Genomic DNA, 57,179 nt, shown 5'->3' with positions numbered 1-57,179 from the left:
CCCTTCTTGCCGCCCGCCTCGGACGTGTAGTAGTCGTACGCGTCCAGGATCAGCTCGGCGTGGTCGTAGTCCTCCTGCGAGGGCGAGAAGATCTCGTTGGACGCCTCGACCTGGCCCGGGTGCAGCACCCACTTGCCGTCGAAGCCCAGCGCGGCGGCGCGGCCCGCGACCTCGCGGTAGCCGTCGACGTTGCGGATCTGCAGGTAGGGACCGTCGATCGCCTGGAGGTTGTTGGCGCGGGCGGCCATCAGGATCTTCATCAGGATGTAGTGGTAGGCGTCCGCCGGGTAGCCGGGCGGCTGCTCGCCCACGACCAGCGACTTCATGTTGATGGACGCCATGAAGTCGGCCGGGCCGAAGATGATCGTCTCGACGCGCGGGGACGCCTGCGCGATCGCGTTGACGTTGTTCAGGCCCTGCGCGTTCTCGATCTGCGCCTCGATGCCGATCTTGCCGACCTCGAAGCCCATGGTCTTCTCGATCTGCGTCAGCAGCAGGTCGAGGGCGACGATCTGCTCGGCGTTCTGGACCTTCGGCAGCATGATGCAGTCGAGGTTCGGGCCGGCGCCCTCGACGACCGTGACGACGTCGCGGTACGTCCACTCGGTGGTCCAGTCGTTGACGCGCACGACCCGCGTCTTGCCCGTCCAGTCGCCCTCGTTGAGGAACTTGACGATCGTGTGCCGCGCCTCGGGCTTGGCGAGCGGCGCGCAGGCGTCCTCCAGGTCGAGGAAGACCTGGTCGGCGGGGAGCCCCTGGGCCTTCTCCAGGAAGCGGGGGTTCGAGCCCGGCACGGCCAGGCAGGAGCGCCGCGGGCGAAGGCGGTTGACGGTCGTCATGCGGGGACCTCCAGGGGGTCGAGCTTGTTCGCTTTCCGGATCTCGTCGACGATGCGGCCGATGATCCCGGTGATGTCGAAGTCCTTCGGGGTGAACACGGCGGCCACACCGGCGGCCTTCAGCTGTTCGGCGTCACCGTTCGGGATGATGCCACCCGCGATCACGGGGATGTCTGTGGCACCGGCCACACGGAGCCGCTGGACCACGTCCGGCACGAGCTGGGCGTGCGAGCCGGAGAGGATCGACAGGCCGACGGCGTGCACGTCCTCGTCGACCGCCGCGTCCACGATCTGTTCGGGCGTCAGCCGGATGCCCTGGTAGACGACCTCGAAGCCGGCGTCCCGGGCGCGCACCGCGATCTGCTCGGCGCCGTTGGAGTGACCGTCCAGGCCCGGCTTGCCCACCAGGAACCGCAGCCGGCCCACACCCAGCTCGCGGGCGGTGGCCTCCACCTTGGCCCGCACCTCGCCGAGCGCCGAGCCGGCCTCGGCGGCGACGGCCACGGGGGCGGAGGAGACACCGGTGGGCGCCCGGTACTCGCCGAACACCTCGCGCAGCGCCCCGGCCCACTCGCCGGTCGTGACCCCGGCGCGGGCGCACTCCAGGGTGGCCTCCATCAGGTTGCCGGTGCCCTTGGCGGCCTCCTTCAGCCGCTCCAGCGCCTTGCACGGGCGCGGGTGGTTGAAGGGCGGCTGGTAGCGGGTGTCCCGCCAGCGGGCCAGCGCCTCGACGACGCGGGCCTCGACCGCCGGGTCGACCGTCTGGATCGCGGTGTCCAGGTCGGCCGTCAGCGGGTTCGGCTCGGTCGTCTCGAAGATGTTGACGCCGACGATCTTCTCCTGGCCGGACTCGATCCGGGCCCGGCGCTCGGCGTGCGAGGAGACCAGTTCCGCCTTGAGGTAGCCGGACTCGACGGCGGCCATCGCGCCGCCCATCTCCTGGATCCGCTCGATCTCGGCGAGGGACTCCTCGACGAGGGCGTCCACCTTCGCCTCGATGACGTGCGAGCCGGCGAAGATGTCCTCGTACTCCAGCAGGTCGCTCTCGTGCGCCAGGACCTGCTGGATGCGCAGCGACCACTGCTGGTCCCAGGGCCGGGGCAGGCCGAGCGCCTCGTTCCAGGCCGGGAGCTGCACGGCACGCGCGCGGGCGTCCTTGGAGAGGGTGACGGCCAGCATCTCCAGGACGATCCGCTGGACGTTGTTCTCCGGCTGCGCCTCGGTCAGGCCGAGCGAGTTGACCTGGACGCCGTAGCGGAACCGGCGCTGCTTGGGGTCCTGGATGCCGTAGCGCTCACGGGTGACCTGGTCCCAGATGCGGCCGAACGCCCGCATCTTGCACATCTCCTCGACGAAGCGGACGCCCGCGTTGACGAAGAAGGAGATGCGGGCGACCACGTCGCCCATCCGCTCCTGCGGCACCTGGCCGCCGTCGCGGACGGCGTCCAGGACGGCGATGGCGGTGGACATCGCGTACGCGATCTCCTGCACCGGCGTGGCCCCGGCCTCCTGCAGGTGGTAGCTGCAGATGTTGATCGGGTTCCACTTCGGCATGTGGGAGACCGTGTACGCGATCATGTCCGTCGTCAGGCGCAGGCTCGGCCCCGGCGGGAAGACGTGCGTCCCGCGGGAGAGGTACTCCTTGACGATGTCGTTCTGGGTCGTGCCCTGGAGCTTGGTGATGTCAGCGCCCTGCTCCTCGGCGACGACCTGGTAGAGCGCCAGCAGCCACATGGCGGTGGCGTTGATCGTCATCGAGGTGTTCATCTGCTCCAGGGGGATGTCCTGGAACAGCCGGCGCATGTCACCGAGGTGCGAGACGGGCACGCCGACCCGGCCGACCTCGCCGCGGGCGAGGATGTGGTCGGGGTCGTAGCCGGTCTGCGTCGGCAGGTCGAACGCCACCGACAGACCGGTCTGGCCCTTGGCGAGGTTGCGCCGGTACAGCTCGTTGGACGCCTCCGCGGTCGAGTGACCGGCGTACGTCCGCATGAGCCACGGACGGTCCTTCTGACGCTCTGTCATCTAAGGCCCTCAGACGTTCCGGAAGCGGTTGATGGCGTCGAGGTGCTTGGCGCGCATCTCCTCGTCGCGCACGCCCAGGCCCTCCTCGGGGGCGAGGCACAGCACGCCGACCTTGCCCTGGTGGGCGTTGCGGTGGACGTCGTGGGCCGCCTGGCCGGTGTCCTCCAGGGAGTACACCTTCGACAGGGTGGGGTGGATCTTGCCCTTCGCGATGAGCCGGTTGGCCTCCCAGGCCTCGCGGTAGTTGGCGAAGTGCGAGCCGATGATGCGCTTGAGCGACATCCACAGGTAGCGGTTGTCGTACTCGTGCATGTAGCCCGAGGTCGAGGCGCAGGTGGTGATGGTGCCGCCCTTGCGGGTGACGAACACGGAGGCGCCGAAGGTCTCGCGGCCGGGGTGCTCGAAGACGATGTCGATGTCCTCGCCGCCGGTCAGCTCGCGGATGCGCTTGCCGAAGCGCTTCCACTCCTTCGGGTCCTGGGTGTGCTCGTCCTTCCAGAACCGGTAGTCCTCGGCGTTGCGGTCGATGATCGACTCGGCGCCCATGGAGCGGCAGATGTCCGCCTTCTGGTCGCTGGAGACGACGCAGATCGGGTTGGCGCCGCCGGCGAGCGCGAACTGGGTGGCGTACGAGCCGAGGCCGCCGCTCGCGCCCCAGATCAGGACGTTGTCGCCCTGCTTCATGCCGGCGCCGTTGCGGGAGACGAGCTGGCGGTAGGCGGTGGAGTTGACCAGGCCGGGGGCCGCGGCCTCCTCCCAGCTCAGGTGGTTCGGCTTCGGCATCAGCTGGTTGGACTTGACCAGGGCGATCTCGGCGAGGCCGCCGAAGTTGGTCTCGAAGCCCCAGATACGCTGCTCGGGGTCGAGCATCGTGTCGTTGTGGCCGTCGGAGGACTCCATCTCGACCGACAGGCAGTGCGCGACGACCTCGTCACCGGGCTTCCAGGCGTTGACGCCCGGGCCGGTGCGCAGGACGACGCCCGCGAGGTCGGAGCCGATGATGTGGTACGGCAGGTCGTGGCGCTTGGCCAGCTCGTTGGTGCGGCCGTAGCGCTCCAGGAACCCGAAGGTCGACAGCGGCTCGAAGATCGAGGTCCACACCGAGTTGTAGTTGACCGAGGAGGCCATGACGGCCACCAGGGCCTCGCCCGGGCCCAGCTCGGGCACGGGGACCTCGTCCAGGTGGATCGACTTGCGCGGGTCCTTCTCGCGGGTCTGCAGGCCCGCGAACATCTCCGTCTCGTCCTTGTGCACGGTGATCGCGCGGTACGACTCGGGGATCTGCAGGGCGGCGAAGTCGGCGGACGTGGCGTCCTTCGACTGGATCGCGTCCAGGATGTCCTTCACGGTCACGGTGTTGCCTCCGGCGGTGAGCGCCCTGAGGGAGGGGCGCTGGGGGTTCGTCGGTGCTGCTGGGAGTGCTGCTGAGGGTTTTGGTGGAACGTGCCGTCGGTTCGGCGGTGGTGCTTCGGCAGCGCGTGGTGGCGCGGGAGGTTGCCTGTGACGCAGGCGCCCGGGCGCGCAGGCCGTCGGCTTGCGGGGACAGCCGACGCGCGCTTGGTCTCTGCGCGCCGGCCGCCCGGACTTCCTTCAACGTATGACACCGCGTGTCAGGTGACAAGGCACTGAGTGCCAGAAGTTGCTCTCAGATGAAATCTTTACGTAACAAATGAGCGATGATCGATCAGGGCTACCCGTGAGTAGCCCTTTCGTCCGGTTACGTCACCGGATCCGGGCGCCCGTTCACTCCGTGTGCGCGACCAGGTCGCGGAAGGTGAACTCCGTGTTGTCGCCCCGGATGCCGACGCCGCCGGGCCGGGAGAGGTCACCGGGCGCGGTGTCGGTCACGTCCAGGACCCGGCGGCCCGCCAGTTCCAGCGTGAGGCGCACCCGGTGGCCCGGCAGATCGCTCGCGGTCGCCGTCACCTCGGTCCACACGTCGGGCGACAGCCCGGCCGACGCCGTGGCCAAGGTCACGTACGTGCCCCCGTTGGACGGCCCGCCGGGCGTCTTGCGCTTCACCGCCACCAGCCCGTCGCGCCGGGTCACGCTCACCGCGTAGCACTCCTGCTCGCTGTGGAACCGCAGCCACAGGTGCACGCCGTCGTACGGCTGTGCCGGGGTACGCGGTGTCGTCACCAGATCGGTCAGCCGCAGCCGCAGCGAGAGCCGGGTGTCGGCGAAGTCCCGGCGCCGCGAGGCCAGCCGGAAGACCGCCGAGTCGGTGGCGCGCGTGGACGCGGCGTCGGGCCGCTCGCCGTCCGGGCGCCCCGTCCACCCCGCGCCGTCGAGGCCGAACAGCGAACCGCTGGTCATCGTCCAGTCGGGGGAGTGGCGGGCACCCGGGGCGTCCGGGTGCCAGTAGGCGAACTCGTTGGTGACCAGCCCGCGGCCCGGGAACGCGGGCCGGAAGTCCGCCTCGGCGCTCGTGCGGCCGTGGGCCTGCAGGGACAGTCCGCCCGCGAGCGCCGCCGACGCGAGCAGGACCCCGGTCAGGAGCCGTGCGCGGCGGCGCCGCACGAGCCGCTGGATCATGCCGTACGCCCTCCGTGGAGCGCGCAGTCCGCGAAGCCCGGCCAGGGCTGCAGCGGCGACTGCCGGTAGACGCCGAACCCGATGCCGCCGGTGCCCCCGGAGGCCGGGACCGAGGCCCGCACCAGCCCCGCGCCGACGCTCACCCGCGTGACGCGCGCGTCGGCCGTGACGGTGACGTCCCGGTCCGTCGCCTCCGGCAGCCTGCGGGAGAGCACGGTGCGCGGGTGGTCTCCCGGTCCGGCCAGGAGCGTGACCCAGCCCCGGGAGAGCCGGACGGTGAGCTGGTCGGCGGCGCCGCGGCGGACGACCACGGAACTGTGCAGCCCGTCCTCCACCAGACCGGTCAGCCGGGTCCTCAGGGTGTAGCCGGACCAGCCTTCGCCGCCGCCCGGCCGGTAGCCGGCGTAGACCCAGCCGCCGGCACCGACCGGCTGGACCGTCCCGGCGCCGATCACCGCCTGCGGCCGGCGTCCGTCGCCGTCGCGCCAGCCCGCCGGACCGTCGAACGGCCGGCTTGCGGCCGGCGCGCCGGGCAGCGGTGCGGTCCGGACGTGGCGGAACGCCGGCCACGACGCGGCGCCGGCACCACGCGAGAGCGCGAGCGCGATGCCGCCCGTGCCGCGCGCTCCGTGGGAGTCGGGCAGCGTGAACCGCACGGTGCCGTCCACCACCACCTCGGTCCGCGCGCCGTCCACGGTGAGCCCTACCTCGTGGGACGGCCCGGGCGTCAGCGCGCGCTCGGCCAGCACCCGGACCCGCGCCCCTCCGTCGACCAGCTGTGCGGTGCCGCGCGAGACCCGCACCCCGACGGTCGCGTCCCCGCCGACCCGGGCGAAGACCGTCGCGCTGCCGCCGTCCGTGGGCAGCCCGGTCAGCCCGGCGCCGACGGTGTAGTGGTCCCAGTCGGCGGCGCCGTAGGGCGCGTATGCCGCGTAGGCGTAGCGGCCGGTGGCCGGGCGGGCACCCGCGCCGGTGAGGAAGCCGGTGCCGCCGAGCGGCTTCCAGGCGCTGCCCGTCCAGCGCTGCGGGAAGCGCAGCGGGTCACCCGACGGCGGCACCGGCGTGCGCGCCGCCACCTGGGCCAGCAGATCGTCGGCCGTGGTGTCCGCGAACACCTCCAGGCGCTGGTACTCCTGGCGGACCGCCGACCTGCGCGACGCCGGCTCCGGGCTGAAGGTCTTGTCGGTCAGCGCCGCCGTGAAGGTGCGGTCGATCAGGTCGCGGACGTAGGAGGCGTGCTGCGGCTCCGCCGACTCCGAGAACGGGTAGGCGAACAGCCGGGGCCGGGGCAGGCCGTGCCGCCGGAAGTCCTCCAGCGACCGGGTGAAGTCCGCCCGTACCCGGCGCTCGTAGTGGTCGGTGCTCTCCAGCCGGCCGGTGGAGGCCAGGTAGATCCGGTGCGCGAGCAGCGAGCCCAGTGCGCCGTGTGGGCCGATGCGAGTGCGGCTGTGCAGGTTGTGGGTGTGGTCCTCGAAGTCCCAGCGGCCCGAGCGGGCCATACGGGCGATCTCCTGCCAGGACAGGTAGTAGGGCCGGTGCAGCCCGACCCGCCCGGTGATGAGGAACGACACCGCGCTCATGTCGTGCCGCGCGAGGATCCGGTCCCCGTACGTCCACAGCCCGTGCGTGCCGTCGTCGAAGGTCAGCATCACCGAACGCGGCGGCACCGGGCCGCCGAGCAGGTAGGAGACGAACTCGTCGGTGCTCAGGGTGCGGTAGCCCGCCGTCCGCAGGGCGGTGAGCTGCCGGTCGAAGACCGCGGGGTCCACCACGTAGCGGCTGCCGCTGTGCGGCTTCAGGTCGTGGTAGGTGAGGATCACCGGCGCCGCGCGCTCGGGGAGCCCCGCTCCGGCGGCCTTCCAGCGGGCGGCGGTCGCCGCGTCGACGCGGGCGGCCGGCACGCTCACCTGCCGGGTGACCTCGCGCTGGTCGACGTAGAGCCGCCAGGCGACGACGAACGGGACGGCGAGCACCAGCGCGGTCAGCGCGCCCAGGACGCCGCGCAGCGCGCCCCGGCGCAGCCGGAGGGTGCGGCGCGGCCGCCTCGCGGTTACAGAATGGACCACGGCGGCCAGCTCCCCCGGGACAGCACCAGCAGATACAGGATGACGACGGCGGTCGCGGCGAGCAGCGCGGCCAGACCCCGTCCGGTGGCCCGTACGGCCCTCACGACAGCCTCCTCGACCAGACCCCGCGCCGGATGGTCAGCAGGGAGTACGGCAGCAGCCAGGACAGCACCAGCGACGACAGCAGGCTCATCAGCGGCCGGTAGCGCCAGCGCGTGGAGCGGGGGTTGTCGGCCTTGAAGGCCAGGCCCCACACCACGCCTTTGAGCAGCACGCCCGCCAAGTACAGCCCGGTCAGGAACCACAGTCCGTGGTACGGCGCCCACACCAGATGGCGTACCGCCATGAGCGGAGCGCACAGCACCCACAGGACGTGCCCGTAGAACAGCACCGCGGGACCGAGACCGCGCCGCCACATGAACGTGCCGGTGAAGAAGAGGTTGCGGATGAAACTCTTCTTCCAGCGCACCTGCTGCCGCATGAAAGGCCGGAATCGGGCCGGGACCGTCGTCCAGACCTTCGCGGACTGCACGTATCCGATGCGCCACGGGAGTTCTCTGTGGTCTCGCCGGGTGACGAAAGGCGAATCCGCGTACTGCGCCTTGAGTTTTCTCCCCTTCCATTTCTGGCCGAGGACGTATCCGGTGAGCTGCCGGTCGGTGGCGAACCTGAATTCGGCCCCGAGGAAACGGTCGCCGGCCCAGGCGGGGAGGTAGTTCATGATGGCGTCCGCGCGGAACACGGCGAGCGGCCCCGACACGCAGGAGACGGACCCGAAGGTCGCCTCCGCCGCCTTGGCCACCCGGAACTGCCCCTCGTACCAGACGTCCTGGGCCCTGGAGAGCACGGACTCGTCGGCGTTCAGCGCCCGGGCGTGCCCGCTGACCGCGCCCAGCTCGCGGTGGCGCACCAGCGCGGTGACGCAGCGGCCGAGCGCGTCGGGCGCGAGCACGCAGTCGGAGTCCGTGAAGGCGATGACGTCCCCGTCCGCCAGCTCGGCGGCGCGCACCAGGGCGTGCTTCTTGCCGACGTTGCGGTCCAGGTACAGCACCCGCACGGACAGCTCTCGCTCCAGGCGCCGCAGGACGGCGCAGGTGCCGTCGGTCGAGGCGTCGTCGACGACCACGATCTGCAGGTCGGGGTGGTCGCTCGCGGCCATCGAGCGCACACAGGCCTCGATGCCGTCCTCCTCGTCCTTGACGGCCACCAGGAAGCTCACCCGTGGCCGCTCGGGCAGCTCGGGGAACCGGTGCAGCCGGCGCGGGCGGCGGCGCAGCGTCCGCTCGGAGGGGTCGTCGTAGCGGCTGTAGGCGATGAACAGCATGGAGATCGTCACCGTCAGGACCAGGAACCCGTAGCCGAGCACGAGCGGCGCCTGGACCAGCCGGGGTGCCTCGCGGGCGAGGATCAGCAGCAGCGGGAGCAGCACGATCACCACGCAGAGCCGGCGTGCCGCGTGCCGTACTCCGGGGTCCATCCGGTCGGACAGCCCGGCGAGGCGGCGCCGGCCGGGCCGCGGCGGGCGCGGCCGGGGCATGGACGGCTGCGGCTGCGGCCCGCCGGGCGCCGCGGGCCGCTCGGCCTGCACGCTCATACGACCGCCCGGCGCTTGAAGTCCTGCAGCCGGTAGGTGGTGTCCAGGACGGGCACGTCGTCGCCGATCCAGGACAGGTCCTGGCGCGGATGGACGGAATGCACCAGCACGAGGTCCCAGTCGCGCTCCCCGGGCTCACGCTCGGACAGCAGCGGGCGCCCGCCGAGCGGCACCGACGGGATCAGCGGATCGGTGTAGGCGACCTCGGCGCCGGCCTCGCGGAGCGCGGCCATGATCTCCAGCGAGGGCGACTCGCGCAGGTCCGCCACTCCCGGTTTGTAGGCAGCGCCGACCACCAGCACCCGGGCCGCGCGCAGCGGTGTGCCCGCGTCGGCCAGGACCTCGCGGGCGCGCTGCACGACCGCCTGCGGCCGGGTGGCGATCGCGGTCATCGCGGTGTCGATCAGCGGCGAGGCCACCCGCTTCCCGCGCAGCTGCCACAGCAGGTAGTGCGGGTCGCACGGGATGCAGTGGCCGCCCACCCCGGGGCCGGGGAAGAACGGCATGAACCCGTACGGCTTGGTCGCCGCCGCCTGGATGACCTCCAGGGCCTCCAGGCCCAGCTCGCCGCAGATGGTGGCGAACTCGTTGGCCAGAGCGATGTTGACCGCGCGGAAGGTGTTCTCCAGCAGTTTGGTCATCTCGGCGGCCTCGGGCGAGAGCACCTCGTGCACCTCGGCGCCGGTGCGGCGCAGTACGTCGGCGGCGCGCCGGGTGCACTCCGGGCTCACCCCGCCGACCACCCGCGGGGTGGTGCTCTGGGTGTGGTCGGTGCTGCCCGGGTCGATGCGCTCGGGGGCGTAGGCCACGCTGACGTCCTCGGGCACCCGCAGCCCGCGCTCGGCGAGCGGGCCGAGCAGCAGGTCCCGGGTGGTGCCCACGTAGCTGGTCGAGGTGAGCACGACGGTCTGCCCGGGCACCGCGTGGGCGGCGGCGGTCGCGCACGCCCCGGCCAGGGCCCGCAGGTCCGGTACGAGGTGCTCGTCGACGGGGGTCGGGACGCAGATCAGCACCGCCTCGGCGGCGCTCAGGGCCGCCGGGTCCGTCGTGAGGACGAAGCGGCCGGCGCCCGGTCCGTCGCCGGTGTGGGCGCGCAGCCGCGCGTGGTCGTCGGGGACCAGGTCGACGTGGTGGTCGCGGATCGCGTCGAGGCGGGCGGGGTCCACGTCGACGCCGATGACCCGCAGGCCCGACTCCAGCAGAGCGAGGGCCGTCGGCAGGCCGACGTAGCCGAGGCCGATGATGCCGACAGCAGGTTTCGCGGAAAATGACAAGGAGATCCCCCCAGAAATACCGCGCGCCGGCGCGTACGGCGCACAGGCGGCGCAAGGAATGCGACGGCGTGCACCGGGCCTCTTCCCCCTGTTTCCCCGAGGCTGCTTTTCGGTGTACACGCCAATTCCGCCGACCTCCCCTTGGTCGGCGGAATATGTCCGATGAACCGAAAGCATGTCAGTCACCCGGTAGGTCGGTGGGATTTTCGTGAAGATCCCGGCGGCCCTGGGGCATCTTTTGGGAAAGGTTCGATAAGCACCTGCTCTTCGAACACAAAAACGGGCCGGTGCCGGGTTTCCCCGGCGCCGGCCCGTGGGCCCTGCGGTCAGGCGCGCTCCTTGAGCGCCTCCTCGATGGTGCGCATGACCTCGTCCAGCGGCGCGTCCGTGCGGGCGACCGTCACCAGCACCTCGCCGTGCGCGGAGACCGTCGCCGGGGCCGCGGCGGCGGGCCGGGGCACCGAGCCGCGCCCGGCGCCGATACCGGTGCCGAAGGTCTTGCGCACGATCGCGAAGGCGTGGTCGAGCTGGGCCTCCACGTCGCCCTGGCCGCCGGCCCGCAGCCAGCGCCGCAGGACGTGGTTGTGGGCGGTGACCACGGCGGAGGCGGCGACCTCGGCGAGCAGCGGGTCGTCGTTGGCGTCGTCCGCGTGCGCGTGCTCGTCGAAGTGCCCGAGCAGATAGCGGGTGAACAGGCGCTCGTAGCGGGCCACCGAGGCGATCTCCGCCTCACGCAGGGTGGGCACCTCGCGGGTCAGCTTGTAGCGGGCGACCGAGATCTCCGGCCGGGCCGCGTACATCTTCATGACTTCCTTGATGCCGCGGCACACCGTGTCGAGCGGGTGCTCGTGCGCCGGGGCGGCGTTGAGCACCGCCTCGGCGCGGACCAGCGTGTCGTCGTGGTCCGGGAAGATCGCCTCTTCCTTGGAGCGGAAGTGGCGGAAGAAGGTGCGGCGCGCCACCCCGGCCGCGGCCGCGATCTCGTCGACGGTGGTCGCCTCGTACCCCTTGGTCGCGAACAGTTCCATCGCTGCGGCCGCCAGTTCCCGGCGCATTTTCAGCCGCTGGGCGGCGGCGCGACTGCCTGCGGCACTTTCCGGCGCGTCGGGCGTGGCTGGTGTACGTGAGGACTTGGCGGGCTGGGACATGACCCGAACGTACTGCATGTGCGCGGCCGAATGCGCAGGTCCGGGGTTTCCCCCGCCCGCGGGGGGCGGGGGGCCGCAGGGCGGGGCGGCCGGCGGGAACCCGTGGGGGTCCAGCAGCCCGCCCCAGTCCGTCTCCGTGCGGGACCAGTCGCCGGCGCCGTCAGCGGCGGGCATACTCGCGGAAGCCGCGGCCCGTCTTGCGGCCGAGGCAGCCCGCGGCCACCAGGTGCTCCAGCAGCGGCGCCGGGGCCAGGCCCGGGTCGCGGAACTCGCGGTGCAGCACCTTCTCGATGGCCAGCGAGACGTCCAGGCCGACCACGTCCAGCAGCTCGAACGGGCCCATCGGGTAGCCGCCGCCGAGCTTCATGGCCGCGTCGATGTCGTCCAGGGTGGCGTAGTGCTCCTGGACCATCTTCACCGCGTTGTTGAGGTACGGGAACAGCAGCGCGTTCACGATGAATCCGGCGCGGTCGCCGCAGTCCACCGCGTGCTTCCTGACCTTCGCGCAGACCTCGCGGACGGTGGCGTGGACGTCGTCGGCCGTCAGGACCGTGCGCACCACCTCCACCAGCTTCATCGCCGGCGCCGGGTTGAAGAAGTGCATGCCGATCACGTCCTGCGGCCGCGAGGTGGCACGGGCGCAGGCGACCACGGGCAGCGAGGAGGTGGTGGTGGCGAGGACGGCGCCGGGCTTGCAGACCTTGTCCAGCGCCTGGAACAGCTGCCGCTTGACCTCCAGGTCCTCGGCGACCGCCTCGACCGCCAGGTCCACGTCGGCGAACGCCTCGTAGGAGCCCGCCGGGGTGATCCGCTCCAGGGTCTGGGCGGCGGCCTCGGCGGTCAGCCGGCCCTTGTCAACGGACCGCGCCAGCGACTTGCCGATCCGGGCCTTGGCGGTCTGCGCCTTCTCGTCGCTGCGGGCGGCGAGGACGACGTCGTACCCGGCCTTGGCGAACACCTCGGCGATGCCGGACGCCATGGTGCCCGAGCCCGCCACCCCGACGGAGCGGACGGGACGGCCCGCGCCCCGGGCGCCGTCCGCCGCCGGCGTCAGCGCGTCCGGCACGACCGTCGCGCTGCCGGGCGCCTCGTAGGTGTAGAAGCCGCGGCCCGCCTTGCGGCCGGTCAGGCCCGCCTCGCTGAGCTGCTTCAGGATCGGGGCGGGGGCGTGCAGCCGGTCCCGGGACTCCGCGTACATGGCGTCCAGGACCGTGCGCGCGGTGTCCACGCCGATCAGGTCCAGCAGGGCCAGCGGGCCCATCGGCAGACCGCAGCCGAGCCGCATCGCCGCGTCGATGTCCTCGCGGGAGGCGTAGCGCGCCTCGTACATCGCGGCGGCCTGGTTCAGGTAGCCGAAGAGCAGGCCGTCCGCCACGAAGCCGGGGCGGTCGCCGACCGCGACCGGCTCCTTGCCCAGCTCGATCGCCAGGTCGGTGACGGCGGCGACGGCCTGCGGCGCGGTCAGCACCGAGGAGACCACCTCGACCAGCTTCATCGCCTGCGCGGGGTTGAAGAAGTGCAGTCCGAGCACGCGCTCGGGGCGGGCCGAGTCGGCGGCGAGCCGGGTGACGGAGAGGGCGTTGGTGCCGGTGGCGAGGATCGTCTCCGGGCGGACGATGCCGTCCAGCTCGCGGAAGATCTGGTGCTTGACCTCGTACGACTCCGGGGCGACCTCGATGACCAGGTCGGCGTCGGCCGCCGCGCGCAGGTCCGTGGAGGTGCGGACGCGGGCCAGCACGCCGGCGCGCTCCTGCTCGGTCAGCCGGCCGCGCTCCACCGCGCGGGCGGTGGCGGCCTCCAGGGCGGCGACGGTCCGCGCGGTCTGGGTCTCGCTGATGTCGATGCCGATCACCTCGCGGCCGGCCTTCGCGAGAACCTCGGTGATGCCGGTGCCCATGGTGCCGAGGCCGACGACGGCGATCGTCTTCAGCGCGGACAGCGGGGAACCGGACTGGGGGGACAGGGGAGTGGCCATCGCGGGACTCCAGGAATGAGGGTGACGACTAGGAACGCGCCGGGTGCGCCGAAGGCGCACGCCGGGGCGGGAAGGAGTGCGGGTGTTGCCGGGCTGCGAGCGCACACGCCCGGTGCCGGTGCCGAGGACGCGCACACGTCCGGCAGCGGCGTTTTCCGACCGGCCCTGTCCCGGAGCCGGGTCGTACTGCGGTACCGAGGTACCGAACCGACCAGTCCCCGCTGCCCGAAGGCGCCGGGGGAGACCGACGACGGCTGCGTCACCAAACCGTCGTCAGCGGATGCGAGGGGGTGACCTCGCTCGTCTGAGCTTAACCGGCGAGTAACGAGCGCGCCAGCCCTGTGCGGAACCGACTTTGTGATGTGTCTCCCCCCGCGGCCGCCCCCCGCCTACCCTGGTCGCCGTGGACGAAGAGTTGCGATCGCTCACGGAGCGCGTACGGCGCGAGTCGGGCGGCTCGGCGGACTGCGAGCGGCTGCTGGCCATCGGCGACCGCGACGAACTCGCCGGGGTGCTCACCGAACCCGGCCGGCCGCTGTGGGCCAGGGAACTGGCCGCGTTCCGGCTCGGCCTGGCCGGCGACCGGCGGGCCTTCGAGTCCCTGGTGCTGCTCCTCAACCACCGCGACCCGCCGCGCTGCGCCGCGGCCGCCCACGCCCTCGGCCGCCTCGGCGACCCGCGCACCGCCCGCGCCGCCGCCGCCCTCGCCACCAACGAACTGCGCGTCGCCTACGCCCTGCACCCGGTACGGCTGCTGACCGCGCTGCGTGCCCCGGAGTCCGTGCCGGCGCTGATCACCACCCTGGAGCGGCGGCTGCGCCCGCACGACCCCTACCGCCGGGTCGCCCTCGCCTGTGTGGAGGGCCTGGGCGCCCTCGGCGACGCCCGGGCGCGCCGCGTCCTCAACGAGGCCCTCGCGCACCCCGCGCTGGCCGAGGCGGCGGTGCACGCCCTGGCGCGCATCCCGCAGCAGCAGCGGCGGGAGTGACGGCCGGTCAGCCGCCCAGGGGGCGGGTGTAGCGCACCTCCGGCACCGGCACCCCGTCCACGTCGTACGGCTCCTCGGCGCCGTCCGCGTGGAAACCGGCCCGCTCGTAGAAACGGCGGGCGGACGCGTTCTCCTTCAGGACCCACAGGCGCATGCGGGGGTACCGCGCGCACTGCCCGACCGCCTCGGCCAGCAGCGCCCGCCCGACACCGGCGCCGGTCCGCGCGGGGTCGACGTAGATCGCGTACAGCTCGGCGTCCTCGGTGCGCCCCACGACGTCGTCGCGGTACGGCCCGTGCGCGGCCCAGCCGACCACCTCGCCGTCCCGCTCGGCGACCAGGTTCACCACCGTGCCGTCACCCTGCCCGAACCTGGCCCGGTGTCGCGCGGCGTCCTGCGCCACGCTGAGCCGGTCGAGGTAGGGCTGGGGCATCATCCCCCGGTAGGCGTGCTGCCAGCCGCGGATCCGGATCTCGGCGACGCGGTCGCAGTCGGCGAGCGCCATCGGGCGGACACGGATGACCGGGGCGGGCGAGGCGGGCGAGGTGGAGGCGGGCGATGCGAGCGGGACGTCCATGACGCCCACCCTAGAGAGCCGCCCGCCCGGCCCGCCCATGAATATCGGGACCCTCCGCCTCCGGCCGGCCGGCCCGGCTACCCGCGGAACCCCAGCAGGCCGTGCAGGGTCATGCCGGCGGACGACGGGGCGGCGGCCTTGGTCGTCCGGGGGGCCGGGTCGGGGGACTTGGGGCAGACCGCGTCGGCCACCGGGCCGCCGTGCGGGAGCGTGCCGTCGGTGAGGTAGGCGGCCAGGTAGCCGTCCAGGCAGGTGTTGCCGCTCAGGCTGATGCCGTGGTTGCCGCCGCCCTCCTCCACCACCAGGCTGGAGCGGGCGAGCAGGCGGTGGGCCGTGACGCCCCCGGCGTACGGGGTCGCGGCGTCGTCCGTGGCCTGGAAGAGCAGGGCGGGCGGCAGCTCGGTGTTCGCGATGCTCACCGGGCCCGCCGGCTCGGTCGGCCAGAACGCGCAGGGCGCGTTGTACCAGGCGTTGTTCCAGGCCATGAAGGGCGCCTTCGCGTACACCGCCCAGGTGTCCGCCTGCCAGCGGCTCCACGCTCGCGGCCAGGAGGCGTCACGGCACTGCACCGCCGTGTAGACGCTGTACCCGTTGTCGCCCGAGGCGTCCACCGCGCCGAACTTCCGGTACGCGTCCACCAGCGGCGCGGTGTCCTTGTCGTGGACGTAGGCGGCGAACGCCTCGGCGAGGTAGGGCCAGTAGCCGTCGTAGTAGCCGCCCGGGACGAAGGTGTCCTCCAGCTCCGAGGCGCCCACCACGCCGCCGGCAGGCTTCTTCGCCAGGGCCGCCCGCATGGCGTACCACCGGGCCGTCACCCGGGCCGGGTCCGTGCCGAGCCGGTACGTGGCGTCGTACCGGGCGATCCACGCCATCAGCGCCCGGTGGCGGGCGTCGAAGGCGTAGTCCTGGCCTAGGTTGTCCGCGTACCAGACCCCCGTCGGGTTCACGACCGAGTCCAGCACCAGGCGGTGCACCCGCCCGGGGAAGAGCTTCGCGTAGACCGCGCCGAGGTAGGTGCCGTAGGAGTAGCCGAAGTAGCTGAGTTTGTCCGCGCCCAGGGCCTGCCGGACGGCGTCCATGTCCCGGACCGCGTTCGTGGTGGTCATGTACGGCAGCACGTCCGCGTACGCCCGGCCGCAGGCGGCGGCGAAGGTGCGGGCGCGTTCGAGGTTGGCCCGCTCCAGCGCGTCCGTCGCGGGCACCGTGTCGGGGCGCACCGGACCGAAGTGGCGCGGGGCGCAGTCCAGGGCCGGCGTGCTGCGGCCCACCCCGCGCGGGTCGAAGCCGATGACGTCGTAGCGCGCCGCCACGCTCTTGGGAAGCGCCGAGGCGACGTACCCGGCGAGCGCGAGACCGCTGCCGCCGGGCCCGCCCGGGTTGACCAGCAGGGGGCCCTCGGAGGTCTTCGCGGTGTGCGGCACGCGGCTCAGGGCGAGGGTGATGTGCCGGCCGGACGGCCGCGCCGGGTCCAGCGGCACCGGCAGGGAGGCGCACTGGAGCGTCGGGTGGTCGCCGGTGCCGCACTTCTTCCAGACGGGTGCCGCGGGGGCGGGGGTGGCCGCGCCCGCGGGCGCGGCCGTGACCGAGCCCGCCATCAGGGCGGCGGCCGCGCACAGCACGGCTGCGCGAGTTCTCATGGGGCCTCCCGGGACGGAGGGTGGTGCGAACCGTGAGGATCACGGTTCTCGCCGGATCGTCCCGGGGACGGGCCCCAAATGAACCTGTCCTGTCAGTACTTGACCCGATTGGATCGGGTGATGCCCTCCAACGACCTCACATCACGTCCTCACAGGGCGCCCTCACATGAGGGTGAGCTGGGTCGGCTCGTCCACGGACGCGGGGTCCGGCGTGGCCGAGGTGGGCGCCGCGGTCCCGGTGGGCCGCGCGGGGTCCGCCGGCCGGATCCGCCGGGCCTGTCCCGCGTGCCAGGGCCCGATGCCGTACTCCTGGGCCAGTTCGTGCACCTGGCGGGTGATCCGGCGCTGGTACCACGTGGGCGCGTAGGCGCCTTCCGCGTACAGCCGCTCGTAGCGGCGCACCAGGTACGGGTGGTGCCGGCCGAGCCAGGCCATGAACCACTCCCGGGCGCCCGGCCGCAGGTGCAGCACCAGCGGCGTGACCGAGGTGGCCCCGGCCGCCGCGATCGCCCGTACGGTCTCCCGCAGTTGCGCCGGGGCGTCGCTGAGGAACGGGACCACCGGCGCCATCAGCACCCCGCAGCCGATCCCGTGCTCGCCGAGGGTCCGTACGACGTCCAGGCGCCGCTCGGGCGCGGGTGTGCCCGGCTCCACCGTGCGCCACAGCTCCGTGTCGGTGAAGCCCACCGAGACCGAGATGCCGACGTCCGTCACCCGGGCCGCCCGGGTGAGCAGGTCCAGGTCGCGCAGGACCAGCGTGCCCTTGGTCAGGATCGAGAACGGGTTCGCGTGCTCGGTGAGCGCCGAGATGATCCCCGGCATGAGCCGGTAGCGGCCCTCGGCGCGCTGGTAGCAGTCGACGTTGGTGCCCATCGCCACGTGGTCGCCCTGCCAGCGCCGGGAGGCGAGCTGGCGGCGCAGCAGCTCGGGGGCGTTGACCTTGACCACGATCTGGGTGTCGAACCCGATGCCCGTGTCGAGGTCCAGGTAGCCGTGCGTCTTGCGGGCGAAGCAGTACACGCACGCGTGCGTGCAGCCCCGGTAGGGGTTCACCGTCCACTCGAACGGCATGCGCGAGGCGCCCGGCACCCGGTTCAGGATCGAGCGGGCCCGCACCTCGTGGAAGGTGATCCCGCGGAACTCGGGCGTGTCGAAGGTGCGCGTGACGACGGCGTCCGCGCCGAACAGCGCGGGATCGGCGGCCCGGCCGTGATCGTCGGAGTCCGCGGACCGCACGGTGAGGTTCTCCCAGCGCATGACGCCTCCTCGGTAGCACTGGCCACAGAATAGAACATACGTTCCCATGATCGTGCGACCCCCGATTTGGGGGGCCGGGCGCCGGGGTGGTTGGCTTGCCCCAACCCCGAGCAACCAGGTCCTGGAGGAACGCAATGGCGCAGGTCGAGGCCACTACGGAGCGGGTCGTCGCGGCGGACGCGGAGAAGGTGTTCGACGCCCTCGCCGACTACCGCGGCACACGGCAGAGGCTGCTGCCCGAGCACTTCAGCGAATACGAGGTGCGCGAGGGCGGCGACGGCGAGGGCACCCTCGTCCACTGGAAGCTCCAGGCCACCAGCAAGCGGGTGCGCGACTGCCTCCTGGAGGTCAGCGAGCCCACCGACGGCGAGCTGGTCGAGAAGGACCGCAACTCCTCCATGGTCACCACCTGGCGCGTCACCCCGGCCGGCGAGGGCGCATCCCGGGTCGTCGTCACCACCACCTGGAAGGGCGCCGGCGGTATCGGCGGCTTCTTCGAGAAGACCTTCGCGCCCAAGGGCCTCGGCCGGATCTACGACGCCGTGCTCGCCAACCTCGCGCGCGAGGTCGAGGCGTAGCCGGCGGTCACCAAGAGCGGGCCGGTGCGGGGGCGTTGCACCCCTCACCGGTTCGGGTGGATCTCCGCCGAGTCCGGGACTGACCCGTGACTCACCCTACTTGTCCGCAGTTGTCGCCTACGCGCGACAAATGTGACAGGTACGACGTGGGGAGCGGCACGTGGGCGGGACGACTCTGGTGCGGCACGCACCGCACACGGCCGCTGACCCGGCACCCGCGCCCGCACTCGCGGCGGATGCCGAACTCCCCCCACGCCGGGTGCGGTTGGTCTTCGTCGGACTGATGCTGGCGCTGCTGCTCGCCGCGCTGGAGCAGATGATCGTCGCCACCGCCCTGCCGAAGATCGTGGGCGAGCTGCACGGCCTGGACCGGATGTCCTGGGCGATCACCGCCTACCTGCTCACGTCCACCATCGGCCTGCCCCTGTACGGCAAGCTCGGCGACCTCCTCGGCCGCAAGGGCGTCTTCCAGTTCGCCATCCTGGTCTTCGTCGTCGGCTCCGGGCTCGCCGGCCGGGCCGGCAGCATGGACCAGCTCATCGCCTTCCGCGCCCTCCAGGGCGTCGGCGCGGGCGGCCTCATGATCGGCGTGCAGGCGATCATCGCCGACATCGTGCCGCCCCGGCGGCGCGGCCGCTACATGGGCCTGATCGGCGCCGCGTTCGGCCTCGCCTCCGTCGCGGGCCCGCTGCTCGGCGGCTACTTCACCGACCACCTCTCCTGGCGCTGGTGCTTCTACATCAACGTCCCCTTCGGCCTGCTCACCCTGGCCGTCGTCACCGCCGTCCTCGACCTGCCCAGGCCCCGGGTGCGCGCCCGGTTCGACGTCCTCGGCGCCCTGCTGCTCGCGACGGCGTCCACCTGCCTGGTGCTGCTGACCAGTTGGGGCGGCACCGAGTACGCCTGGGACTCACGCCAGATCCTCGGCCTCGGCGCGGGCGCCCTCGCCGCCACCGCGCTCTTCCTCGTCGCCGAGCGCTTCGCCGCCGAACCCCTCATCCCGCTGCGGCTGTTCCGGGACTCCGTCTTCGACGTCACCGGGCTGGTCGGCCTGGTGATCGGCGTGGCCCTGTTCGGCGCCGCCAGCTACCTGCCCACCTTCCTGCAGATGGTGGACGGGGCCAGCGCCACCGAGTCCGGGCTGCTGATGCTGCCCATGATGGCCGGGATCGTCGTCGCCTCGATCGCCGGCGGGCAGCTCATCAGCCATACCGGCCGGTACAAGATCTTCCCCGTGCTCGGCGCGGCCCTCGCCGCCGTCGGCATGTGGCTGCTGTCCCGGCTGGAGACCGGCACCCCCCGGCTCCAGTACAGCGTCTGGATGGCCGTCCTCGGCGCCGGCATCGGCCTGGTCATGCCCGTCCTGGTGCTCGCCGTGCAGAACTCCGTGCGCCCCGCCGACCTCGGCACCGCGACCAGCGCCAACAACTACTTCCGGCAGATCGGCGGCAGCGTCGGCGCCGCCGTCTTCGGCACGCTCTTCGCGAACCGGCTCGCCGACGCCCTGCGCGAGGAGCTGCCCCCGCGCGCGGGCGCCCGGCTGCCCGACCCCGAGTCCCTGACCCCGCAGCTCGTGCACACGCTGCCGCCGGCCCTGCGCGACGCCTACATCCGCGCCTACGCCGACGCGATGCCCCGGATCTTCCTCTACCTCGTCCCGGTGCTCGCCCTCGGCCTGCTCATCGCCTTCTTCCTCAAGGAGAAACCGCTGGTGTCCCACCACGCCACCGAACCGGAACCCGCCACCAGGCCGGGACCCGCCGGCCCGCACACCGGCCCGAACACCTCGGTGCCGCAGGCCCGTTCGGCCCACTCCGCCGGAATCCCGGTGTGCGGCACGGTCCAGCACCCCGACGGCACCGCGGTGCCCCGCGCGGCGCTCACCCTCATCGACGTCACGGGGCGGCAGATCGGGCGCGGCGCCAGCGGCGAGGACGGCCGGTACGCGCTCGGCACCCCCGGCGCCGGGTCGTACGTGCTCATCGCCGCCGCCGGCGGCCACCAGCCGCAGGCCGTCTCCGTCACCGTCGGCGAGCGGCCCGTCGAGCTCGACGTCGTCCTCGGCGGCGCCGGACGCCTGGCCGGCAGCGTGCTCACCGCCGACGGCAGCCCCGTCCGGGACGCCACCGTCACCCTCACCAACGTGCACGGCGAGGTCGTCGCCACCACCCGCAGCGGCCGCGAGGGCGGCTACGTCATCACCGAACTGGTCGCCGGCGAGTACACCCTCGCCGCCGGCGCCCCCGCGTTCCGTCCCGCCGCGCTCCCGGTCAGCGTCCAGGCCGCCCGGGAGACCCGGCAGGACATCGAACTCGCGGGCGGCGCCGTCCTGAAGGGCACCGTCCGGGCGAGCAGCGGCCGGCCCGTGGAGGACGCCCGGGTCACCCTCCTGGACGCGGCGGGCAACGTGGTCGACACGCTCACCACGGCGGCCGACGGGACGTTCCGGTTCGTGGACCTGTCCTCCGGCGAGTACACGGTGATCGCCGCGGGCTACCCGCCGGTCGCCACCGTCCTCCAGGTCGCGGGCGGCGGCCGCACCGAACGCGACCTCCAACTGGGCCACGAGGACTAGGGCCTGTTGCGAAAGTGGCCTCGTCGCCCGAAGGGCGGCCGGGCGGCGTCCGGTGCGTGCTCTCGGCGTGCCGCCCGGAAGTCCTCGTACCGGGCGTACTCGGGCTTTCGGGCGGTGCGGCGAGAGTGCGTGCCGGGCGTCGCACGGCAGAGGACCACTTTCGCAACAGGCCCCAGACCCCTCCCGGAGCCGGGGGCGCACGCGGGGCGCTGAGCTGCGCGCCGGTGCGATCAGGTGGAACCAATTCCAGGATTGCCACACATCGCGACCGGCCGCAGCCGTACCGTAGTGGCGGGCGGCACAGATCGTTTGCGAACAGCCTGCGGGGAGAGAGGGCCTGGGCCATGGACCATGGCAGCGAGCGGGACACACCTCCCGGCGGCGCCGGTGACGCCACGGCGGGCCGTGTACCGCTGGCCGTGGTGGTCGTCGACCGCGACGGCCTGGTGTCCCACTGGAGCAGCGGCGCGGGCCGCCTGTTCGGCGTGCAGCGGCGGGACGCGGTCGGGCGCCCGGCCGCCGACCTGCTGCCGGTCTCCGGCGCGCTCTCCGACGACCTCCACGACCTCCACACCGACGCGCTGCCGGACGCCTACGGCCCCTGCGACCCGGGCGACGGGCCCGGCCCCGACCTGGAGGCCTCCCTCGGCGGCCGCACCGCCTACCCGACGGCGGGCCGCGCCCGCCTCTTCCCGCACGAGCACAAGCCCGAGCACGAGTACCGGGACGGGCAGGCCGGCTCCGGCCCGGCCGAAGCGCCCCGGATCGACGTGCTCTGGTGGGCCTACCCGCTGATCGGCCCCGGCCCCTCCCGGCTGCTGGTGCTCGCCGCCGACGCCACCCGGCTCAGGGAGCAGCGCGGCTACGACGACGAGACCGCCGAGCGCATCTCGCCCGGCTTCGCCCGCCACACCGAACTGCCCGCCTCCGACGAACTGGAGCGCCGGCTCCCCGAGATCCTGCCCAGCATGGGCCCGGGGCTCAGCGGCCGCATCGTCTCCCAGATCCTCGAACTCGGCTATCCGGTGCTGGAGTTCAGTCAGTACGACCGGGTGCCCGTGACCCCGTACTGGGGCGTGCCGCGCCGCCCGGGCCGCAGTCGCGCCGAGGCCGTCGTACCGCAGCAGCGCTCCGCGCCGCTGATCCCCGCAGGCGCCGAGCACGAACTCGAGTACGCCGCCGTGCGCGAGCGGCTGGAGTTCCTCAACGAGGTCAGCTCCGGCATCGGTTCCTCGCTCGACCTCGGCGAGACCATCCGCGAGGTCACCAGCGCCGCCGTGCCCCGCTTCGCGGACTTCGCCGGCACCCACCTGCGCTCCGCGGTCCTCGCGGGCGAGGGCTTCCCCGACGGCCCGCCCGACGCGACCACCGTGATGCACCGCGTCTGGGTCGAGCACAACGACGAACCAGGCCGCTGGGACGACACCGTGCCGGTCGGCGAGACCTTCGCCTTCCCCGAACACACCCCGTTCTACAAGTGCATGGTCACCGGCGAACCGGTGCTCATCCCGGAGGTCACCGAGGAACTGGGCAACCGCATCTCCGGCGAGTTCGAGAAGCGCGACCTCAGGCCGCTGATCAACGGCCGCTCGCTGCTGATCGTCCCGCTCAAGGCGCGCAACGTCGTCCTCGGCTTCATGGTCCTGATGCGCCGCCCCGACCGGGCGGCGTTCGACGACATGGACCGCACCACCGGCGCCGAACTCGCCGCCCGCGCCGGGCTCGTGCTCGACAACGCCCGTATGTACACCTACCAGGAGAACGTCGCCGACACCCTCCAGGACAGCATGCTGCCGCAGGTCGCCCCGCGGACGGCGGGCTGTGACGTGGCGACCCGCTACCTGCCCGGCACCCGGCTCGGCCGGATCGGCGGCGACTGGTTCGACAGCATCAAGCTGCCCGGCTCGCGCACCGCCCTCGTGGTCGGCGACGTCATGGGCCACGGCCTCAACTCGGCCGCCATGATGGGACAGTTGCGCACCGCCGTGCAGACCATGGCCGCCCTGGAGACCCCGCCCGCGCAACTGCTGCGCAACCTGGACGACCTGGCCCGCAGACTGGGCGAGAACTACCTCGCCACCTGCCTGTACGCGGTCTACGACCCGATCCGCGGCGAACTGCACCTGGCCAACGCCGGGCACATCCCGCCGGTCCTGGTGCGGGCCGAGGACGGCCGCAGCGAACTGCTCGACCTGCCCACCGGCGCGCCCATAGGGGTCGGGGGCGTCCCGTTCGAGTCCACCGTCGTGCGCGTCCGCCCCGGCGACCGGCTGGTGCTGTGCACCGACGGACTGGTCGAGGTGCGCGGCTCCGACATCGGCGAGGGCCTCGCCGCGCTCTGCGAGTCCGCCGCCCACCCCGCCGCGTCCATGGACGCCGCGTGCGACACCATCATCCGCGCGCTGAACACCCGCGGCGGCCGCAAGGACGACGTCGCCCTGCTCATGGCCCGGCTCAACGGCATCCCCGCCGACCACGTCGCCGAGTGGCGCCTCGACGGCGACCCTCGCGAGGCGGGACGGGCCCGGCGCCTGGTCGGCGAGCGGCTGCGCGCCTGGGGCCTGCCGCAGGCCGTGGAGACGGCACAGCTGCTGGTCAGCGAGGTCGTCACCAACGCCGTGCGGTACGGCGGCGGCGGCCCGGTCGGACTGCGGGTGGTCCGCACCGACGCCCTGCTGTTCGAGGTCACCGACGACGAGCCGGGCCTGCCCGCCATGCTCTCCGCCGGACCGCACGACGAGGCGGGCCGCGGGCTGCGGGTGGTGACCCGGCTGGCCCGCGAGTGGGGCGCCAGCGCCACCGGCCACCGCAAGACCGTCTGGTTCGAACAGGCCGTCGACACGGGGCCGTGAACGGTGGCCCGAGGCCGTACATCAAGTGAAGGTGGCGTACGGCCCCTTGCCCCACGCCCGGCCGTCGCGATATCCCGATCACGGAACCGACCGTGGGGAGATCGCGATGAACGTCGTCTCGGACAACTACCGTGACAACTGGGAGAGTTACTGGCGTGGAACCTCCGACGCCACGGGCGAGGCGATCTGGGACGCCGACCCCTCGCTGACCTCCGGGCCGCACAGCGAACTGCTCCTGCCCCACGCGGACGCCACGCGCACCATCGTGGACCTCGGCTGCGGCAACGGCACCCAGACCCGCTACCTCGCCACCCGGTTCGCGCGCGCCGTCGGCGTCGACCTCTCGCACGCGGCCGTCGAGCACGCCCGCCACGCCGCCGAGAAGGCCGCGGCCGGGACGTCCGTGGAGTTCCAGCAGCTCGACCTGACCGACACCGGCGCCGTCGGGGCCCTGCACGACCGGCTCGGCGACAGCAACGTCTACATGCGGGCCGTCATCCACCAGAGCGAACCGGCCGCACGCCCCCTGGTCGCGGCCGCCGTCGCCCGGATCATCGGTACCCAGGGCCGCGCCTTCGTGGTGGAACTGACCTCCGGCTCCCGGGACGTCCTGCGGCAGGCGGCGGCCGGCCCCGACGGCCCCGGCCCCAAACTGCGCCGGGTCTTCGACCACCACCTCAAGCCCGCCGACGCCGACGACGCGGAGATCCCGCGCCTCCTCGCCGACGCCGGCCTGAAGATCCTCGCCGAGGGCGAGACCACCCTGCCGCAGACCGAGCACCTCGCCGACGGCACCCGCATCGACCTCCCGGCCCACTGGTTCGTCCTCACCGCGCACTGACGCCACCCGCCCCGACCGGGCCCCGGGACCCCGCGCGAGCGGGCCCGGGGCCCAGCGGACTTACTCGTTCCAGCCGTGACGAAGCCGTGTCCCTCCGGTGAAGACGGCTCCTATAGCATTCCTTTGCAATTCACCCGAACGTGTGGAGGGGGGCCTCAGCCGTGACCGTCCGTACGGCCGAAGTGCGCAGCCGGGGGCGGCGGCGCGCTCCGCGCTCGGGACGCCCCGAGGCCCCCGCCGGGCTGCTGCCCACGCCCCCCGACGAACGGGAGAAGTACAGCTACGTCAAGCGCCACACCTGGGTGCTGACCTCCAGCTCCTTCATCGGCTTCACCTGCGTCCTGCTCAGCCAGGTCGACACCGCCCGGCACAGCGGATGGATCTGGGTGTTCGCGCCCACCCTGCTGCTCGCCGTCGTCGGCTTCCTGATATCGCTGCGCCTCGAGGCGTTCGCCCCCGGCTTCGACCTCAAGGCGCACCGCCGCATCGTCCGCCGCTGGCAGCCGGAGCACCACCCGAGCGTCGACGTCTTCCTGCCGGTGTGCGGCGAACCGCTCGAAGTCCTGCACAACACCTGGCGGCACGTGCGGATCCTGGCCGACACCTACCCCGGGCACGTCGAGGTCCTCGTGCTCGACGACGGCGACAGCGCCGAAGCGGCCGCCATGGCCGCCGACTTCGGCTTCCGCCACCTGGTCCGCCCCCACCGCGGCTGGATGAAGAAGGCCGGCAACCTCCGGCACGGCTTCGAGAACTCCTGCGGCGACGCCGTCCTCATCCTCGACGCCGACTTCGTCCCCCGCTCCGACCTGCTGCACGAACTCATGCCGTACCTGGACGCCGACCCGCGCTGCGCCATCGTCCAGTCCCCGCAGTTCTTCCGGGTGCTGGACCAGCAGAACTGGATCGAGCGGGGCGCCGGCGCCGTCCAGGAGCTGTTCTACCGCTCGGTGCAGGTCTCCCGGCAGCGCAGCGACGGCTCCATCTGCGTCGGCTCCTGCGCGGTCTACCGGCGCGCCGCCCTCGACGAGATCGGCGGCACCAGCCTCATCGAGCACTCCGAGGACATGCACACCGGCTTCGACCTCCGGGCCCGCGGCTGGGACCTGCACTACGTGCCGCTCGCCCTGTCCACCGGCATCTGCCCGGACACCACCGGCGCCTACTACAACCAGCAGTACCGCTGGTGCATGGCCTCGATGAGCATGCTCGGCAGCCTGCGCGACTTCTGGCAGGTGCGCATGCGCTTCGCCAGCCGCCTGTGCTACGTCTCCGGCTTCATCTACTACATCGAGACGGCCCTGCTCACCTTCACCACCCCGCTGATCGCGCTGACCCTGCTGATCCACTACCCCGACCAGCTCCAGGCCACCAACTACTGGATGGTCCTGCCGAGCGTGCTCTACCTGACCGTGGTCTACCCCCTGTGGCACCGCAACCCCTACCGGCTGGAGGCCTGGGCCACCCGGGTCATGTACGGCTGGGCGCACGTCTTCGCCATCTGGGACGTCGCACGCCGCCGCCCGATGGGCTGGCAGCCCACCGGGTCCAGCGGGGCCAAGAAGAACAAGACCCGCCGCTTCTGGGGCGGCATGTGGCTGTGGAGCGCCCCCACCGCCGTGCTGTGGCCCGCCTTCGCCGTGTGGCGGATGACCGGCGCCCACCCGGAGAACTTCGCGCTGATGCTCGCCCTCGGCCTGTTCTACGCCGTGGCCGTGGGCCGGGTGCTGATCCAGCCCCAGGAGGTGACCGCGTGAAGGCCGCCTCCCTCGCCCGGACGCTGGCGGCCCTGCTGGCCGGGATCGTCTGCCTCGCCGGCTGTGTGAGCACCGGGCCGGCCCCCGTCGGCGCCGGCGGCGACGGCGCCCAGCCGGCCGCGTCCATGCCCGGCGGCGGCACGGCCTACGTGCCCGCGCAGCCCTACGACATCACCCCGCTGCTGCACCCGAAGCACAAGTACTTCGGCGCCACCTTCGACGGCGTGCCCAAGGACCTCGGCCCCGTGCGGAGCTACGCCGCCAAGGTCGGGCGCACTCCCACCATGCTGGAGTACTACCTCGGCTGGGGCGACGAACTGCAGACCGACCAGACCCGCGCCGTCTGGAAGAACGGCCAGCTCCCGTACATCGCCTGGGAACCGCACAAGGCCACCCTCGCGCAGATCGCCGACGGCGGCCAGGACGAGTACATCGTCCGCACCGCCCGCACGCTGCGCGCCCTGAACGTCCCCGTGGCCATCAGCCTGGCGCACGAGATGAACGGCGCCTGGTACCCGTGGGGCACCAAGAAGGCGACCGCGGCCCAGTTCGTCAAGGCGTGGCGGCACGTCCACGACGTCTTCCAGGACGAGGGCGTCTCCACGGTCATCTGGGTGTGGAGCCCGAACGTGATCAACCCCGTGCCCCAGGTGGCCCTCAAGCCGTACTACCCCGGCGACGGGTACGTCGACTGGGTCGGCGTGGTCGGCTACTACGCCCGCACCGGCGCCCAGGACTTCCCCGCCCTCTTCGGCCCCACCTTCCGGCAGATCCGCACCTTCACCCGGCGGCCCTTCCTGCTGGCCGAGACGGGCGCCCAGCCCACCCCGCGCAAGAGCGCGCAGATCACCGAACTGCTCAAGACCGTCGCCGCCGGCGGCGACATCGTCGGCTTCATCTGGTTCGACCTGGACAAGGAGACGGACTGGCGGGTCGACAGCAGTACCGAGACCCTCGCCGCGTTCCGCCGGGCGGCCCGGAACCCCCGGTACGACCTCGACTTCTCCGCCCTGAAGTAGACGAGACACCACGATGAGCCACACGCAGCCCCCCGAGGCGCGGAACAACGGCGGTTACGGCTACGACCACGGCTGGTACGGCGGCCAGGACCCCTCCGCCCTGCCGGTGCACGAGCAGACCATGCAGCTGCGCGTGCTGCCGCCGCCCCCGCCGGAGGCGGACCCCGGGTTCTCCTTCGTCGAGGAGCCGCTGCCCGGGTGGACGCTGCCGCCGCCCGCCCTGATGGGCTGGTCCGCCGACACCGGCCGGCGCCGCCGCCTGGTGAGCCTGGCGATGCTCGCCGTCGTCCTGATCGTCCAGGCCGCGCTGTCGCTGCGGCTGTCCAACTCCGCCTTCGAGGACGAGGCGCTGTACGTCTGGGCCGGACACGTGGAGATCGGCAGCCTCTTCTTCGGGGCGCCGAACTACGGCGGCTTCGACACCTACTTCTCCGGCGCGCCCGTGCTGTACCCCGTGCTGGCGGCCGCCGTGGACTCCGTGTTCGGCCTCGCCGGCGTCCGCGCGCTCAGCCTGCTGTTCATGCTGACGGCCACCTCCTGCCTGTACGGCCTGACCCGGCGGCTGTTCAACGAGCGCGCCGGACTGAGCGCCGCCGTCCTGTTCGCCGTCTCCATGCCAACGCTCTTCCTCGGCCACTTCGCCACCTACGACGCGATGGCCGTCTGCCTGCTGGCCGTCACCGCCTGGCTGCTGGTCGTCATCGCGCCGCGGCACTGGAGCCTGGCGGTCCCCGTCGCCCTGGTCGCCGCGCTCGCGGTCGGCGTCAAGTACGCCTCCGCGCTGTTCCTGCCCACCCTGGTGCTGCTGTACGTGCTGGCCGCCTACCGGCACCACCACGTCCGCCGCGCCCTGCTGCGCGGCGCGCTGTTCAGTGCCGCCACCCTCGGCGTCCTGTTCGGCGGACTGGCGGCCAGCGGCTACCTGACGGCCATCCAGAGCACCACCACGGCCCGCGCCCACGGCGACACGCCCGCCTGGCAGATCATCGAGGACTCCGGCCGCTGGGCGGGCCTGCTGGTCGCCGTCGCCGTGGTCGGCACGGTCACCTACGCCCGCACCGCCCGGCTCAGCGAGATACCCGGATGGCGGCGGGCGGTCCCGGGCCGGCGCTGGCGCACCTGCCTGGGCGTGCTGCTCACCGGCACGGCGCTGCTCGCACCCGCCTACCAGATCCACCTGCAGACCGAGACGTCCCTGCAGAAGCACATCGGCTTCGGGCTGTTCTTCGCCGCCCCCATGGCGGGCGTCGGCGTGACCCGGCTGATGGGCGCCCACTTCAAGTTCCCGCAGTGGCCCATCGCCATCGGGGCCGTCGCGCTCACCCTCGGCCTGAGCCAGTCCGCCGCCTACTTCGGCAGCTGGCCGGACACCCGCTACCTGGTGCCGCAGCTCGCCTACACGGTGCGGCCCGGGCAGCACTGGCTCGGCGATCCGAAGGAGGGCCCGGTGTACTACCTCAGCCGCGAGCGCCGCACCTCCTACCAGGACTGGCTGTCCTTCTTCTTCATCGACTACAAGACCCACGACGGCCGGCACCTGTCCGGCATCCCCGGTTACCGCGCGGCCGTCCGCGAGGGCTACTTCGACGGGGTGGTGCTGGACTACTCCGGCGGCCTGCCCCCGGCCGAGGAGGCGGTGCGCCAGGAGATGCGGACCACCGGCCGCTACCGCCTGACCAGCTCGCTGCCGTACCGGACGTCCACCGGCGGCGGGCACTTCGAGATCTGGGTCCGGCAGGACGCCGGCCGGCCCTGACGACGGGGCGCCCCGTCGTAGCCTGTCCGGGCCGCGACGCGTAACGTGACGCAGCATGAAGATCCTCATCAGCGCGGACATGGAGGGCGCCACCGGCGTCACCTGGCCGGCCGACGTCCTGCCCGGGACGCCCCAGTGGGAGCGCTGCCGTTCGATGTTCACCTCGGACGTGAACGCGGCCGCCCTCGGGTTCTTCGACGGCGGCGCCGACCAGGTGCTCGTCAACGAGGCCCACTGGTCCATGCGCAACCTGCTCCTGGAGCGGCTCGACGACCGGGTCGAGATGCTCACCGGACGGCACAAGACGCTGTCCATGGTGGAGGGCGTCCAGCACGGCGACGTCGACGGCATCGCCTTCGTCGGCTACCACACGGGCGCCGGGGCGGAGGGCGTCCTCGCCCACACCTATCTGGCGAACCAGATCACCGGGGTGTGGCTGAACGGCGTCCGGGCGAGCGAGGGTCTGCTGAACGCGCACGTCGTCGCCGAGTACGGCGTCCCGGTGGTGCTCTTCACCGGCGACGACCTGGCCTGCGAGGACGCGCTCGGCTACGCGCCCGAGGCGCTGAAGGTCGCGGTCAAGGACCACGTGTCCCGCTACGCGGCGGTCTGCCGCACGCCGGCCAGGACCGCCGCGGACATCCGAGCGGCGGCCAAGGAGGCCGCGCGGCTCGCCGTCCGGCACGAGCCCGTGCACGGCGGGCCGTTCACCGTCTCCGTCGAGTTGGACGCCGAGCACCTGGCGATGGCGGCGACCGTCGTCCCGGGCGTGGCCCGCACCGGCGAACGGAAGGTGGCGTACACCAGCGACACCATGTACGAGGGAATCCGGACCTTCAAGGCGGTCACCACGATCGTCTCGGCCGCGGTGGAGGAGCAGTATGGCTGACCAGCAGGCACTGGACGAGGTGGTCGAGTTCACCTCCGGGCTGATCCGGATCGACACCACCAACCGGGGCGGCGGCGACTGCCGGGAGCGGCCCGCCGCCGAGTACGCGGCCGAGCGGCTGGCCGGTGCGGGCCTGGAGCCCCTGATGCTGGAGCGGACCCCGGGGCGCACCAACGTCGTGGCCCGGATCGCGGGCACCGACCCGTCCGCCGACGCCCTGCTCGTCCACGGTCACCTGGACGTGGTGCCGGCCGAGGCCGCCGACTGGAGCGTCGACCCGTTCTCGGGCGAGATCCGCGACGGCGTGGTGTGGGGGCGCGGCGCCGTCGACATGAAGAACATGGACGCGATGATCCTCGCGGTCGTCCGCTCCTGGGCCCGGCTGGGGATCCGGCCGCGCCGGGACGTCGTCGTCGCGTTCACCGCCGACGAGGAGGCCAGCGCCGAGGACGGCTCCGGGTTCCTCGCCGACGAGCACCCCGGGCTGTTCGAGGGCTGCACCGAGGGCGTCAGCGAGTCGGGCGCCTTCACCTTCCACGACGGGGCGGGCCGGCAGCTCTACCCGATCGCGGCGGGGGAGCGCGGCACCGGCTGGCTGAAGCTCACCGCGCGCGGCCGCGCCGGACACGGCTCCAAGGTCAACAAGGAGAACGCGGTGACCCGGCTCGCCGCCGCCGTCACCCGCATCGGCGAGCACGAGTGGCCGCTGCGGCTCACCCCGACCGTGCGGGCCGCCCTCACCGAACTCGCCGCGCTCCACGGCGTCGACCCTGACTTCACCGACGTGGACCGGCTGCTGGAGAAGCTGGGCCCGGCCGCCAAGCTGGTCGAGGCGACCGTCCGCAACAGCAGCAACCCGACCATGCTGGAGGCCGGCTACAAGCTGAACGTCATCCCCGGCGAGGCGGTCGCCTTCGTGGACGGGCGTTACCTGCCGGGCGGCGAGGAGGAGTTCCGCACCACCCTGGACCGGCTCACCGGCCCGGACGTGGACTGGGAGTTCGCCCACCGCGAGGTCGCCCTCCAGGCGCCGGTGGACTCGCCGACGTACGCGCGGATGCGCGCGGCCGTCGAGGAGTTCGCGCCCGAGGGGCACGTGGTGCCGTACTGCATGTCCGGCGGCACCGACGCCAAGCAGTTCTCACGGCTCGGCATCACCGGCTACGGCTTCGCCCCGCTGAAGCTGCCCGAGGATCTCGACTACCAGGCGCTGTTCCACGGCGTCGACGAGCGGGTGCCCGTCGAGGCACTGCACTTCGGCGTCCGGGTCCTCGACCGCTTCCTGCGGACGGCCTGAGCGATGGGGGAGGAGATGGCGCAGGAGATGGGGGAGGACATGGCGGACGCGACGCGGGACGGGATGCGGGAGGCGGCCTACGGGTCGTGGCCCTCGCCCGTCGACGCCGCGCTGGCCGCCGCGCACGACGGCGGCCCCGAGTGGGTCGGCTTCGTCGGGGACGAGGTGTGGTGGACCGAACCCCGGCCCGCCGAGGGCGGCCGCCGGGCGCTGGTGCGCCGCACCGCCGACGGCACCGAGCGCTCGGTGCTGCCCGCGCCGTGGAACGTGCGCAGCCGGGTCATCGAGTACGGCGGCCGGCCCTGGACCGGCGTGGTCCAGGGCGGCGCGCCGCTGATCGTCTTCACCGACTTCGCCGACCAGCGGCTGTACCGGTACGAGCCCGGCGGCGAGCCGCGCCCGCTGACCCCGGTGTCCGGGGTGGGCGGCGGGCTGCGCTGGGCGGAACCGCGGGTGGACATGGTCCGCGGCGAGGTGTGGTGCGTCCTGGAGGAGTTCACCGGCCCGGGCCTGAGCGACGTGCGGCGTGTCCTGGCCGCCGTCCCGCTGGACGGCTCGGCCGCCGGCGACCGGTCCGCCGTGCGGGAGCTCACCGAGGAGCGGCACCGGTTCGTCACCGGGCCCCGGATCTCGCCCGACGGCCGCCGGGCCGCCTGGCTGGCCTGGGACCATCCCCGGATGCCCTGGGACGGCACGGAGCTGCTGGTCGGCGAGGTCGGTGACGACGGCACACTGCACACCGTCCACACGGTCGCCGGCGGACCGCGTGAGTCGGTCGCCCAGGTGGAGTGGTCCCGGGACGGCCGCCTGCTGTACGCGAGCGACCGCAGCGGCTGGTGGAACCTGTACCGGGACGGCACCCCGCTGTGCCCGCGCGAGGAGGAGTTCGCCGGGCCGCTGTGGAAGCTGGGGCTGAGCTGGTTCGCCCCGCTGGACAACGGGCTGCTGGCGGTCGTGCACGGCAAGGGGGCGGCGGTACTCGGCATACTGGATCCCGAGACCGGCGAGGTCGTGGACGCCGCCGGGCCCTGGACCGAGTTCGGGAGCACGCTGTCGGCCCACGGCGACCGGGTGGTCGCGGTCGGCGCCGGTCCGCGCACCGCGCCCGAGGTGGTCGAGCTGGACGCCCGCAGCGGGCGCGCCCGCGCCGTCGGCGCCCTGCACCGCGACCCGGTCGACCCGGCGTACTACCCCGAGCCGCACAGCCGCACCTTCGCCGGACCCGGCGGCCGCGAGGTGCACGCGCACGTCTACCCGCCGCACCACCCCGCCCGTACCGCCCCCGCCGGCGAGCTGCCGCCGTACGTCGTGTGGGCGCACGGCGGCCCCACCGGCCGGGTGCCGCAGGTGCTGGACCTGGAGATCGCCTACTTCACCTCGCGCGGCATCGGCGTCGTCGAGGTCAACTACGGCGGCTCCACCGGGTACGGCCGCGCCTACCGGGAGCGGCTGCGCGAGCAGTGGGGCGTCGTCGACGTCGAGGACTGCGCGGCCGTCGCGCGGGCCCTGGCCGAGGAGGGCACCGCGGACCCGGACCGGCTCGCCGTCCGGGGCGGCAGCGCGGGCGGCTGGACCACCGCCGCCTCCCTGACCGGCACCGACGTCTACGCCTGCGGCACGATCATCTACCCCGTCCTCGACCTCGCCACCTGGGGGCCGGGGGAGACCCACGACTTCGAGTCGCGGTACCTGGACTCCCTGATCGGGCCCCGCGAGGAGGCGGCCGACCGGTACGCCGAACGCTCGCCCACCGCGCGCGCCGACCGGCTCACGGTGCCCTTCGTGGTGCTCCAGGGCCTGGACGACGTGATCTGCCCGCCCGCCCAGTGCGAGCGCTTCCTCGCCGCGGTCGAGGGCCGGGGCGTGCCGCACGCCTACCTCACCTTCGAGGGGGAGGGGCACGGATTCCGCCGGGCCGACACCATGGTGCGCGCCCTGGAGGCCGAACTGTCCCTGTACGCGCAGGTGTTCGGCCTGGACGTGCCCGGCCTGCCGAAGCTGGAGCTGCGCCCGTGAAGGAGCTGACGCGGCCGGCCCGGCTGGCGCCGGGTGCGCGCGTGGCCGTGGTGGCCACCAGCGGCCCGGTGCCCGAGGAGCGCCTGCAGGCGGGCCTCGACGTGCTGCGCGGCTGGGACCTCGACCCGGTGGCCGGCCCCCATGTGCTCGACCGGCACGGGGAGTTCGGCTACCTGGCGGGCACGGACGCGGACCGCGCCGCCGACCTGCAGAACGCGTGGTGCGACCCGTCGGTGGACGCGGTGCTGTGCGCCCGCGGCGGGTACGGGGCGCAGCGCATGGTCGACCTGCTGGACTGGGAGGCGATGCGCGCGGCCGGCCCGAAGGTGTTCGTCGGCTTCAGCGACCTCACCGTTCTGCACGAGGCGTTCGCCACCCGGCTCGGGCTCGCCACGCTGCACGGGCCGATGGCGGCGGGCATCGACTTCGTCAAGAACGAGCGGGCCCAGACGCATCTGCGGGCCACCCTCCTCGCGCCGGAGTCCGTCCGCACCCTCGCCTCCGGCGGCGGCGCCCTCGTGCCCGGCCGGGCACGAGGGGTCACCCTGGGCGGCTGTGTGTCGCTGCTCGCCGCCGAGCTCGGCACCCCGCACGCCCGTCCGTCGGCGCGCGGCGGGCTGCTGTGCCTGGAGGACGTGGGCGAGGAGCCGTACGCGCTGGACCGTTTCCTCACCCAGCTCCTGCGGGCGGGGTGGCTGGACGGGGTGCGTGGGGTGCTGCTCGGCTCCTGGGAGCGGTGCGGCCCCTACGAGCGGCTGCGGCCGGTGATCGCCGACCGCCTCGGTACGCTCGGCGTCCCCGTCGTCGAGGAGTTCGGCTTCGGGCACTGCGACGGCGCGCTGACCGTCCCCTTCGGGGTCGCGGCCGAACTCGACGCCGAGGCGGGCACGTTGACGCTGGACGAGCCCGCGCTGCGCTGACCGCGGGCACCGCGCGCGGGCCGCGTAGGCTGGCCGGATGCCGAACCCCGCATCCCGCTACCTCGCCGAGGGCCCGCGCGTGGCCATCCGCCCCTTCACCCCGGACGACGGGCCCGAGTTCACGGCCCGGGCCCGGGAGAGCAAGGACCTGCACCGGCCGTGGCTGTTCCCGCCGGACTCCGAGGAGGGCTACGCGGGCTACGCGGCGGCGCTCATCGAGGACCCGACCAGGGCCGGCTTCCTGGTGTGCGAGAAGGACACCGGGGCCATCGCCGGGTTCGTCAACATCAACAACATCGTCCGGGGAGGTTTCCGGTCCGGCGCCCTCGGCTACGGCGCCTTCGCGCACGCGGCGGGCCGCGGCCTCATGCGCGAGGGCCTGGACCTGGTGATCGGCCACGCCTTCGGGCCGCTCGGGCTGCACCGGCTGGAGATCAACGCGCAGCCCGGCAACACCGCGTCCATCGCGCTGGCGCGCGGCGCCGGCTTCCGCCTGGAGGGCTTCTCGCCCGACATGATCTACATCGACGGGGCCTGGCGCGACCACGAGCGCTGGGCGCTGACCGCGGAGATGCGGCCCACCGGCTGACCGGACCACTTCCAAAACGACGGGAACTCGTCCTATCATGGACCGAACGAACGGTCGGTTGGGATTGGTGGTAGGGATGACTGCACGGCAGGCCGGGCACGGCTCGGCGGACGACGCGCCGCCCGGACTCCAGGAGCGCTTCGACGACACGATCGCGCGCGACCAGCGCATCGAACCGCGCGACTGGATGCCGGACGGTTACCGCAGGACGCTGATCCGCCAGGTCGCCCAGCACGCGCACTCCGAGATCATCGGCATGCAGCCGGAGGGCGAGTGGATCACCCGCGCGCCGTCGCTGCGCCGCAAGGCGATCCTGTTCGCCAAGGTCCAGGACGAGGCCGGCCACGGTCTCTACCTGTACTCGGCCGCCGAGACCCTGGGCGCCGACCGCGCCGACCTGACCGAGCGGCTGATCGAGGGCCGCCAGAAGTACTCCTCGATCTTCAACTACCCGACCGCGTCCTTCGCCGACGTCGGCGTCATCGGCTGGTTCGTGGACGGCGCAGCCATCTGCAACCAGGTGCCGCTGTGCCGCAGCAGCTACGGGCCCTACGCCCGCGCCATGGTCCGCATCTGCAAGGAGGAGTCCTTCCACCAGCGGCAGGGCTACGAACTGCTGATGACTATGATGCGCGGCACCGACGCCCAGCGCGCCATGGTCCAGGACGCGGTGGACCGCTGGTGGTGGCCGTCACTGATGATGTTCGGCCCGCCCGACGACGCCTCGCCCAACTCGGCGCAGTCCATGGCCTGGAAGATCAAGCGGCACAGCAACGACGAACTGCGCAGGCGCTTCGTCGACATGACCGTGCCGCAGGCCGAGAAGCTCGGCGTCACCCTGCCCGACCCCGAGCTGCGCTGGAACGAGGAGAGCGGCCGCTACGACTTCGGCACCCCCGACTGGTCCGAGCTCAAGCGGGTGATCAGCGGCGACGGGCCGTGCAACGACGAGCGGGTGGCACGGCGCCGCACCGCGCACGAGGAAGGCGCCTGGGTGCGCGAGGCGGCCGCGGCACACGCCGCCAAGCAGGCGGCCAGGACCACGGCCGGGACGGACACCGGGGCGGACGCCCGGACGAAGAAGGGTGCGGCGGCATGAGCGAGACGCAGACGAAGCGGGACGGTTGGCCCCTGTACGAGGTCTTCGTGAGGGGCAAGCGCGGACTGAACCACGTGCACGTCGGCTCCCTGCACGCCGCCGACGACCGGATGGCCCTCACCCACGCCCGCGACCTCTACACCCGGCGCAACGAGGGCGTCAGCATCTGGGTCGTGCGCTCCGAGCACATCGCCGCCTCCACGCGCGACGAGAAGGACCCCTTCTTCGACCCGAGCGCCGACAAGGTCTACCGCCACCCCACCTTCTACGACATCCCCGACGACGTCCCGCACATCTAGGAGCAGGTCATGAGTGACGACCACGTCTACCTGTCCCTGGCCGAGGGACACGACGACAGCGACGCCCGCTGGGCCTTCGGCACCGGCTTCGAGGACCCGCTGCACGGCGTCAGCACCGCCGTCCCCGAGGGCGTCGACCGGGTGGAACTGGCCGCGACCTGCCTCGCGCTCGGCGACGACGCCCTCGTCACCGCCCAGCGGCTGGCCGAGTGGACCACCCGCGCCCCGGAACTGGAGGAGGAGGTCGCCCTCGCCAACCTCGGCCTCGACCTCCTCGGCCAGGCCCGGCTGCTGTACGCACGCTGCGGCCAGGTCGACGGCACCGGACGCGACGAGGACGCCTACGCCTACTTCCGTGACGCGGACGACTTCCGCAACGTCACCCTCGCCGAACTGCCCAACGGGGACTTCGCGTTCTCCATGGCCCGGCTGCTGCTCCTCGCGAGCTGGCGGCTGGCCCACTTCGAGCGGCTCGCCGGCTCCGCCGACCCGGTGCTCGCCGCCGTCGCCGCCAAGGGCGTCAAGGAGCTGACCTACCACCGGCAGTACGCCGCCGAATGGGTCGTCCGGCTCGGCGACGGCACCGAGGAGTCCCACCGGCGCATGCAGGCCGGCCTCGACCGGGTGGTCCCCCACCTGCCCGAGCTGTTCGCCGCGCACGACGCCGAGGAGACGGTCCTCGCCGTCCTGCGGCAGGTCACCGAGGCCGCCGGCCTCACCCTGCCGGACGTACCGGAGGCGCCGGCCGGAACCGGCCGCGCGGGCGGCCACACCGAGCACCTCGCCCCGCTGCTGGCGGAACTGCAGAGCGTGGCCCGCGCCCACCCGGAGGCGACATGGTGACCACCCTCACCGACGCCCGGCGCGCCCGGCACCTCGCCGAGCAGGTGCCCGACCCCGAACTGCCCATGCTCACCCTCGCCGACCTCGGCGTGCTCAGGGACGTGCGGGTGACCCCCGAGGGCACGGTCGTCGCCGACCTCACCCCCACCTACTCCGGCTGCCCGGCCATGTCCGAGATGCGCGCCGACGTGGCCGCCCGGCTCAGGGGCGCCGGCTACGAGCGGGTCGAGGTGCGCACGGTCCTCGACCCGCCCTGGACCACCGACTGGATCACCCCCGAGGGCCGCCGCAAGCTCGCCGAGCACGGCATCGCACCCCCCGGACCCGCGCCGCGCCCGGCACCCGGCCCCGTGCCGCTGGTCCTGTCGGCGACCCGCCGTACCGTGCCCTGCCCGCGCTGCGGCGCCACGGACACGGAGGAGACCTCCCGCTTCGGCGCCACCTCCTGCAAGGCGCTGTGGCGCTGCCGCGCCTGCCGCGAACCGTTCGAGTACGTCAAGGAGATCTGATGGAGGACCTGTTGGCACCCGCCGACGCGGCCCCCGCCCCGGTGCGCCGCACCCGCCGCCGCCCGGCCTTCCACACCCTGCGGGTGGCGGCCGTGCAGCGGCTGTGCGAGGACGCGGTCGCGGTGAGCTTCGACGTACCCGCCGAACTGGCCGACGAGTTCGCCTTCGAGCCCGGCCAGTCGCTCACCCTGCGCCGCCAGGTGGACGGCCGCGACGAACGCCGCTCCTACTCGATCTGCTCCCCGGCCGGCGCCCGGCCCCGGATCGGCGTACGGGTGGTCCCCGGCGGTCTGTTCTCCTCCTGGCTGGTCGACGAGGTCGCCCCGGGCGACACCGTCGAGGTGATGGGCCCCGTCGGCGCCTTCACCCCCGACCTGACCGTGCCCGGCCACCACGTCCTGATCGCCGCGGGCTCGGGCATCACCCCGATGGTCTCCATCGCCGAGTCCGTCCTCGCCGCCGACACGGCCTCGCGGGTCACCCTCTTCTACGGCAACCGCCGCACCGACTCGGTGATGTTCGCCGACGAACTCGCCGACCTCAAGGACCTGTACCCGGCCCGCTTCCAGCTCGCGCACGTCCTGTCCCGCGAACCGCGCGAGGCCGACCTGCTCAGCGGCCGCCTGGACGCCGACCGGCTGGCCGCGCTCGTCGACGGCCTGGTCGACGTCTCCACGGCCGACCACTGGTGGCTGTGCGGCCCGCACGGCATGGTCCTCGACGCCCAGCGGGTGCTGTCCGGGCTCGGCGTCCCCGCCGACCGGATCCACCAGGAACTCTTCTTCGCCGGCGACGAACCCGTCGCCCCCGTCCGGCACGCCGAACCCCGCGCGGACGGCCCGGTCAGCGAGGTCACCCTCGTCCTGGACGGCCGCTCCACCACCTCCCCGCTCTCCCGCGAGGCCACGATCCTGGACTCCGCCGCCCGGGTCCGCCCCGACCTGCCCTTCGCCTGCAAGGGCGGCGTCTGCGGCACCTGCCGCGCCCACATCACCGAGGGCAAGGCCGACATGCGCCGCAACTACGCCCTCGAACCCGCCGAGGTCGACGCGGGCTACGTGCTGACCTGCCAGTCCTACCCCGTCTCCGACACCCTGACCGTCGACTTCGACAGCTGACGCCGACAGCCGACAGGCACCCCGGCCCGGCACCCCGGGCCGGGGCCGCCTTTGCGCAATCCTGACCGGCAGCTCCCCTGGCCGACTCACCGCCCGCCGGGTTCCATGGTCGACGTGACGAGGATCCGACGTGAGGTACTGACCCTGCCCGCCGCCCGGTTGGGCCCCGACAACCCCCTGCCGCCGCTGAGCCCCCTCGACGAGGTCCACCGCATCGACGACCGGGAACGGGACGACATGCCCCGGGACATGGCCCGGCAGCTCGGCCTCGACCCCCTGCACAGCCTGCTGCCCGAGCGCGTCCGCGACGGGTACGGCAGAACCCGCGAACCGATGTCCCTGGACGCGCTGGTGATCGAGAACGACCGGCTGCGCGCCACCGTCCTGCCCGGCCTCGGCGGCCGCGTCGCCTCCCTCGTCCACCTGCCCACCGGCCGCGAACTCCTCTACCGCAACCCGGTGTTCCAGCCCGCCGACTTCGCCCTCAACGGCGCCTGGTACTCCGGCGGCATCGAGTGGAACATCGGCGCCACCGGCCACACCGCCCTGTCCTGCGCCCCGCTGCACGCCGCCCGGGTGGCCGCACCCGACGGCGGCCAGATGCTGCGCCTGTGGGAGTGGGAGCGGCTGCGCGACCTGCCCTTCCAGGTCGACCTGTGGCTCCCGGACGGCTCCGACTTCCTCCTCGTCGGCGTCCGCGTCCGCAACCCGCACGAGCGCCCGGTCCCCACCTACTGGTGGTCCAACATCGCCGTCCCCGAGGACGTACGGGTCCTCGCGCCCGCCGAGGAGGCCTGGCACTTCGGCTACGAGCGCCGGCTGCGCCGGGTGCCCGTCCCCGCCCACGACGGAATCGACCGCACCTATCCGCTCAACAGCCCCTACCCCGCCGACTGGTTCTACGAGGTCCCCGACGGCCGACGCCGCTGGATCGCCGCGCCGGCCGCGGACGGCCGCGGCCTGGTGCAGACCTCCACCGACGTGCTGCGCGGCCGCAAGCTGTTCGTGTGGGGCCACGGCCCGGGCGGCCGGCGCTGGCAGGACTGGCTCACCGAGCCCGGCACCGGCGGCTACTGCGAGATCCAGGCCGGACTCGCCCGCACCCAGCTCGAACACGTCCGCCTGGAACCGGAGAGCGAGGTGTCCTGGCTGGAGGCCTACGGCCCGCTCGACACACCCCGCGAGGGGGAGTGGACCGAGGTCGTCCGGACGGCCGAGGAACGGCTGGCCGCCGTGCTGCCACGTCGCCGCGTCGAGGAGGCGTACGCGGCCTGGAAGCCGTACGCCGACACCGAGCCCGACGAGCGCCTGGCCACCGGCTCCGGCTGGGGCGCGCTGGAAGTGCTGCGCGCCGACTGGAAACTGCCCGGCACCCCGTTCCCCGAGTCCACGCTCGGCGAGGACCAGGCGCCCTGGGCCGAACTGCTGCGCACCGGTTCCCTGCCAGAGCCGCGCCGGGTCCGCCCGCCGCACCCGACCCTGGTCGCCCCGCACTGGCGGGACATGCTGGAGACCGCCCCCGCCACCCCGCACACCGAGTACCACCTCGGCGTCGCCCAGTGGCACGCAGGCGACCGCGCCCAGGCGGTCCGCAGCTGGGAACGGGCCCTGCCGCTCGCCCCCTCGCAGTGGCCGCTGCTGCGCTGCCTCGGCGTCGCCGACCAGGAGTCGGGCCACCTGGAACGCGCCGCCGACCGGTACGCGGAAGCATTCGAGGACCTGTGCCGCGAACGGCGGGACGACGGCGAGACCTGGACGGCCGCCGTGGCCGCGCTCGGCCGGGAGACCCTCCAGGCGCTGCTGCGCGTCCGCCGCACGGCGGACGCCCGCGCCGTGTGGGAGCGGCTGCTGCCCGCCGTCCGCCGGCGCGGCCGGTTCCGCCTGCTGGAGGCCGAACTGCTGCTCGCCGAGGGCCGCCGCGCCGACGCCCTGGCCGTCTTCGGGACGGATCTGGAGGTGGCGGACCTGCGCGAGGGGGACGACGTGCTCGGCCGGCTGTGGACCCGGCTCACCGACGAGCCGCTGCCCGCCCGGCACGACTTCCGGATGCGGCCGGACACGCCCTGACCCGCGCGGACCGGCGCGGACCGGCTCGGGCTCGTCAGCCGGACTGGTCGACGTACTCGAAGATCGAACCGTCCGGATGCATCGCGAGCAGGTTCCGGCCCGCCGGGGTCGGCACCGGCCCCGCGATGATCCGGGCGCCCAGACCCGTCAGCAGCCGGTGCGCCTCGGCCACGTCCTTCACCGCGATCGTGGCCGCCACCTTGCGCAGCACCTCCAGCTCCGCCTCGGGCCCGCTCATCAGCAGGAACGAGCCGATCGCGGCGACCTGGACGCCGCCGCGCTCGAACCGCAGCGCCGTGCCGCCCGAGAGACGTTCGTAGAAGGGGATCGCGGTGTCGAGGTCGTCGACGCAGATGCGCAGCGAGGCGCCCAGAATCTCCATGCGCACGAGCCTAGTTGGGGCGGGGCCCGGCCCGCAGGGGCGCCGGCGGTGGCCGCCGCCGTTACCCGCCGTGCCCCGCGGGTACCCGCGCCGTATGGACCGTTTGGATCACCTGGAACATCTGGACAAGCACCTCGTCGAAGAACTGGCACAGGTGGCACGCGAGACGGTACGCGACGAACTGCGCGAGCAGAGCCGCAAGCAGCGCCGTACGGCCATGCTCTACGCCGCCTCGGGCGCCGTCGCCCTGTACGCGGGGGGTGCCCTGGCCATCGCCCTGGGCCTCGGTCTCGCGGCGGGCCTGCCCGGCTGGGCGGCCGCCCTGATCACCGCGGCGATCCTGGGCGTGCTCGCCTACCTGCTGCGCGGCGCCGCCCACCCGAAGCATCCGCACGGAGCGGGTTCCGACGCCGGCGCCCCGGGGACCGTCCCGCCCGGCGGAGGACTCGGCATGCGGTACCCGCCGATGCCGTCCGAGGCCCCCTCCGCGCCCCGTCCCGTCGACCCCGAGGGCCCGCACCACCGGGCCTGAGCCCGTCGTACGGCAGGTGAGGGGGCGCGGGGGCATCCCGCGCCCCCACCGCGTGCCGGCAGGCGCCGATCTGGTCCCGTACACCCGGTCGAAACCCGCGTCCGCGAACGCGCTCAGTGCGGCGACGTGCTCCTCCACGTCGTCGCCGCACACCGACCGGGCCCAGGCGGGTAACCGTGGCCGACCCGGCGAAACGCGGGGCCCGGGCGGGCGTCCGGGTGAGCCCCGCGGCGTTTGGGTGCCCCCGCCCCGGTTACGCGGAACACCTCGGAGGAGCCACACCGCCGGAGGCGCACCGTGAGTCGTCCACGTGTCGTGATCGTCGGCGCCGGTTTCGCCGGGTACCGGGCTGCCCGCACCCTCGCCCGTGTGACCCGGGGCCGTGCCCACATCACGCTGCTCAACCCGACCGACTACTTCCTCTACCTGCCGCTGCTGCCCCAGGTCGCCGCCGGGGCCCTGGAGGCCCGCCGGGTCACCGTGTCGCTGGCCGGCACCCTGCCCGGGGTACGGCTGCTGCTCGGCGAGGCCGGCCGGGTCGACCTGGACGCGCGCACGGTCCACTACACCGACCCCGAGGGCGGCACCGGCGCCGTCGGCTACGACCGGCTGGTGCTGGCCGTCGGCAGCGTCAACAAGCTGCTGCCGATCCCAGGCGTCGCCGAGCACGCGCACGGCTTCCGCGGACTGCCCGAGGCCCTGTACCTGCGCGACCACGTCACCCGCCAGGTGGAGCTGGCCGCCGCCACCGGCGACCCCGAGACCCGCGCCGCGCGCCGCACCTTCGTCGTGGTCGGAGCGGGCTACACCGGCACCGAGGTGGCCGCGCAGATGCAGATGCTGACCGACGGCCTCGCCCGCCGCCACCTCCCCGGCGGCACCCGGCCGCGCTGGATGCTGCTGGACGTCGCGCCCCGGGTGCTGCCCGAGATGGACGAGCGGCTCTCCCGCACCGCCGACCGGGTGCTGCGGGCGCGCGGCGTCGACGTGCGGATGGGCACCTCGGTGAAGGAGGCCACCCATGACGGCGTGCTGCTCACCGACGGCGAGTTCGTGCCGTCGCGGACCCTGGTGTGGTGTGTCGGGGTCCGGCCCGATCCGCTGGTCGAGGCCGTCGGGCAGCCGCTGGAGCGGGGGCGGCTGATCGTCGACCCGTACCTCCAGGTGCCCGGCCGCCCCGAGGTGTTCGCCTGCGGCGACGCGGCGGCCGTACCGGACCTGGAGCGCCCGGGCGCGTTCACCCCGATGACCGCCCAGCACGCCTGGCGGCAGGGCCGGTGGGCCGGCGAGAACGTGGCCGCCGCCCTCGGACTCGGCCGGCGCCGGCGCGCCTACCGCCACCGCGACCTCGGGTTCGCCGTCGACCTCGGAGGCGTCCACGCGGCCGCCAACCCGCTGGGGGTGCCGCTGTCCGGCCTGCCGGCCGGCCTGGTCACCCGCGGCTACCACCTGGCCGCGCTCCCCGGCAACCGCGTCCGCGTCGCCGCCGACTGGCTGCTGGACGCCGTGCTCCCGCGCCAGGGCGTCCAGCTCGGCCTCGTGCGGTCCTGGGCCGTGCCGCTGGACACGGCGTCCCCCGAACTGCCCCGGGTACCCGCCGTCGCCGGCGGCCCGGCCCCCGCCCCGGCAGGCGCAGAAGCGCAAGCGCAGACACAGGCAGACCCCGACCCCGACCCAGCCCCAGAACCAGAAGCAGAAGCAGAAGGAGACACATGAACACCGACGAACTCGTCGCCCTCGGCCAGCAGTTGCGCGTGGACAGCGTGCGGGCCGCCGCCGCGGCGGGGTCCGGGCACCCGACCTCCTCGATGTCCGCCGCCGACCTGCTGGCCGTGCTGTTCGCCCACCACCTGCGCTACGACTTCGAGCGCCCCGAGCACCCGGCCAACGACCGCTTCGTTCTCTCCAAGGGACACGCCTCGCCGTTGCTCTACTCCGCGTACAAGGCGGCCGGTGCCGTCGAGGACGGCGAGCTGCTGACCTTCCGCAAGCTCGGCAGCCGCCTGGAGGGGCACCCCACCCCGCGCCGGCTGCCCTGGGTGGAGACCGCCACCGGCTCGCTCGGCCAGGGCCTGCCGGTCGGCGTCGGCATCGCCCTCGCCGGCAAGCGCCTGGACCGCGCCGACTACCGCGTCTGGGTGCTGTGCGGTGACAGCGAGCTGGCCGAGGGCTCGATCTGGGAGGCCGCCGAGCACGCCTCCTACGAGCACCTGGACAACCTGACCGCCATCGTCGACGTCAACCGGCTCGGCCAGCGCGGACCCACCCGGCACGGCCACGACCTGGACGCCTACGCCCGCCGCTTCCAGGCGTTCGGCTGGCACACCATCCAGATCGACGGCCACGACGTCGACAAGATCGACCGCGCCTACGGCGAGGCGATCTCCACCACCGGCCAGCCCACGGTGATCCTCGCCCGCACCCTCAAGGGCAAGGGCGTCGCCGCCGTCGAGGACCGCGAGGGCCTGCACGGCAAGCCGCTGCCGGAGGCCGACGAGTCCATCGCCGAGCTCGGCGGGCCCCGTGACCTGCGGGTCCGCGTCGGAGAACCGTCCGCGGCCGCGGTGCTGCGCTCCGCCACCACCGACGTCGTCCAGCTCCCGCGCTACGACCTGGGCGACGAGGTCGCCACCCGGGACGCCTTCGGCGCGGCGCTCGCCGCGCTCGGCACCGCGCGCGGCGACGTCGTCGCCCTCGACGGCGAGGTCGGCGACTCCACCCGGACCGAGGAGTTCGGCAAGGAGCACCCCGACCGCTTCTTCGAGTGCTACATCGCCGAGCAGCAGCTCGTCGCCGCCGCCGTGGGCCTGGCGACCCGCGGCTGGGTGCCGTACGCCTCGACGTTCGCGGCCTTCCTCAGCCGCGCCCACGACTTCGTGCGCATGGCCTCGATCAGCGGCTCCGGGATCAACCTGGTCGGCTCGCACGCGGGCGTCGCGATCGGCCAGGACGGCCCCTCGCAGATGGGCCTGGAGGACCTGGCGATGTTCCGGTCCGTGTACGGCTCGACCGTGCTCTACCCCTGCGACGCCAACCAGACCGCCCGGCTGGTCGCGCAGATGGCCGGCCTCGACGGCGTCCGCTACCTGCGCACCTCGCGCGGCAAGGACCCGGTGATCTACGGCCCGGAGGAGGAGTTCCCGGTCGGCGGCAGCAAGGTGCTGCGCTCGGGGGAGCACGACCGGCTGACCGTCGTCGCGGCCGGCGTCACCGTGCACCAGGCACTGGCCGCCGCCGACCGGCTCGAACAGGACGGCATCGCGGTCCGCGTGATCGACCTGTACTCCGTCAAGCCGGTCGACGCGGAGACCCTGCGCCGGGCCGCCGAGGAGACCGGCTGCCTCATGACGGTCGAGGACCACCACGAGCAGGGCGGCCTCGGCGACGCGGTCGCGGAGGCGTTCGGCGACGGCCGGCCCGTGCCCCGCCTGGTCCGGCTCGCGGTGCGCACCATGCCGGGCTCGGCCGCGCCCGACGAGCAGCTGCACGCCGCGGGCATCGACGCGGCCGGTATCGCGGCCGCGGCGAAGCTGCTGGTCGAGGAGGCGGTCGTGCGCTGACCGCGGACCTCTGACCTGCGATTGCGCGGACCGGTGTGCTCTCGATGCCCTCACGATGTTTGGCCAGGTGGAGGAGCGGCCACCCGCAGGTAGAGGTGGCCATGACGAACACAAAGAACACATCCGGATCGCAGAGTTCACAGGAGCCCCAGAACTCGGACGATTCCCAGCCCAAGAAGGAAGCGGAGGAATCCCGGCCCCGGAGGGAAAGAGACGCGAGCCCGCGGCCCAAGCCCATGGAGGTCCTGCGTGAGGCACGGGCTCAGCTCGCCGAACTCACCGGCCTCGAACCCGAATCGGTGTCCTCCTTCGAGCAGACCGAGAACGGATGGTCGCTCGAGGTCGAGGTCCTCGAACTCGAGCGGGTCCCGGACACGATGAGCCTGATGGCCGGCTACCAGGTCGACCTCGACGCGGAGGGGCAGCTCACCGGTTACCGGCGCATCCGCCGCTACGAACGCGGCCGGGCCGACGCCCGTAGGGGCGGCCGCTAGGCCGCCCGCCCTCACGGACAGATCGCGTACACCACGCAACAACCACCCACAAGGAGGAACGGCCGGAATGACCGTTGTACCGGCACAGCAGAGCGGCGGCGGAGGCGGCAGCAGCGGCCTCTACGACGTGCTTGAACTGGTTCTCGACAGGGGGCTCGTCATCGATGCCTTCGTGCGTGTCTCCCTGGTAGGCATCGAGATCCTGAAGATCGACGTCCGTGTCGTCGTGGCCAGCGTGGACACCTATCTGCGCTTCGCCGAGGCGTGCAACCGTCTGGACCTGGAGTCCGGGCCGCACAAGGACCCCGGCCTGCCCGACCTCGTCGGCGAGATCACCGAGTCCGGCGCCAAGGGCAAGTCCAAGGGAGCGCTGTCCGGCGCCGCGCAGACCGTGTCCGACGCCTTCGGCAAGGCCCGGGACGAGGGCCAGTCCGAGGAGAAGGCGGAGCGGCCGCGTCAGCGCAGGACCACGTCACGCCGTAAGGAGGAGCAGGAGTGAGCACGTACGTCTACGGGATCACCGCACGGTCCCACCCCACGCTTCCGGAAGGCACGGCCGGCGTCGGCGAGCCGGCCCGCACGGTGCGCGTCCTCACCGCGGGTGACCTGGCCGCCGTGGTCAGCGACGCGCCCGAGGACCTGCGTCCCAAGCGCAGGGATCTGCTCGCCCACCAGAACGTGCTGGCCGAGGCCGGCGCGGCCGGCTGTGTGCTGCCCATGCGCTTCGGCAGCGTCGCCACGGACGACGACGCCGTGTGCCAGGTGCTCACCGAGCGCTCCGAGCACTACCAGGAGCGACTGCGCGAGCTCGACAACAAGGTCGAGTACAACGTCAAGGCCACCCATGTCGAGGAGGCCGTGCTGCACCTCGTGATGGCCGAGAACGCCGACCTGCGCACCCTCGCCGAGGACAACCGGCGTGCGGGCGGCGGCAGTTACGACGACAAGATCCGCCTCGGCGAGATGGTCGCGGCCGCCGTCAAGGCCAAGGAGGGCGAGGACGCCACCGAGGTCCACGGCCTGCTGGCGCCGGGGGCCGCCGCCGTGAGCGTGGGCCCCGAGTCCAGCGGCTGGCTGCTGAACGTGTCGTTCCTGGTGGACCGGGACTCGGCCGAGAACTTCCTGGCCTCCGTCGACCAGGTCCGCACCAGTCACCCCCATCTGGACCTGCGCGTCAACGGCCCGCTCCCGCCGTACAGCTTCGTCGAGCCCGGCCCGGCCGAGCCGGCGAGCAGCCAGGCGGGCGTGGACGCCGGGACGCACTAGCGCCCGGGCCCGAACGGAAGGAGGACGCCGTGGGACTGATCAGCGAGGTGCTGCTGCTGCCGTTCGCACCGGTGCGCGGCAGCGCGTGGGCGATCAGACAGGTGGTCCAAGAGGCGGAGCGGATCTACTACGACCCCGCCACCGTACGGGCCGAACTCGCCCGCCTCGAAGAGCGTCTGGAGGCGGGCGAAATCACTGAGGAGGAGTTCGACCAGGCCGAGGACGAGCTGCTCGACCGGCTGGAGAACGCCCTGCGATCCGGCGAAACCAAAGGCGACGGGACGGCATCATGAACCGAACAGCACTCGGCCTCGCGATAGGGGCCGGATATCTGCTGGGACGCACGAAGAAACTGAAAATGGCCCTCGCGGTCGGCTCCGTCGTGGCCGGGAAGAAGCTGAACCTCACGCCGCGCGCGATCGGCGAACTGGTGCAGCAGCAACTGCGCGACAACCCCCAGTTCAAGGAGATCGGGGACCAGCTCCGCCAGGACATGCGGGGTGTCGGCAAGGCCGCCACCGGTGCGATGGCGGAGCGGCAGATCAACGCGCTCGCCGACCGGCTGCACGGCCGGACCGCCGACGTGCGCGACCGGCTCTCCGGGGTGGCCCCCGGTGGCGGCTCCGAGGACGAGGAGTCGCGGGAGGACAGCGGCGACGACGAGCCGCGCGACGACACCGACGCCGCCGCCGCCGACGAGGACACCTCCGGCGGCGGGCGCGAGGACCGCGAGGACCGCGAGGACGAGGACACCTCCGGGGCCCGGCGTCAGGAGCGGCCGCGCAAGAAGGCCGCCCAGAAGGCCCCGGCGAAGAAGTCGTCCGCCGCGTCCACCGCGAAGAAGGCCGCGGCGAAGGCACCGGCCAAGAAGACGGGAGCGGCCCGCAAGACGGCCGCGAAGAAGACGGCCTCGGCCGGCAGCGGCCGGTCCCGGCAGGAGAAGGGCGGTGACGACCGATGACGTCGGCGACGGGCTCCGCGGCCGGCAAGGCCACGGGCGCCGCGAAGGACAACCCGGTCACCGACCTCGTGCACAGTGAGGCCGCCGACCGGCTCAAGGGCGAGGCGAAGGAGTACCTGTCCGCTCAAGCCGAGCGGGTGCTGTCCGGCCTCGGCCGCAAGCTGGGCGAGACCACGCTCAAGCTCAACGACATAGCCGAAGGCAAGAGCCCCGGCCTGGGCAAGCTCGCCCTCGACGGCGGGCGCAAGCTGGCCGAGGGCAAGGGCCCGCTGCGCACCGCCTTGGAACTCGGGGCCACTCGTGCCAAGGACAACGTGATGGGCGCTATCAAGAACATAGGCGGGGGCAAGGGCAAGAGAAAGGGCGGCGGGGGCAACAAGCCCACCGTCATCATGGAGTCCATCGACGTGGGCGTGCCGGCGCGCACCGCCTACGACCAGTGGACGCAGTACCAGGACTTCTCGACCTTCGCCAAGGGCGTCAAGAGCGCCAGCCGCGCGAGTGACACCGACTCCGACTGGCAGGCCAAGATCTTCTGGTCCAGCCGCAGCTGGAAGGCGCACACCACCGAACAGATACCGGACTACCGCATCCAGTGGACGTCCGAGGGTGCCAAGGGCAGCGTCAAGGGTGTCGTCACCTTCCACCCGCTGGGGGAGAACCTCACCCGGGTGCTGCTGGTCATGGAGTACTACCCGAGCGGCCTCTTCGAGAAGACGGGCAACATCTGGCGCGCCCAGGGCCGCAGGGCCAGGCTCGACCTGAAGCACTTCTCCCGCCACATCAGCATGAAGGGCGAGGCGGAGGACGGCTGGCGCGGTGAGATCCGCGACGGCGAGGTCGTCAAGAGCCACGAGGACGCGGTGGCCGAGGAGGAGCAGGAGTCCCAGGAGTCCGAGGAGGGTCAGGAGCCCGAGGAGGGCGAAGAGTACGAGGAGGGTCAGGAGCCCGAGGAGGGCGAAGAGTCCGAGGAGGGCGAAGAGTCCGAGGAGGGCGAAGAGCCCGAGGAGTCCGAGGAGTCCGACGAGTACGAGGACGAGGCGGAGGAGCCGTCCGAGGAGGGCGCCGAGGACGCCGAGGACGCCGAGGCCGAGGAGTACGAGGAGGAGGCGGACGAAGAGCCGTACGGCGAGGAGGCCCCGGAGGGCGAGCGGGAGTACGACGCCGAGGCCGACGAAGCCGACGAGGACGAGGAGTACGAGGACGAGGAGGAACCGGAGTACGCCGGGGGCGGCAGGAGCCGTCGATGACGACCCCCAACCGGTTCCCGCCCGAGCGGTCCGCCCGCTTCCCGGAGCCCTACGGCTCCGGGGGCGGGGCCAACCTCGCCGACATCCTGGAACGCGTGCTCGACAAGGGCGTCGTGATCGCGGGCGACATCCGGATCAACCTGCTCGACATCGAACTGCTCACCATCAAACTGCGGCTCATCGTCGCCTCGGTCGACAAGGCCAAGGAGATGGGCATTGACTGGTGGGAGACCGACCCCGCCCTCTCCTCGCGCGCGCGCAGGGACGAGCTGACCCGGGAGAACGCCGAGCTCAGGGAACGGCTGGCGCGCCTGGAGGAGCTGGAGACCGGGCACGCGCGCGAGGAGGCCCCATGACCGGACTGCGCTACGTCTACGCCGTGTGCCGCCCCCTCGGGGCGCCCCTGCAGGCCGAGCTCACGGGCATCGGGGGCGCGCCGCCGGCGCTGCTGCACCACCACGGGCTGGTCGCGGTCGTCAGCACGGTCCCGGAGCACGACTTCGGCGAGGAGTCCCTGCGGGCCCGCCTGGAGGACCTCGACTGGCTGTCCGCCACCGCCCGCGCCCACCAGGGCGTGATCGACGCGCTGACGACGGTCACCACCCCGGTGCCGCTGCGACTGGCCACCGTCTTCCGGGACGACAGCGCGGTGCGCTCGATGATCGAGTCCCGGGAGGACGACTTCCGGCGCATCCTCGACCGGCTGGAGGGGCGGGTCGAGTGGGGCGTCAAGGTGTACGTGGAGAGCGAGCCGCAGGAGGCGAAGGCCCCGGCGCCGGCCGCCGCCCGGCCCGCCAGCGGGCGGGACTACCTGCGCAGGCGGCGTGAGTCCACGCACGCGCACGAGGAGAAGTGGCGTACCGCCGAGACCTTCGCCGAGACCCTGCACGAGCGGCTCACCCGGCGCGCGGAGGACGCCCGGCTGCATCCGCCGCAGAACTCCGCGCTGTCCGGCACGCCGGGGACGAACGTGCTCAACGCCGCCTATCTGGTGAGCCGGGCCGACTCGGAGGAGTTCGTGGAACTGGTGGACCGCACCAAGGGCGAGGTGCCCGGCGTCCGCGTGGAGCTCACCGGGCCCTGGGCCGCCTACTCGTTCAGCGGGGAGGAGCGGTGACCGTCGTCGAGCGCCGTGAGATCGCGCTGGTGGACCTGCTCGACCGGCTGCTGGCCGGCGGCGTGGTGATCACCGGCGACATCACGCTGCGGATCGCGGACGTCGACCTCGTCCGCATCGACCTGAACGCGCTGATCAGCTCCGTCAACGAGACGGTCCCCTCGCCGTTCGAGCTGCTGCCCGCGGCCCGGCCGCGCCTGGAGGAGCCCCGATGACGACCCACCGCGCCTCGCGCAACCGGCTGGACCTGGAGCCCGACACGATCGAGCGGGACCTGGTGAAACTGGTCCTGACCGTGGTGGAGCTGCTGCGCCAGCTGATGGAACGGCAGGCGGTGCGCCGCTTCGACACCGGCGACCTGACCGAGGAGCAGGAGGAGCGGATCGGGCTCACGCTGATGCTGCTGGAGGAGCGCATGGCGGAGCTGCGGGACCGCTACGGCCTGCGGCCCGAGGATCTGAACCTGGACCTCGGACCGCTCGGCCCGCTGCTTCCCCGGGAGTGAGCCGGGCGCCGCTTCCCCGGGAGTGAGCCGGGCACGGCGGTCGGATCGGCCGCTCGACGGATCGTGCGTGACGCGTCGGACGCGGTGTCCGGCGCGTCACGCTTCCTTGCGGCACAGGATCTCCCCGTGCAGCACCGTGAACCAGCCGTCCTCCCGCCGCCCCCACTCCCGCCAGGCCGCGGACACCGCCTCCAGCAGTTCCGGTGTGGCGTGGCCGCCCTCGGTGGCCCGCTCCGCGTAGGCCGAGGCCAGGGTGCGGTCCGCCCACAGCCCGCTCCACCAGGCCCGCTCCTCGGGCGTGGCGAAGGTCCAGGTGCCGGAGCCGGCCGTGACGTCCGTCAGCCCCGCGGCCAGCGCCCAGGCCTTCAGCCGGCGTCCCGCGTCGGGCTCGCCGCCGTTGGCGCGCGCGACCCGCTCGTACAGGTCCAGCCAGTCGTCCAGGCCCGGCACCGCCGGGTACCAGGTCATCGCCGCGTAGTCCGCGTCGCGCACGGCGACGAAGCCGCCCGGCCTGGTGACCCGGGCCATCTCGCGCAGGGCCTGAACCGGGTCGCCGACGTGCTGCAGCACCTGGTGGGCGTGGACCACGCAGAACGTGTCGTCCGGGTAGTCCAGGCGGTGCACGTCGGCGACCGCGAAGTCCACGTTGGCCAGGCCGCGCCCGGCGGCGGTCTCCTGTGCCCGGCGCAGGATGCCGGGCGCGTGGTCGACACCGGTGACATGGCCGTCGGGCACCCGTTCCGCCAGGTCGGCGGTGATGGTGCCGGGGCCGCAGCCGATGTCCAGGATCCGCATGTGGGGCTTGAGCACGCCCAGCAGGTAGGCGGCGGAGTTGGCGGCGGTCCGCCAGGTGTGCGACCGCAGCACGGACTCGTGGTGCCCGTGCGTGTAGACGGCGGTCTCCTGCGGTTCGGTCCCCTGCGTTCCCGGCATGGCTGTGCCCCTTCGCCCCTCGTCGACGGACCGCTGCCGGGGACCGGACGGCCCCCGGCGCGGTACGCCGACAGTACGCCGCCGTGCCGAATGATGAGACCAGCGTTTCACGATGCGGACATGCCAGGGCGCCGCCCGGGGTGCGTCAGCTGAGCGGCCGGTACACCGTCAGCGCCTCGGGCAGCTTCTCCACCAGCACGTCGCCCTCGACCTCGGTCACCTCGCCGTCGTACGCCAGCGGCGTGCCCGGGGCCAGGCCCGTCAGCCGCAGCCGGTCGAGCTGCACCGCCGCGTGCGCGGGCGACCGGGTGAGCGGGCCGGCCGCCGCCGCCGCCAGCAGCCGCAGCGCGGGCCTGCGGCTGCCGTGCACGACCCGCACGTCCAGGAGCCCGTCCGCCAGGTCGGTGCGGCGGCCGGGCGCGAGCCCCATCCGGTGGTAGACGCCGTTGCCCACGAACAGCAGCCACAGCGGGCGCTGCCGGCCGCCGAGCTCGACCTCCAGCGGGTGCCGGTCGGCGCGCAGCACCTTCATCGCGCCGAGCACCCCGGCCGGCCAGCCGCCGATCCGCTTGGACCAGCGCTCCCGCTCGCGCACCAGCTCCGGGTAGACGCCCAGGCTGAACGTGTTGACGAAGATGCCCTCCTGCCGCCCCGCGGCGAACCGGCCCACGTCGACGCGGACCGCCTCGCCCGCCCGCACGGCGTCGGCGACCTTGCGCTCGTCCTCCAGGCGCAGGTCGTAGGCGAAGTGGTTGAGCGTGCCCCCGGGCAGCACCGCCAGCGGCAGGCCGTGCCGCATCGCCACCGCGGCCGCCGCGTTCACCGTCCCGTCGCCCCCGCAGACCCCGAGCGCCCGCGCCCGGGCCGCCGCCTTCTCCAGCTCGGCCGGCACGTCCTGCGGCTCGCACTCCACGATCTCCGCGCCGGGCAGCGCCGCCTGCAGGACGCCCACCCGGTCGGACGAGCCCGAGGAGCGGTTGGCCACGACCACCAGACCCTCGCCCTCCGGCAGGGCCGCCGCCTCGGCCCGCGGCCGCGGCGGCGGGGTGATCTGGGCGCGGGTCGGCACCAGGCCCCGGACGGCGAACGCGGCGCCCGCGCCGAGCGCCGCCCCCGCCAGGACGTCGCTGGGGAAGTGCACGCCCGTGTACACCCGCGACATGGCCACCGAGAACGCCACGGGCGCCACCACCGCACCCCAGCGCGGCGACTCCAGCGCCACCCCGGTCGCGAAGGCGGCCGCCGAGGCGGCGTGCCCCGACGGGAAGGACGTGGTGATCGGCTGCCGCTTGAGCTGCCGCACCGCCGGCACCGGGTCCAGCACCGGCCGGGCGCGGCGCACCGAGCGCTTGCCGAGCGTGTTGATGGTCAGGGAGGCCAGGCTCAGCGAGGCGATCCCGCGGGTGGCGGCCCGCCGGGCCCGCGGCGTCCGGCTGGCCGCGATCGCGGCGGCCGCGGCGAACCACAGCACCCCGTGGTTCGCGCTCCGGCTCAGCCGCGGCAGCACCCGCTCGGCACCGGGCCAGTGCCACGCGGCGGCCGCTTCGAACAGCCGGGTGTCGGCGGCCAGCAGCGCCCGCAGGGCATGCCGGCCGCTCTTCGGGACGGCGGTCAGGTCGACGTCTGCGCTCATGGGGTGCGGTTACCCTGAAGCCGCCGTTTCTTGTTCCCGGGTACGCCGACCGCCTGACGGCCCGGCCCGGCCCGCCCGGCCCGCCCGGACCTGATCGCCGCGGAGGAGACCCCGATGCGCCTGCTGCTCGTCCGGCACGGCCAGACCCCGTCCAACCTGGACCGGCTGCTGGACACCGCCGCCCCGGGACCGGGCCTGACCCCGCTCGGCGCACAGCAGGCCGCCGCCCTGCCCGAGGCCCTCGCCGGCGAGCACATCGACGCCGTCTACGCCTCCGACCTGCTGCGCGCCCGGCTCACCGCCGCCCCGCTGGCCGCCGTCCGCGGCCTGGAGACGGTCGTACGCGCCGGCCTGCGCGAGGTGTCCGCGGGCGACCTGGAGATGCGGCCGGGCGGCTCCCCGGAGGGCGAGCGGTACCTGCGCACCGTGTTCGCCTGGGCGGCCGGCGACCTGGCGCTGCGCATGCCCGGCGGGGAGAGCGGCGAGGAGGCGCTGGCCCGCTACGACGAGGTCGTCGCCGAAGCCGCCGCGAGCGGCGCCGCCGCCGTCGCGATGGTCAGCCACGGCGCCGCCATCCGCATGTGGACCGCCGCCCGCGCCGCCAACGTCGACGTGGCCTTCGCCGCCGCCCGCCCGCTGGCCAACACCGGCGTGGTGGTCCTGGACGGTTCACCCGCCGACGGCTGGAAGGCCCTGTCCTGGGCCGGCGCCACCGTCGTACCGGCCGGAGAGGGCGGTCCGGCCGGGCAGCCCGTGAACCCGGCCGGATAAGCGTTTGCCCCAGGTCGGGGACGCCCCGCAGAATGCCCCCTCATGGGACATCTGGAAGCCGCGCACCTCGAATACCACCTCCCCGACGGCAGGACGCTGCTCGGCGATGTCTCCTTCCGGGTCGGCGAGGGCGCGGCCGTCGCGCTGGTCGGCCCCAACGGCGCGGGCAAGACCACCCTGCTCCGGCTGATCTCCGGCGAGCTGAAGCCGCACGGCGGCCAGGTCACCGTCAGCGGTGGCCTCGGCGTGATGCGCCAGTTCGTCGGCTCCGTGCGGGACGAGACGACCGTCCGCGACCTGCTGGTCTCCGTCGCCCCGCCGCGCATCCGCGAGGCGGCCCGGGCCGTGGACCGGGCCGAGCACGGCATCATGACCGTCGACGACGAGGCCGCCCAGCTCGCCTACGCCCAGGCCCTCGCCGACTGGGCCGAGGCACGCGGCTACGAGGCCGAGACGCTGTGGGACATGTGCACCACCGCCGCCCTCGGCATGCCCTACGAACGCGCCCAGTGGCGGCAGGTGAGCACCCTCTCCGGCGGCGAGCAGAAACGCCTCGTCCTGGAGGCGCTGCTGCGCGGCACCGACGAGGTGCTGCTCCTCGACGAGCCGGACAACTACCTGGACGTCCCCGGCAAGCGCTGGCTGGAGCAGCAGCTCAAGGAGACCCGCAAGACGGTCCTGTTCGTCTCCCACGACCGCGAACTCCTCGCCCGGGCCGCCGAGAAGATCGTCTCCGTGGAGCCGGGACCCGCCGGCGCCGATGCCTGGGTGCACGGCGGCGGCTTCGCCACCTACCACGACGCCCGCCGCGAACGCTTCGCGCGCTTCGAGGAACTGCGCCGCCGCTGGGACGAGAAGCACGCCCAGCTGAAGAAACTCGTCCTCAACCTGCGCCAGGCCGCCGCCGTCAGCCACGAGATGGCCTCCCGCTACGCGGCCGCGCAGACCCGCCTGCGCAAGTTCGAGGAGGCCGGGCCGCCGCCCGAGCCGCCGCGCGAGCAGGACATCACCATGCGCCTGAAGGGCGGCCGCACCGGCGTACGCGCCGTCACCTGCGCCCAGCTCGAACTGACGGGCCTGATGCGCCCCTTCGACCTGGAGGTGTTCTACGGCGAACGGGTCGCCGTGCTCGGCTCCAACGGGTCGGGCAAGTCGCACTTCCTTCGGCTGCTGGCCGGCGAGGACGTCGCGCACACGGGGCAGTGGAAGCTCGGCGCGCGCGTCGTGCCCGGCCACTTCGCCCAGACCCACGCCCACCCCGAGCTGCGCGGGCGCACCCTGCTCGACATCCTGTGGAAGGACCACGCCCAGGACCGGGGCGCGGCCATGTCCCGGCTGCGCCGCTACGAGCTGACCGGCCAGGCGGAGCAGTCCTTCGAACGGCTCTCCGGCGGCCAGCAGGCCCGCTTCCAGATCCTCCTGCTGGAGCTCCAGGGCGTCACCGCCCTGCTGCTGGACGAGCCGACCGACAACCTCGACCTGGAGTCCGCCGAGGCCCTCCAGGAGGGCCTGGAGGCCTTCGACGGCACGGTGCTCGCGGTCACCCACGACCGCTGGTTCGCCCGCTCCTTCGACCGCTTCCTGGTCTTCGGCAGCGACGGCCGGGTCCGCGAGACCCCGGAGCCCGTGTGGGACGAGCGCAGGGTGGAGCGGGCCCGCTAGCCCCCGCCGCGGCCGTCCCGGCGGGCGGCCGCCGGCCCGCCGGGACGGCGACCCGGGATGTTCGTACAGTGGGTTCAGGAACGCGCGCTCCACGGCTCGCTCCAGGGCTCCCGGAAACCCGCCGGGAGCACCGCATGCCGGGCGGGGTACCCGTACGGCACGGACACGACCACGACGAGCGGGGCACACCATGACCGGAGTCGACCCCAGCCGGCTGGACGACCTGCAGCTCATGAAGGAGCTGGAGACGATCCACCGCACGCGCCACGACACCCTCCTGTACGGCTCGAACGACGCGTTGCGGGCGCACAACGAGCGCATGGCACAGCTCGAGGGCGAGTACCTGCGCCGCAACCCGCGCCGCCTGGTCAGCGCGGGCCGCACCCGCGAGGGCGCCCGCGAACGCGGCTGTGGCGAGGCGGCGACCCCGCCCGCCTCCGGCACCTGAGGCGGCCCCGGCCGGTCCCGGGCGGCCGCACGCGGGAGGGCCGGCCCGCGGTGACGCGGACCGGCCCTCGTCGAAAACCGGCGGGGTGGCCGTGCGCGGTGCGGTGGGGGTCAGCCCACCTCACCCGCGAACACGTGGACGAACGCGTCGCAGAACGCCTTCAGATCGTCCGGCTTGCGGCTGGTCACGAGCTGGTTCGAGCCGTGGTCGCAGATCTTCACCTGCTCGTCCACCCAGGTGCCGCCCGCGTTCTCGATGTCCGTCCGCAGACTCGGCCACGACGTCAGCACCCGGCCGCGCACGACACCGGCCTCCACCAGCGTCCACGGCGCATGACAGATGGCCGCCACCGGACGGCCCCCGTCGAAGAAGTCCTTCACGAACGCGACGGCCTTCTCGTCCATCCGCAGGAAGTCCGGATTGGCCACCCCGCCCGGCAGGACCAGGGCGCCGAACGACCCGGCCGACGCCTCGCCCACCACCTCGTCCACGGGGAAGGTGTCCCCCTTGTCCAGATGGTTGAACGCCTGGACCTCCCCGGACTCCGTCGACACCAGCACCGGTTCGTGCCCCGCGTCGGACGCCGCCTTCCACGGCTCGGTCAGCTCGACCTGCTCGACGCCCTCGGGTGCCACCAGAAACGCGATACGCATGATCCTCCCTTTCCTTTCCCGGCGGGCCGGCCGGCTCCGCGGCCCGGGCCCGCCGCTTCCTCACACCCGCCGCC

General features: G+C 73.3%; 50 protein-coding genes and 1 pseudogene (1 of these 51 only partly in view). 35 read left to right on the top strand and 16 right to left on the bottom strand.

From position 1 onward, the window contains the following. The 9 genes from PV343_RS08980 to PV343_RS08940 form a co-directional block, all read right to left on the bottom strand. A protein-coding gene (locus PV343_RS08980) for an HpcH/HpaI aldolase/citrate lyase family protein (RefSeq protein WP_319146268.1) crosses the window boundary here: on the bottom strand, window positions 1-839 show its 5' portion. It extends 124 nt beyond the left edge of the window; the window shows 839 of its 963 coding nt (coding positions 1-839); the start codon lies at window positions 837-839; its stop codon lies beyond the left edge, outside the window. Further along, window positions 836-2,863 carry a protein meaA gene (locus tag PV343_RS08975; protein WP_319146267.1) on the bottom strand — a complete coding sequence of 676 codons (2,028 nt, stop codon included), beginning with the start codon at window positions 2,861-2,863 and terminating at the stop codon, window positions 836-838. Before PV343_RS08975 ends, PV343_RS08980 begins: the two co-directional genes overlap by 4 nt. A gap of 9 nt (window positions 2,864-2,872) precedes the next feature. After that, the gene (gene ccrA / locus PV343_RS08970) at window positions 2,873-4,210 is read right to left on the bottom strand and encodes a crotonyl-CoA carboxylase/reductase (RefSeq protein ID WP_319146291.1); all 1,338 of its coding nucleotides are present in this window, start codon (window positions 4,208-4,210) and stop codon (window positions 2,873-2,875) included. A 396-nt stretch (window positions 4,211-4,606) separates the two neighbouring features. Further along, window positions 4,607-5,398, bottom strand: coding sequence for a hypothetical protein (locus PV343_RS08965; protein ID WP_319146266.1), 792 nt, complete (start codon window positions 5,396-5,398; stop codon window positions 4,607-4,609). Next, entirely contained in the window at window positions 5,395-7,464 is a 2,070-nt protein-coding gene (locus tag PV343_RS08960; RefSeq protein ID WP_319146265.1) for a polysaccharide deacetylase family protein, read from the bottom strand. Before PV343_RS08960 ends, PV343_RS08965 begins: the two co-directional genes overlap by 4 nt. Window positions 7,465-7,564: 100 nt before the next feature. Next, a complete protein-coding gene (locus PV343_RS08955; RefSeq protein WP_387951152.1) occupies window positions 7,565-9,058 on the bottom strand; it encodes a glycosyltransferase family 2 protein in 1,494 nt (497 codons plus the stop codon). Then, the gene (locus PV343_RS08950; RefSeq protein ID WP_319146264.1) at window positions 9,055-10,332 is read right to left on the bottom strand and encodes a nucleotide sugar dehydrogenase; all 1,278 of its coding nucleotides are present in this window, start codon (window positions 10,330-10,332) and stop codon (window positions 9,055-9,057) included. The genes PV343_RS08955 and PV343_RS08950 overlap by 4 nt, the downstream gene beginning before the upstream one ends. Window positions 10,333-10,658: 326 nt before the next feature. Further along, on the bottom strand, window positions 10,659-11,480 hold the full coding sequence (locus PV343_RS08945) for a TetR family transcriptional regulator (protein ID WP_319146263.1): 822 nt from the start codon (window positions 11,478-11,480) through the stop codon (window positions 10,659-10,661). Window positions 11,481-11,640: 160 nt separating this feature from the next. Next, window positions 11,641-13,455 (bottom strand): 3-hydroxyacyl-CoA dehydrogenase family protein, encoded by a 1,815-nt coding sequence (locus PV343_RS08940; RefSeq protein WP_319146262.1) that lies wholly within the window; start codon window positions 13,453-13,455, stop codon window positions 11,641-11,643. 403 nt (window positions 13,456-13,858) lie between these two features. Here PV343_RS08940 and PV343_RS08935 point away from each other — a divergent pair, with 403 nt between their 5' ends. Beyond that, entirely contained in the window at window positions 13,859-14,443 is a 585-nt protein-coding gene (locus PV343_RS08935; protein ID WP_319146261.1) for an adenylosuccinate lyase, read from the top strand. A 7-nt stretch (window positions 14,444-14,450) separates the two neighbouring features. Here the strand turns inward: PV343_RS08935 and PV343_RS08930 are convergent, their stop codons facing one another. The 3 genes from PV343_RS08930 to PV343_RS08920 form a co-directional block, all read right to left on the bottom strand. Beyond that, window positions 14,451-14,948, bottom strand: a complete 498-nt coding sequence (locus PV343_RS08930; RefSeq protein WP_387951184.1) for a GNAT family N-acetyltransferase — start codon at window positions 14,946-14,948, stop codon at window positions 14,451-14,453. A gap of 149 nt (window positions 14,949-15,097) precedes the next feature. After that, complete coding sequence (locus PV343_RS08925) at window positions 15,098-16,657, bottom strand: alpha/beta hydrolase (protein ID WP_319146259.1); 1,560 nt, start codon at window positions 16,655-16,657, stop codon at window positions 15,098-15,100. A gap of 162 nt (window positions 16,658-16,819) precedes the next feature. Beyond that, entirely contained in the window at window positions 16,820-17,914 is a 1,095-nt protein-coding gene (locus PV343_RS08920) for an Rv2578c family radical SAM protein (RefSeq protein ID WP_319146258.1), read from the bottom strand. Between the two features lie 134 nt (window positions 17,915-18,048). Here PV343_RS08920 and PV343_RS08915 point away from each other — a divergent pair, with 134 nt between their 5' ends. The 18 genes from PV343_RS08915 to PV343_RS08830 all read left to right on the top strand — a co-directional run bounded on the left by PV343_RS08915 (window position 18,049) and on the right by PV343_RS08830 (window position 40,938). Continuing rightward, window positions 18,049-18,492 carry an SRPBCC family protein gene (locus tag PV343_RS08915; protein WP_319146257.1) on the top strand — a complete coding sequence of 148 codons (444 nt, stop codon included), beginning with the start codon at window positions 18,049-18,051 and terminating at the stop codon, window positions 18,490-18,492. Window positions 18,493-18,652: 160 nt separating this feature from the next. Next, window positions 18,653-21,067 carry an MFS transporter gene (locus PV343_RS08910; RefSeq protein ID WP_319146256.1) on the top strand — a complete coding sequence of 805 codons (2,415 nt, stop codon included), beginning with the start codon at window positions 18,653-18,655 and terminating at the stop codon, window positions 21,065-21,067. A gap of 344 nt (window positions 21,068-21,411) precedes the next feature. Then, complete coding sequence (locus PV343_RS08905; RefSeq protein WP_319146255.1) at window positions 21,412-23,919, top strand: SpoIIE family protein phosphatase; 2,508 nt, start codon at window positions 21,412-21,414, stop codon at window positions 23,917-23,919. Window positions 23,920-24,025: 106 nt separating this feature from the next. Further along, the gene (locus tag PV343_RS08900) at window positions 24,026-24,760 is read left to right on the top strand and encodes a class I SAM-dependent methyltransferase (protein WP_319146254.1); all 735 of its coding nucleotides are present in this window, start codon (window positions 24,026-24,028) and stop codon (window positions 24,758-24,760) included. 161 nt (window positions 24,761-24,921) lie between these two features. Continuing rightward, entirely contained in the window at window positions 24,922-26,517 is a 1,596-nt protein-coding gene (locus tag PV343_RS08895) for a glycosyltransferase family 2 protein (RefSeq protein ID WP_388234988.1), read from the top strand. Beyond that, window positions 26,514-27,536: a glycoside hydrolase family 26 protein gene (locus PV343_RS08890; protein ID WP_319146253.1), complete on the top strand. Its 1,023-nt coding sequence runs from the start codon at window positions 26,514-26,516 to the stop codon at window positions 27,534-27,536. The genes PV343_RS08895 and PV343_RS08890 overlap by 4 nt, the downstream gene beginning before the upstream one ends. A gap of 13 nt (window positions 27,537-27,549) precedes the next feature. Continuing rightward, window positions 27,550-29,292 carry an ArnT family glycosyltransferase gene (locus tag PV343_RS08885; RefSeq protein ID WP_319146252.1) on the top strand — a complete coding sequence of 581 codons (1,743 nt, stop codon included), beginning with the start codon at window positions 27,550-27,552 and terminating at the stop codon, window positions 29,290-29,292. A gap of 55 nt (window positions 29,293-29,347) precedes the next feature. Beyond that, window positions 29,348-30,181, top strand: coding sequence for a M55 family metallopeptidase (locus PV343_RS08880; protein ID WP_319146251.1), 834 nt, complete (start codon window positions 29,348-29,350; stop codon window positions 30,179-30,181). Further along, window positions 30,174-31,478, top strand: a complete 1,305-nt coding sequence (locus PV343_RS08875) for a M20/M25/M40 family metallo-hydrolase (protein WP_319146250.1) — start codon at window positions 30,174-30,176, stop codon at window positions 31,476-31,478. The genes PV343_RS08880 and PV343_RS08875 overlap by 8 nt, the downstream gene beginning before the upstream one ends. Before the next feature lie 63 nt (window positions 31,479-31,541). Further along, complete coding sequence (locus PV343_RS08870) at window positions 31,542-33,494, top strand: prolyl oligopeptidase family serine peptidase (protein ID WP_319146288.1); 1,953 nt, start codon at window positions 31,542-31,544, stop codon at window positions 33,492-33,494. Next, window positions 33,491-34,414 (top strand): S66 peptidase family protein, encoded by a 924-nt coding sequence (locus PV343_RS08865; protein WP_319146249.1) that lies wholly within the window; start codon window positions 33,491-33,493, stop codon window positions 34,412-34,414. The genes PV343_RS08870 and PV343_RS08865 overlap by 4 nt, the downstream gene beginning before the upstream one ends. A gap of 37 nt (window positions 34,415-34,451) precedes the next feature. Continuing rightward, window positions 34,452-35,003, top strand: a complete 552-nt coding sequence (locus PV343_RS08860) for a GNAT family N-acetyltransferase (RefSeq protein ID WP_319146248.1) — start codon at window positions 34,452-34,454, stop codon at window positions 35,001-35,003. 76 nt (window positions 35,004-35,079) lie between these two features. Then, window positions 35,080-36,102 (top strand): 1,2-phenylacetyl-CoA epoxidase subunit PaaA, encoded by a 1,023-nt coding sequence (gene paaA / locus PV343_RS08855; RefSeq protein WP_319146247.1) that lies wholly within the window; start codon window positions 35,080-35,082, stop codon window positions 36,100-36,102. Further along, the gene (paaB, locus tag PV343_RS08850; protein WP_020943186.1) at window positions 36,099-36,401 is read left to right on the top strand and encodes a 1,2-phenylacetyl-CoA epoxidase subunit PaaB; all 303 of its coding nucleotides are present in this window, start codon (window positions 36,099-36,101) and stop codon (window positions 36,399-36,401) included. The genes paaA and paaB overlap by 4 nt, the downstream gene beginning before the upstream one ends. A gap of 9 nt (window positions 36,402-36,410) precedes the next feature. After that, window positions 36,411-37,244 (top strand): 1,2-phenylacetyl-CoA epoxidase subunit PaaC, encoded by an 834-nt coding sequence (gene paaC / locus PV343_RS08845; RefSeq protein ID WP_319146246.1) that lies wholly within the window; start codon window positions 36,411-36,413, stop codon window positions 37,242-37,244. Then, on the top strand, window positions 37,238-37,753 hold the full coding sequence (gene paaD / locus PV343_RS08840; protein WP_133919076.1) for a 1,2-phenylacetyl-CoA epoxidase subunit PaaD: 516 nt from the start codon (window positions 37,238-37,240) through the stop codon (window positions 37,751-37,753). Before paaC ends, paaD begins: the two co-directional genes overlap by 7 nt. Then, window positions 37,753-38,871, top strand: a complete 1,119-nt coding sequence (gene paaE / locus PV343_RS08835) for a 1,2-phenylacetyl-CoA epoxidase subunit PaaE (RefSeq protein ID WP_319146245.1) — start codon at window positions 37,753-37,755, stop codon at window positions 38,869-38,871. The genes paaD and paaE overlap by 1 nt, the downstream gene beginning before the upstream one ends. 105 nt (window positions 38,872-38,976) lie before the next feature. Next, window positions 38,977-40,938 carry a DUF5107 domain-containing protein gene (locus tag PV343_RS08830; protein WP_319146244.1) on the top strand — a complete coding sequence of 654 codons (1,962 nt, stop codon included), beginning with the start codon at window positions 38,977-38,979 and terminating at the stop codon, window positions 40,936-40,938. A 34-nt stretch (window positions 40,939-40,972) separates the two neighbouring features. Here the strand turns inward: PV343_RS08830 and PV343_RS08825 are convergent, their stop codons facing one another. Beyond that, window positions 40,973-41,320 (bottom strand): VOC family protein, encoded by a 348-nt coding sequence (locus PV343_RS08825; RefSeq protein ID WP_319146243.1) that lies wholly within the window; start codon window positions 41,318-41,320, stop codon window positions 40,973-40,975. A 94-nt stretch (window positions 41,321-41,414) separates the two neighbouring features. Here PV343_RS08825 and PV343_RS08820 point away from each other — a divergent pair, with 94 nt between their 5' ends. From PV343_RS08820 to PV343_RS08760, 13 genes are all read left to right on the top strand, one after another. Continuing rightward, the gene (locus PV343_RS08820) at window positions 41,415-41,852 is read left to right on the top strand and encodes a phage holin family protein (RefSeq protein ID WP_319146242.1); all 438 of its coding nucleotides are present in this window, start codon (window positions 41,415-41,417) and stop codon (window positions 41,850-41,852) included. Window positions 41,853-42,149: 297 nt separating this feature from the next. After that, a complete protein-coding gene (locus tag PV343_RS08815) occupies window positions 42,150-43,568 on the top strand; it encodes an NAD(P)/FAD-dependent oxidoreductase (protein ID WP_319146241.1) in 1,419 nt (472 codons plus the stop codon). Continuing rightward, window positions 43,565-45,412: a transketolase gene (locus tag PV343_RS08810; RefSeq protein WP_319146240.1), complete on the top strand. Its 1,848-nt coding sequence runs from the start codon at window positions 43,565-43,567 to the stop codon at window positions 45,410-45,412. The genes PV343_RS08815 and PV343_RS08810 overlap by 4 nt, the downstream gene beginning before the upstream one ends. A gap of 101 nt (window positions 45,413-45,513) precedes the next feature. Then, window positions 45,514-45,906, top strand: a complete 393-nt coding sequence (locus PV343_RS08805) for a gas vesicle protein (RefSeq protein ID WP_319146239.1) — start codon at window positions 45,514-45,516, stop codon at window positions 45,904-45,906. A 67-nt stretch (window positions 45,907-45,973) separates the two neighbouring features. Then, on the top strand, window positions 45,974-46,405 hold the full coding sequence (locus PV343_RS08800; RefSeq protein WP_319146238.1) for a gas vesicle structural protein GvpA: 432 nt from the start codon (window positions 45,974-45,976) through the stop codon (window positions 46,403-46,405). After that, a complete protein-coding gene (locus tag PV343_RS08795; RefSeq protein ID WP_319146237.1) occupies window positions 46,402-47,172 on the top strand; it encodes a GvpL/GvpF family gas vesicle protein in 771 nt (256 codons plus the stop codon). Before PV343_RS08800 ends, PV343_RS08795 begins: the two co-directional genes overlap by 4 nt. Window positions 47,173-47,201: 29 nt before the next feature. Further along, the gene (locus PV343_RS08790; protein ID WP_319146236.1) at window positions 47,202-47,465 is read left to right on the top strand and encodes a gas vesicle protein GvpG; all 264 of its coding nucleotides are present in this window, start codon (window positions 47,202-47,204) and stop codon (window positions 47,463-47,465) included. Then, window positions 47,462-48,133: a DNA primase gene (locus PV343_RS08785; protein WP_319146235.1), complete on the top strand. Its 672-nt coding sequence runs from the start codon at window positions 47,462-47,464 to the stop codon at window positions 48,131-48,133. Before PV343_RS08790 ends, PV343_RS08785 begins: the two co-directional genes overlap by 4 nt. Beyond that, window positions 48,130-49,383 carry an SRPBCC family protein gene (locus PV343_RS08780; RefSeq protein ID WP_319146234.1) on the top strand — a complete coding sequence of 418 codons (1,254 nt, stop codon included), beginning with the start codon at window positions 48,130-48,132 and terminating at the stop codon, window positions 49,381-49,383. Before PV343_RS08785 ends, PV343_RS08780 begins: the two co-directional genes overlap by 4 nt. Beyond that, on the top strand, window positions 49,380-49,739 hold the full coding sequence (locus tag PV343_RS08775; RefSeq protein WP_319146233.1) for a gas vesicle protein: 360 nt from the start codon (window positions 49,380-49,382) through the stop codon (window positions 49,737-49,739). Before PV343_RS08780 ends, PV343_RS08775 begins: the two co-directional genes overlap by 4 nt. Further along, window positions 49,736-50,500, top strand: coding sequence for a GvpL/GvpF family gas vesicle protein (locus PV343_RS08770; protein ID WP_319146232.1), 765 nt, complete (start codon window positions 49,736-49,738; stop codon window positions 50,498-50,500). The genes PV343_RS08775 and PV343_RS08770 overlap by 4 nt, the downstream gene beginning before the upstream one ends. Beyond that, window positions 50,497-50,715 (top strand): gas vesicle protein, encoded by a 219-nt coding sequence (locus PV343_RS08765; RefSeq protein ID WP_319146231.1) that lies wholly within the window; start codon window positions 50,497-50,499, stop codon window positions 50,713-50,715. Before PV343_RS08770 ends, PV343_RS08765 begins: the two co-directional genes overlap by 4 nt. Next, window positions 50,712-51,005 (top strand): gas vesicle protein K, encoded by a 294-nt coding sequence (locus tag PV343_RS08760; RefSeq protein ID WP_319146230.1) that lies wholly within the window; start codon window positions 50,712-50,714, stop codon window positions 51,003-51,005. The genes PV343_RS08765 and PV343_RS08760 overlap by 4 nt, the downstream gene beginning before the upstream one ends. A 96-nt stretch (window positions 51,006-51,101) precedes the next feature. On the opposite strand, the gene PV343_RS08755 is transcribed toward PV343_RS08760, so the two are convergent. Next, entirely contained in the window at window positions 51,102-51,938 is an 837-nt protein-coding gene (locus tag PV343_RS08755) for a class I SAM-dependent methyltransferase (RefSeq protein WP_319146229.1), read from the bottom strand. Window positions 51,939-52,083: 145 nt separating this feature from the next. Then, window positions 52,084-53,571 carry a bifunctional phosphatase PAP2/diacylglycerol kinase family protein gene (locus tag PV343_RS08750; protein WP_319146228.1) on the bottom strand — a complete coding sequence of 496 codons (1,488 nt, stop codon included), beginning with the start codon at window positions 53,569-53,571 and terminating at the stop codon, window positions 52,084-52,086. Window positions 53,572-53,685: 114 nt separating this feature from the next. On the opposite strand from PV343_RS08750, the gene PV343_RS08745 reads away from it, so the two are divergent. The 3 genes and pseudogenes from PV343_RS08745 (at window position 53,686) to PV343_RS08735 (ending at window position 56,452) form a co-directional block, all read left to right on the top strand. After that, complete coding sequence (locus tag PV343_RS08745) at window positions 53,686-54,342, top strand: histidine phosphatase family protein (protein ID WP_319146227.1); 657 nt, start codon at window positions 53,686-53,688, stop codon at window positions 54,340-54,342. Between the two features lie 42 nt (window positions 54,343-54,384). Continuing rightward, window positions 54,385-56,004, top strand: a complete 1,620-nt coding sequence (locus tag PV343_RS08740) for an ABC-F family ATP-binding cassette domain-containing protein (protein WP_319146226.1) — start codon at window positions 54,385-54,387, stop codon at window positions 56,002-56,004. A gap of 134 nt (window positions 56,005-56,138) precedes the next feature. After that, a pseudogene (locus tag PV343_RS08735) lies at window positions 56,139-56,452 on the top strand (DUF6158 family protein). A 110-nt stretch (window positions 56,453-56,562) separates the two neighbouring features. Here PV343_RS08735 and PV343_RS08730 read toward each other — a convergent pair. Beyond that, a complete protein-coding gene (locus PV343_RS08730; protein WP_319146224.1) occupies window positions 56,563-57,105 on the bottom strand; it encodes a type 1 glutamine amidotransferase domain-containing protein in 543 nt (180 codons plus the stop codon). Window positions 57,106-57,179 lie beyond the last annotated feature (74 nt).

The organism is Streptomyces sp. WI03-4A (genome assembly GCF_033792105.1).
GTDB classification, from domain to species: Bacteria; Actinomycetota; Actinomycetes; order Streptomycetales; family Streptomycetaceae; genus Streptomyces; species Streptomyces collinus_A.
This window is presented reverse-complemented; position numbering and strand designations above follow the sequence as displayed.

Coding starts and splice junctions, on each gene's coding strand:
- PV343_RS08975 (WP_319146267.1), bottom strand. CDS start 2,863: ATGACAGAGCGTCAGAAGGACCGTCCGTGGCTCATGCGGACGTACGCC.
- PV343_RS08965 (WP_319146266.1), bottom strand. CDS start 5,398: ATGATCCAGCGGCTCGTGCGGCGCCGCCGCGCACGGCTCCTGACCGGG.
- PV343_RS08955 (WP_387951152.1), bottom strand. CDS start 9,058: ATGAGCGTGCAGGCCGAGCGGCCCGCGGCGCCCGGCGGGCCGCAGCCG.
- PV343_RS08945 (WP_319146263.1), bottom strand. CDS start 11,480: ATGTCCCAGCCCGCCAAGTCCTCACGTACACCAGCCACGCCCGACGCG.
- PV343_RS08940 (WP_319146262.1), bottom strand. CDS start 13,455: ATGGCCACTCCCCTGTCCCCCCAGTCCGGTTCCCCGCTGTCCGCGCTG.
- PV343_RS08930 (WP_387951184.1), bottom strand. CDS start 14,948: ATGGCGCTCGCCGACTGCGACCGCGTCGCCGAGATCCGGATCCGCGGC.
- PV343_RS08925 (WP_319146259.1), bottom strand. CDS start 16,657: ATGAGAACTCGCGCAGCCGTGCTGTGCGCGGCCGCCGCCCTGATGGCG.
- PV343_RS08920 (WP_319146258.1), bottom strand. CDS start 17,914: ATGCGCTGGGAGAACCTCACCGTGCGGTCCGCGGACTCCGACGATCAC.
- PV343_RS08915 (WP_319146257.1), top strand. CDS start 18,049: ATGGCGCAGGTCGAGGCCACTACGGAGCGGGTCGTCGCGGCGGACGCG.
- PV343_RS08905 (WP_319146255.1), top strand. CDS start 21,412: ATGGACCATGGCAGCGAGCGGGACACACCTCCCGGCGGCGCCGGTGAC.
- PV343_RS08900 (WP_319146254.1), top strand. CDS start 24,026: ATGAACGTCGTCTCGGACAACTACCGTGACAACTGGGAGAGTTACTGG.
- PV343_RS08885 (WP_319146252.1), top strand. CDS start 27,550: ATGAGCCACACGCAGCCCCCCGAGGCGCGGAACAACGGCGGTTACGGC.
- PV343_RS08880 (WP_319146251.1), top strand. CDS start 29,348: ATGAAGATCCTCATCAGCGCGGACATGGAGGGCGCCACCGGCGTCACC.
- PV343_RS08875 (WP_319146250.1), top strand. CDS start 30,174: ATGGCTGACCAGCAGGCACTGGACGAGGTGGTCGAGTTCACCTCCGGG.
- PV343_RS08870 (WP_319146288.1), top strand. CDS start 31,542: ATGCGGGAGGCGGCCTACGGGTCGTGGCCCTCGCCCGTCGACGCCGCG.
- PV343_RS08860 (WP_319146248.1), top strand. CDS start 34,452: ATGCCGAACCCCGCATCCCGCTACCTCGCCGAGGGCCCGCGCGTGGCC.
- paaA (WP_319146247.1), top strand. CDS start 35,080: ATGACTGCACGGCAGGCCGGGCACGGCTCGGCGGACGACGCGCCGCCC.
- paaB (WP_020943186.1), top strand. CDS start 36,099: ATGAGCGAGACGCAGACGAAGCGGGACGGTTGGCCCCTGTACGAGGTC.
- paaC (WP_319146246.1), top strand. CDS start 36,411: ATGAGTGACGACCACGTCTACCTGTCCCTGGCCGAGGGACACGACGAC.
- paaD (WP_133919076.1), top strand. CDS start 37,238: ATGGTGACCACCCTCACCGACGCCCGGCGCGCCCGGCACCTCGCCGAG.
- paaE (WP_319146245.1), top strand. CDS start 37,753: ATGGAGGACCTGTTGGCACCCGCCGACGCGGCCCCCGCCCCGGTGCGC.
- PV343_RS08830 (WP_319146244.1), top strand. CDS start 38,977: ATGGTCGACGTGACGAGGATCCGACGTGAGGTACTGACCCTGCCCGCC.
- PV343_RS08825 (WP_319146243.1), bottom strand. CDS start 41,320: ATGGAGATTCTGGGCGCCTCGCTGCGCATCTGCGTCGACGACCTCGAC.
- PV343_RS08820 (WP_319146242.1), top strand. CDS start 41,415: ATGGACCGTTTGGATCACCTGGAACATCTGGACAAGCACCTCGTCGAA.
- PV343_RS08810 (WP_319146240.1), top strand. CDS start 43,565: ATGAACACCGACGAACTCGTCGCCCTCGGCCAGCAGTTGCGCGTGGAC.
- PV343_RS08805 (WP_319146239.1), top strand. CDS start 45,514: ATGACGAACACAAAGAACACATCCGGATCGCAGAGTTCACAGGAGCCC.
- PV343_RS08800 (WP_319146238.1), top strand. CDS start 45,974: ATGACCGTTGTACCGGCACAGCAGAGCGGCGGCGGAGGCGGCAGCAGC.
- PV343_RS08785 (WP_319146235.1), top strand. CDS start 47,462: ATGAACCGAACAGCACTCGGCCTCGCGATAGGGGCCGGATATCTGCTG.
- PV343_RS08780 (WP_319146234.1), top strand. CDS start 48,130: ATGACGTCGGCGACGGGCTCCGCGGCCGGCAAGGCCACGGGCGCCGCG.
- PV343_RS08775 (WP_319146233.1), top strand. CDS start 49,380: ATGACGACCCCCAACCGGTTCCCGCCCGAGCGGTCCGCCCGCTTCCCG.
- PV343_RS08770 (WP_319146232.1), top strand. CDS start 49,736: ATGACCGGACTGCGCTACGTCTACGCCGTGTGCCGCCCCCTCGGGGCG.
- PV343_RS08760 (WP_319146230.1), top strand. CDS start 50,712: ATGACGACCCACCGCGCCTCGCGCAACCGGCTGGACCTGGAGCCCGAC.
- PV343_RS08755 (WP_319146229.1), bottom strand. CDS start 51,938: ATGCCGGGAACGCAGGGGACCGAACCGCAGGAGACCGCCGTCTACACG.
- PV343_RS08750 (WP_319146228.1), bottom strand. CDS start 53,571: ATGAGCGCAGACGTCGACCTGACCGCCGTCCCGAAGAGCGGCCGGCAT.
- PV343_RS08745 (WP_319146227.1), top strand. CDS start 53,686: ATGCGCCTGCTGCTCGTCCGGCACGGCCAGACCCCGTCCAACCTGGAC.
- PV343_RS08740 (WP_319146226.1), top strand. CDS start 54,385: ATGGGACATCTGGAAGCCGCGCACCTCGAATACCACCTCCCCGACGGC.
- PV343_RS08730 (WP_319146224.1), bottom strand. CDS start 57,105: ATGCGTATCGCGTTTCTGGTGGCACCCGAGGGCGTCGAGCAGGTCGAG.